This window comes from Desmonostoc vinosum, assembly GCF_059505385.1.
Genome location: NZ_JCACKM010000047.1, coordinates 1 through 48,040 on the forward strand (window position 1 = coordinate 1; position 48,040 = coordinate 48,040).

The following is a 48,040-nucleotide window of genomic DNA, read 5'->3' on the forward strand; positions in this document are numbered from 1 at the left end:
GCGAAGCGCGTAATTAAGTTTTGTAATGGGGATTGAGCGCAAAGTCACCAGGGGGTTTCCTCCGATCTGAACTTTAGTAAGACAGACCCTAACACAAAACCTGCCGATTATAGAACCGGGGAACTTAAACCCACGGAACTAGTTGAATTTAACAATTAACACTTATTTAAGTAATAACGTTAATTTGAATAATACGCCTCTATTATTAGATATAAATATCTAAAATTTAACTAATTAAAATCATTATAAATTTTAGTGAAAGCGGTACAAAACTTATCTTTTGATAGATGTGAACTTGAGATAAATATTGCTAAAAAAATAAATAAACTTCTCCCTAACTACCATGTCACAACAACTGAGATATCATTCTTCATCGTGGGTTGAAAGACTAGCACGGTTTGGCTATATTTCTAAGGGAGTAGTTTACGGCGTTGTTGGTATCCTGGCAGCACAGGCGGCTTTTGGTACAGGTGGGAGAACAACAGATACTAAAGGCGCTCTTAGTACGATCGCTAATCAACCATTTGGTAAGTTTTTACTAGCTTTGGTAGCAATTGGCTTAATTGGATACGTATTGTGGCGTTTTTTTCAAGTAATTAAAGACCCTGAAAATAAAGGTAACGATGCCAAGGGTTTGGCACAACGAATCGGTTATGCAATTAATGGTTTTATTTATGCAGGTTTAGCCTTCAGTGCCATACGAATTATTAGCGGTTCTGGTGATGGTGGAAGTAGTAACTCTACCGAAGATTGGACTGCACGTTTGCTTTCTCAGCCCTTTGGTAAATGGTTAGTCGGAACTGTAGGAGTATTCATAATTGCTTTAGGTTTCTATCAGTTTTATCAAGCTTATAGTGTCAAATTTCGTAGAGAACTTGATTTATCTGAGTTAGATCACAGAGAAACTCAATGGCTGATTGGAATTTGTAGATTTGGTTTGTTAGCAAGGGGTATAGTATTCTGCATTATCGGTTGGTTTCTGATTCAAGCGGCAACTCAGTCAAATGCCGCTGCTGCTGGAGGGTTGGATGAAGCGTTACAAACTCTCGCTCAACAGCCTTATGGTTCATGGCTTTTGGGCATTGTAGCTTTAGGTTTGGTTGCCTATGGAATCTATACAATAATTCAGGGGCGATACCGTCGCATAACTACAGGCTAGTCGGAGATGAGGGGAATGAGGAAGCAGGGAGCAAGGAGAGGGGAAAAGTTAGATATATGTCTCCCCCTTGCTCCTTTTTCCCTACCTACCCCTGTGCCTGTTCTCCATCCCCAAACTAGTGAGAAACTGACGTTTTTAACACGCTAGGAATTGCTTCCATGATTCTATTAGCAATTTCTTCTGCTGCGTCTCCTTCGCTGACGGTGATTTGCAAATCAGCTTGGGAATAAAGTGGTTGTCGTTGTTCCAGAAGCGATCGCAATTTTTCTTTCGGGTCAGCGTCCTGCAACAGTGGTCTTGTGGTATCCTCTGTTAAACGGCTGTAAAGCAATTCCAGTGGCACATTCAACCACACTATTAAACCATGGTGCAGGTAACTCCAGTTTTCTTGCCGCACTACGATGCCCCCACCTGTAGCTATGGTTAATTTTGTATAAGCACAAACTTGTGCTAATACATCACTTTCTAGCTGGCGAAATGCTGTTTCGCCTTCCTCAGCAAATATTTGATTGATTGATTTACCAGCTGCTTGAACAATCACATCATCAGTATCTACGAACCCATAACCCAATTGCTTTGCTACTAAGCGCCCTACAGTTGTTTTACCAACGCCCATCATGCCAATTAAATATAGGTTGACTCCTTGCAATAAGCTGTCTACCAAATTACTTTGCTCCAGTTATGAGTGATCTTAATCGCTGTTTGAGACTGACAAAAAACCGGATAATGACGGACTTTGAAGCCTTACAATACTTTATTTTAGTACTGACTTGTTGCCTAAAATCAAATTGACGAGCGATCGCAGCCAGCGAACATCTAATATTCAAAGGTGTCTCTTACTCCCAGATAAGAACAGCAAATAGGAAAAACTATTCCCTGTTTGCTGGCTGCGATGATAAAATCTATCATCACTAGCTAGCAATTAGGGGGTTAAAGCATGGCTCATCAACATGGTAATTCCAAAAACCTTATCCCCTACAAATCACAATGGCGACATAAACCGACTAAATCAATCCGAGTACCGGAGATATTTGCAGAACAGATATTAGCTTATGCTCATCAGCTTGATGCTCAAAAAATAGATATGCGAATTGAGCTTGATGACACTAATTGGCTAATTGTTATTGCTCCTTGCGATCCTAGAGGTAACTTTCAAGCTAAAGCCAAATCTATCCAAGGATATCGCTATCACAGAGCCAGTCAAACTTGGTGGTATCGCTTAGAAAAGATTGAGGAAGTTGTAGCTACGTTTCCAGAGTGTGAACCAGATGAAAATGTGAAACAAATACTTGCACTAATTCAAATTGCTAGAGCAAAACAAAATGCAGCGGATATGAACTGATTGTTATCCAAAGAAAGTAGAGAGCGATCGCAATTCATTAGACCTTTTGCAAAAGTCCTTCTTTGCGTTCTCTTCTCTGCGTCTCTGTCTTGAAAAGTTGAGCCACTGCGTTGGACGGGTTCCCCGGCAGCCGCGCAAGTGGCGTTCCTACGGAGGGAAACCCTCCTTCTCCTGACGGAGACGCTACGCGAACAGAACTTTTCGCTGCGCCTCTGCGTGAAAAAAAAATTTATGCAAGAAGTCTATTTTCTAAGGCGATTTTCTTGGATATATTTCTTCAGTTGCGTTGCAAAAATTGTTTGGCTCATCAATAAATGTCCCTGTTTCTGTTCGCTTAATTTAAAATTTTCCTCAATTAAGCGTTCAATTAGATACTCTTTTAATACTGGAGTCTGGGTAAAGCCGGATGCTTGTTTTTCAATTAGCGATCGCTTTTGTAATAACTCTATCGCTTCTAATATTAATCTTGGCGAAAACTGCTTTGACAAGCCTGGTAAAATATCCTGCTGTAATTTCTCCACCGCCACAAAATCCGGTTGGAGAGCAATCCAGTACATAATTTGCTTTTCTAAATCAGACAAGCGAGCAAACTGCTGGTCTAAAATCGCTCGGATATCCCCAAAAATTATATTACCCTGTTCTAGAAATTCGTGTATATTACCAGAAAATAATTCTTGAATCGTAGTAGCAGCTAACTTAATAAGTAAGGGATTGCCTGCATACAACTCGGTGAATAATTTATATTCCTCTGTTTTTAAATTAGAAAATCCCTTTGCTTTTATAATTGGGATGATTTCAATTTGATTTAACCCAGTTAATTTGCAAGAACGAACAGGTAATACTTTTCCTTCCATGGCAGTAATGTCTGGGGGCTTTTCTCGACTTGTTAGTACCAAGCAGCTTTGGTGTTGTGAGTCGCCTATTCTTCTGATCAATTCTCCATACATTTCATAACCTTGATGATAGCAAATTTGTGATAATGAGTTGGTAAAAGTATTTTTAATCTCTAAATTATTGGCTGTTGGAGTGAGATATTTTAATGATTCATTCTCATCATTGCTACATAAAATTGCATCAACATGATCTAAAACAATTAAACAACGACAGGAGCGCAAACAATCAATTAAATACGAAAGTTTATCATCTAAGGTAACTGCTTTTTTTGCCTCTGACTGTGGAGACAAAACTTGGATGATTTGATCTAAGATGACTTCTAGAGGTGGTGCTAGACGTAGCGATCGCCACACTATATATGCAAAGTTATCTTTAATTTCTTCTGCTAGCTTTACAGAAAAAGCAGTTTTCCCAATCCCACCCATACCCAAGAGAACCACTAATCGACAGCGCTCTTGAACTATCCATGATCCAACTACTGCTAGTTCTTTTGTTCGCCCAGAGAATAAACTGATATCTATTGCTTCGCCCCAATCTTGTAGTTGATTTGATGTATTTGTTACTAAATCAATCTCTATTCCTCTGTTAGTGTTTAGAGATGCGATCGCTGACTGTACTCCCAGCCAAACTTTTTTATACCCAGCTTTTTCTAATAAATGAGTAACTCGACTCCAACTTTTTACCTTAACTGAGTGTCCTGCTTGGTTACTCAGCATTTCTTCTATGTATTTGTATAAACCATTAGAAAGATAAACCCTAACAGTACTACTACTACGACTTTGATACACTTTACTCGCAATTTCCGCAGGACTACAACCACAAAGCAAACCTCTAAGAAATTTCTTCTCTACAGGTGTTAGGGCTTTTCCTTTGGCAGAAGCTAAATCTATGTATAACTTTTCCAATTCCCAATTGTTTTTAGCTTCTATAAATTCATCTTCTATGTGATTTGATTGATCAGAATTTATTGTTGCCATTAGCGTTATTTATGTATTTAAAGTAACTAAGGCAATATATTAACGATTCTTGTATGAAAGCAGAATAAGTAAACGATAAATTTATAACGAATTTAGTAACCTTCGTTAGGTGACTTGGCAGTAGTTGATTAGGTATCTTTGGCTTAACAGAAATTTAACAAAAATTGTTTGAAACTTTATCGAAAAAATTTCTGTCTACATAAACAACTAATGATCTATGTCTGATGGGTAATATTCATTAAGCATAAGCACTGGGTTTTTATAAACACAGTACTGTAATTCCAAAGTCTGGCTATAATCAGGTCTAATTAATTAGTGTTTCCAATGATAGTGTAAATAATGACTCGACATAGCAGTAATATACACAGCAACTTTACTAGTTTAAAGGTTTAGGCACAAAAACTACTGCATGTTTCACCTAAGTAAGCCCGAATCAAAGAATTAGTATGACTAAGGTGTCAACCATGACCAGAATTCGAGATATAGTGCAAAAAGCTCTAGCAGCTGGCTATTTAACTGTGGAAGCAGAAAACCGACTTAGGGAACTACTGAGTACCCGTTATGATGTAGAAGATTTTAATGCTTTTATGACTTTGCAGGAAGCTGCGATGACTGGCAAAGTCATTCAGGAGTCTAGAGAACGGTGTGGGATCAAATAGAGACCTAAGATTTTTATATCTCACCGACGGGAGCGTTTATCTTCATCCTCGGTGTCGTCGTCAAAAAATCCCCAATCGTCATCATCTGCTTGATTAGTATTTGGTGGTTGATAAGGCGGGATAATCACCCGGTAATCGGCATCGTAGACTGATTCAGTTTTGCCCACAGCGGTATTTTTTGGTTCTCGGTAGTTATAGGAATAAACTGAATCAGATTGAGAACTGTTTTTAGTATCTGGTTGACGTTCGGAGGTTCGAGAATCTCTAAACTCCTGAGATTGAGAACTGGGAGTAGGCGCTTGTTCTGGCTTTTCATCAAAATTCCAATCATCATCTCTATTATTTGTCTCCCAGTCATCGATGGCTTCATTGGTAGTGTATTGTGTTCTACCAGCTGACGATGCAGGATTGGCAGGTGGAGGTGTAGTTTTTTCTCTTTGATTTACTCTTGTACGCGATGAAGTTGACGTTGCTTGGGATGGAGTTTGGCGTTTTGCGATCGCAAAATAATCGGACAATCTAAATAAGAAAGTGATCACTAAAGATGTTAAAGCACCAGTGGCAGTACTAAACAAAATCCACATAGCTAGTGGTAATGGTAGAGTCCGCATACCCAAAAATACTAGCGATAGGGCAGGAGACCAATTTTGGACTAACAATAACGTTAGCCCTCCCAGTACCGCCACTAATAGAATTAAGCGAATTACAGCCATAGGAATGGGGAATGGGGTTTTACACTAATTGTCCGAAAAAATTATAGATTCAGGCATAGAGAAACCTAAATTAAATCTAGCTTTCTTAATTACGAATTACGCGCTTCGTAGCGGTAGCGTTAGCGCAGCGTCAAGCCTTCTGTTAACAAAGACGCCAAGGGCGAACGGCATAGCTTCGCATAGAGCGAGGTACAAGCGTCCGTAGGAGCGTCATTACGAATTACGAATTACGTTAGCGCAGCGTAAAGCCTGCGGCATAGCTTCGCTTAGAGCGAGTCATCGATAGCGTTAGCGTAAAGCCTACGGCATAGCTTCGCTTAGAGCGACGCTCCTGCGTCGCGTCATTACGAATTACCGCCCTTGCCATCGTTGAATTGGGATGCAGTCAATATCTAGTTGATCTAAAGCACGGGCAACTACAAAATCTACCAAATCCTCAATAGTTTGGGGATTATGATACCAGGCGGGAATCGCAGGCACAATTCTAGTACCAACTTCTGCCAAAGAGGTTAAATTACGCAAGTGAATCAAGCTTAAAGGAGTTTCGCGGGGGACAATTACCAGCTTTCGTCCTTCTTTAAGTTGTACATCTGCTGCTCGCTCTAATAAGTCGGAACTCAAACCAACGGCTATTTTGGCCACTGTACTCATACTACATGGGATAATTATCATCCCCAAAGTCCGAAAGGAGCCACTGGCGATATTGGCCCCGACATCACCCCAGGGATGGCAACGGAGTTTACCTAAAAGTGGAACTCCAGCTTGTTCCCGCCAGAATTGCTCTTGTGCTGTGGGTTCTGGCGGCATCCGCATATCCTGTTCTGATTGCCAAACCATATAAGTTGATTTGGAAGCAACTAGTTCAATTTTATACTCAGCTTCTAGGAGAAATTTGAGTGCGCGAACGGCATAAATTAAACCAGAAGCACCTGATACGCCTAAAATAAGAGGCTTGGTGTTATTTGACACAGGTTTTGCAGGATGAAATGAAAGGCGACACAGTTCAGCTAATATTTTTAGTCACCTATGTAGAGACACCATTGAGCCTTTGTTGGAGATTTTTATTCTTCATCTTCAAGATAAGGTTCTAAATCGTCGTCAGGCTCAATGTCATTTGACATGTAGAAATCTGATACATCATCGTTGGCGTTACTAACACTGAAGTTTTTCGCGACACCATCGCTACCGACAGTGACTAAATCAATTTGCTGGCGATAGTAATCAACACTTTTAACTTGTACAGCCACGCGATCGCCTAGTCTATAGGAAGCGCGATTTTTGCGGCCAAATAGTGCCTGTTGTCTAGCACGATACTCATACCAATCGTCTTTGAGAGAACTGACATGTACTAGTCCCTCAACCCGCAAGGGTACACCAACATGACTACTCACCTCAACTTCTGCGGCGGAGACTTCAATTTCTACAAAGAACCCATAGGACTGAACGCCAGTAATTACGCCTTGAAACACTTGGCCGATGCGTTGTTTCATCAATTGGGCTTTTTGCAGTCCGGCTAAGTCGGCTTCGGCTTCTTGGACTTCTTTTTCTCTGTCGTTGATTTGCACTATGACTCTAGTCAAATCGCTTTGGAGTTCTTGTTGCAATTCTGGGGGTAAGACGTTCCAGTTAATTTCATCGTGACAGGATGAGTGGCGCAGGTTGACGCGCTCTTTGACACGGGTGTTACGGCGATCACGTCCGTGTTCTATTAGAGCATAATATACTCGCTGCATCAGTAAATCTGGGTAACGCCGCAGAGGGGCACTAAAGTGGGTGTATTGCGGTAATGCCAAACCAAAGTGATTACCTTTGCTGGTGCTGTAGAGCGCTGGCTTGAGAGTATCTTGTAACAAGTAAGTCAGAACTTGCTCAGAAGGAGATTCGGCAAAAGCTCTGGTCAATTGTTGATAATCTAGGGGTTGGATATCTACTTCTGGGTCTAATGCCAGTTCTACGCCTAAATTAATCGCCAATTTTAGCATTTCTTGCACATCTTCGAGGTCGGGTGCGCCCTGGACTCGCCAGATGGCAGGAATGCCTAAAGCATTCAAGTGGCTGGCTATCAGTTGATTCACTAGTAGCACAAACTCTGTTAATAGCGATCGCACGGCTAAATCATTAACCACGACAGCCCCCAAAACACCCTCATCATAGTAAGGATTTTGATGGGGCGGCAGATTTAGCTGTAAGCTACCACGAGCCAAGCGTACTTGTTTAACTACCTGTTGCAGGGCTTGTAGGTCTTGCAGCATTTGGATGACTTGTTCTGATTGCTTTGGCACAGGTTGACCTGCGAGAATTGCCTCGGCTTGTTCTTTATTGAGTGCGGTGTCTACGTGAATCACGCTAGGTTGAATTTCCCACTCTTCCAATTGTCCTGATTTGGGGTCAATTGTAATTAAAAAAGAGAGCGCCAGGCGATCGCTACTTGCTACTAAAGAACAACGTTCTGCTACGACTTCAGGCAACATTGGTAGCATTAATTCTCCCAAATAGACAGATCTGCCTCGCTTGAGCGCTTCTCTGTCTAAAGCCTCGTCCGGTTGGATATAATGGGAGAGATCACTGATGTGAAAGCCCAAAACCCAGTATCCATCTGGAGTTTTTTCTAGGCTAAAAGCATTTTCTACTACCTTCGAGTCACCATTCACCCCAGTGATGGTGAAAGTAAATAAATTGCGTAAATCTTGGCGATTTTTGAGATCTGCTTTCAGCAATCTCTTTGGTAATTTCGCTGCTGCTTCTAGAACGTTATCCGGGAAATTGCGGGAAAGATCGTGTTTACAAGTTACCAAATCTATATCGGCAGCTGCTTCGGCATCACTACCGAGAATTTGTACTACCCGACCCAGTGGGGGATATTGTGCTAGGGGATAGCGTAGAACTTCTACATGAGCGAGGTGATCGATAGCATCATCCAATTTGACGCCATTTGCTTGGAGTTTCAACTCAAACAGCAGCCGATCATCCAAGGGTACAGCCCGAAAACCGCTTTCCACTTGTTTAATGCGTGCTAGTAAAGTGTGGTTGGAGCGTTCGAGAATTAGTTTCACTTCTCCTTCAGGAGAGCGACGGCGGCTACCTTCTTTGAGAACTCTCACTAAAACGCGATCGCCATTCCAAGCATTACTCAGATGACTTTCGCGGATGTAAATGTCCTCCGCTCCTTCCATATCTTGAATAGCAAAGCAAAACCCCTTACTAGAACACCGGAGTTTTGCTTCAATTACCCCCTCTTCCGTGACACGCCGATATTTACCGCGTTCTTTCACCAAAATCCCTATTTTTTCTAGAACGTCCAGGGCAATGTGAAGTTTTTGTAAACTATCTTCATCCTCGCAACCAAGTTTCTTTTCTAAAACTTTACGAGCCACCAATTTATCATCGGTGAAATTGGCAAGGAGTGTGGCGATTGAAAATTCCATGCAGTGAACCGACCTTTGGTCAAAACATCATTTTATGAGGATGCTTTCGCGCTCTGGTTTCCCAAGTTGAGCGAAGTATCCGTTGCAAAACCCTTTGGGGTAGGGAACGCTTAACGCTGAACAGGGAACAGTAATAAAAACTTTAGTTGTGGGTTTAGAACTGCACTTCAAGAAAAGATATTTTTCTAGACGCGCAGCGCGAGAAAAACAGTGTTCTGATTTCGATCCCACATTTTTAAGCATGGGTTCCTGTTCCCTACTTAAGAAGTTCTCGTGTCAGAGCAATTTAGCCCAAGAACAAGCGACTTAAGTTCAGAAAGAAAAAGAAACAAGTTCCTTGTTCAATTCCCTAACTCAAACAGTTCCTAGCAATGAGGGCTAAGTGGAACTTTGACTCGTTACTCAGCACGCGGCTCAACGCCCCGCTAACAGCACTCAGCACTACTGAAGGCTTACAAAACACTAACTGGAAACGAATTGCCCTCAAGCAAGGCTCTCGAAGTTCCAAAATCAGGAAGCCGACCTCCCCTTACGGGCAGTTCTGCGTATCTACGAACTTCTCACTACACGACGCTCTCAGAGTTAGCCTGCGTTCAATTCCCTTCACCCAACCAAACTTAAAAAGTACTCCTGAATCAGATTTTGCCCTACTAGTAATTACGCGATGGGTTTTTGAGAAGCCAGTTTTGGAGAATTCTCCATGCTGCCCAAAAGCGCTATATATAGAGAAATCACAGGTGTTTGATTGTCTAGATTGAAAGTAATTTTACGCCATCAGACTCTAATTTTTAACTAGGAGGAACTGCTGATAAACCCAATTTTCCTACATGTAGAATCGGTGACAACTAGGTAAGCAGTTTAAGGAGCAGTGAGAGCGAACCTTATTTCCATTATTGTAGATTTGAGCGCACTTCCAGAAAATAGTTCTAAATGACGAGTTAGGTAATTAGTATAGCATTGCCAGAACTACTACTCAGAGGAATCAGCAGTAGCCAAAATTTTTCGCCAAAAATAGCTACTGCTACAATTGGGACACAAGGCAATTCGCAATTCGTAATGCTTCGACTTGTAAGGATCAGCTCATAAGCCTCATATTACGCTCTTTTGTGTTGTGGGCTAGGGACTAGGGGCTAGAGAAGATAGATTTTCATGCCAACGTAGCGGGGCATAAACCTGAGTGTGCATTACTGAGTACTTTTTACTTGACTCAGCACTCAGGATGATAAACAGACTTAGATTAGATTGGTGACAGTATTATGTTGGCTCAATTCCAGAGGTTGTATCCTAACGGTAGCCTGATTTCAGAATTAGTACAAATTTTCCAAGGAAAATATATAGTCCGGGTTAGTGTACAGGTTGAGGGCGTAACCCGTGCGACTGGTATGGCTGCGGCAGAAACAGTAGAAGCGGCAGAAGATCAAGCTAGAAACCGGGCACTAATGGTTTTGGGAATCACGAATGTGCCCCAAGCGACAGCATTTTCTGCTAAACCACCAATATCCCAGGCGCAGCCAAATCCTACTTTAAACACAAGTGGTAGTTTGAGTGAGTTTACTTATTCTGCCACCCAAGATGAGGATTTTGACAGTGATCAGTGGTCAGTAAAGAGTGACAAAGAAACATCTGTACCAATCGCCCAAGGAAAAAAAGTCAAATCAGAATCGGTAATCACTAAAAACGAACAATACGATCGCCCAACTAGCGTACCCATTGTCAATGATACGCGAAGTCCAAGTGTAGGCGATCGCCAAGATTCAGTACCCAACTTTGCTGTAACTACCGCCAACCAAGAATCTCTCTTTGATCCCCCAGCAGAAAGCTTAGGCAGCATCTCTAGCAATCAAATTGATCATCAATCTTCCTTGGGGATTTCTGCCAGTAATGTCACCCCTTTTGTACCACGCAATTATGGCAATCAAGAGGATACAGTTCCCCAGACAACAACTCGGAAAAAGAAAAAGAGCGAACCTGTAGATTTATCTGACGTCATTGCCAAAACAGACGTTGAACTCCAGCGCTTAGGCTGGACACCCGAACAAGGAAGAGAGCATCTAATTAAAACTTACGGTAAGCGAGGACGCACCTTGCTTACCGAAGAAGAACTACATGGATTTCTCCAATACCTGCAATCTCAACCAGACCCAGTAGCGGGATTTTGATTGTTGACACTCCCCGTCCTGAAGTTCGGGGATTCTTGGATCGCGGGGAAGGGGAGACGCGGGGATGCAATTTGAATGATTATTAGCTTAACCATTGACTAAACTAGAGCTACTGGACGGCTACCAGCAGCATGACGGTCAATTACTTGGTCAATCAACCCATATTCCCTAGCTGCCTCTGGTGACATAAAAAAGTCACGTTCAGTGTCTTCTGCAATACGCTCAATTGGTTGACCAGTATGTTCGGCTAAATAATCATTGAGCCGCCGTTTGTGGTAAAGAATTTCCCGCGCCTGAATCTCAATATCAGTCGCTTGTCCTTGAGCGCCACCGAGAGGTTGATGAATCATAATTCGAGAATGAGGTAAACTCATCCGCTTACCCTTAGCACCAGCGCTGAGCAGGAAAGCGCCCATACTTGCCGCCAACCCAGTACAGATTGTACAAACATCAGGACGAATATGCTTCATAGTGTCAAAAATACCCATGCCGGCCGTCACTGAACCACCAGGAGAATTGATGTACATATAAATGTCTTTCTCTGAGTCTTCAGCATCTAGGTACAGCAGTTGGGCAACAATCAAGTTTGCTACGTTGCTATCAACTTGTTGTCCTAAAAAGATAATCCGCTCACGTAACAGCCGTGAGTAGATATCAAAGGCGCGTTCGCCCCGACCCGATTGTTCAATAACGATAGGAATCATGAAATTAGGGTGCTTGTAGCTACTTTAAATACATTTTATCGATCGCAGCACCAAACTGGAGTTCGTCTTCTTCTACTGTTTTCGTTATAGATCTAAATTTTTTACTAAAAGTTAATTTCTAAAGAAAATCTTAAGTTTTTAGGATGCATGACATTATATTGATCCATCATGAATAATGATTTTTAATTTGGACTTATTAAGTTATAAAAATACTTTTACAATAAGCATAAACCTTCGGGCACTTTTTAAAGACAAAAGCTGTCTAAAGAGCCAGTTTCATTGAAAGAGGTACAAATTAAAAAAACTATAACTGTTGCTACATCAATATTTTGGCTTTCGCTGCATAATTTTGGTGATAGTAACTAACACCGATAACCAAATTAGACTTGCTGATGGAATACTGTCAGCTATTGATAACATTTTCCAAAATTTTTCAGCTTTCATTTAAACTATAGTCTGGTTATTTTTGTTAGATTCGGTAAATCGATAGTACGAGATGTAGTTAAAGTCAGCAGTCTTGCTTGAATGCTATCCATCTAAAGAGAGACGTGCCATGCTGGAAAAACTTGTACAGGCCGCAATCATCACCTTTTTAATCCACCTGATAGCAGGACTTAGCCCAAATACTAGAATCCAAACAACAGGATCATCTGTACCAGAAAGTCCAGCACATATTATTAGCTTGCTGCTACGCTCCTTTCGATAGAAGTTTGGGGACTGGAAAAGACGCGGGGACGCGGAGAATAACCAATGACAATTCCCAATTCCCTGCTCCCTTATCCCCCTCACCTCTCATCCCCCACACTTTACATCACACTCGATATAACACCCTTGGGAACAGGCTAGACTGAGCAAAGAAGGCAACTATCTGCATTTAATCATGACTAATCGCCTTGCTGAAGCTCAGAGTCTTTACCTTTGCAAACACGCACTAAATCCTATTGACTGGTGGCCTTGGTGTGACGAAGCACTTGCAGTTGCAAGGGTGCAAAACAAACCCATTTTTCTCTCCATTGGCTACTCTAGTTGCCACTGGTGTACTGTCATGGAGGGTGAAGCTTTTTCTGATGTAGCTATTGCCGAGTACATGAATGCCAATTTTCTTCCCATCAAAGTAGATAGAGAAGAAAGACCTGACCTCGACAGCATTTACATGCAGGCTTTGCAAATGATGAGTGGCCAAGGGGGTTGGCCTTTAAATGTGTTTCTCTCTCCAGAAGATTTAGTACCGTTTTATGCTGGTACTTATTTCCCGTTAGAGGCTCGTTATGGTCGTCCTGGTTTTTTGCAAGTGCTGCAAGCGCTACGTCGCTACTACGACACAGAAAAAGAAGACCTGCGCCAACGCAAAGCTCTAATTATTGAGTCTTTACTCACGTCTGCGGTGTTGCAAGACGGTACAATCAGTGAGTCAGAAGACCATGAATTACTCCGGCAAGGCTGGGAAACCAGCACAGGAATCATTACTCCAAGTCAACAAGGCAATAGCTTCCCGATGATTCCTTATGGGGAGTTAGCTTTGCGGGGAACTCGATTTAATTTTGCATCCCGGCATGATAGCAAGCAAGTTTGTACCCAACGGGGTCTAGATTTAGCGCTAGGGGGCATTTATGACCATGTAGGCGGCGGCTTTCATCGCTACACTGTTGACCATACTTGGACAGTACCCCATTTTGAAAAGATGCTCTACGATAATGGACAAATTCTAGAGTATCTGGCAAATTTGTGGAGCGCAGGAGTAGAAGCAGCGCCTTTTGCACGAGCAGTTGCTGGGACTGTATTGTGGCTGAAGCGAGAAATGACCGCACCCGAGGGTTACTTTTATGCGGCTTGTGATGCTGATAGTTTTATTAACGCCACGGCTGTAGAACCGGAGGAAGGAACGTTTTATGTTTGGAGCTATGACGAACTAGAACAACTGTTAACGCCTGTTGAACTAACAGAATTACAACAGCAGTTTACGGTGACTCCTAACGGCAACTTTGAAGGTAAAAATGTCTTACAAAGGGGTCATCCAGGGCAATTAAGTACAACGTTGGAAATATCACTCAGCAAACTGTTTACTGCTCGCTATGGCATTGCACCTGAGTCCTTAGAAACTTTTCCCCCAGCTCGCAATAATCAAGAGGCAAAAACAGTTAATTGGCCTGGTCGTATTCCTTCGGTGACAGATACAAAGATGATTGTCGCTTGGAATAGCTTGATGATTTCTGGTTTGGCAAGAGCGGCTGGAGTCTTTCAACAACCGTCTTACCTGGAATTAGCAGCTCAGGCGGCGAATTTTATTTTAAATCATCAATTTGTGAATGGACGTCTTTATCGACTCAATTATGCAGGTCAACCAGCTGTTTTAGCTCAGTCTGAAGATTACGCCTTTTTTATCAAAGCACTGCTAGATTTGCACGCTTGTGACCCGAATCAAAAACAGTGGTTAGAAAAAGCGATCGCTATCCAAGAAGAATTTAATGAATTTCTTTGGAGTATAGAATTAGGTGGTTATTTTAACACATCTAGTGATGCGAGTCAAGATTTAATTGTGCGAGAGCGTAGTTATGCGGATAATGCTACACCATCAGCTAACGGCGTAGCGATCGCGAACCTTGTCCGTCTCGCCTTGCTTAGTGATAATCTACATTATCTTGATTTAGCTGAACAAGGTTTAAAAGCTTTTAGAAGCATTATGCACCGCGCTCCGCAAGCTTGCCCAAGCTTGTTTACGGCCTTAGATTGGTATCGTAACTCTACTCTAGTTCGCAGCACAAGCGAGCAGATCAACTCTTTGAACCCTAAATATTTACCGACTGCTGTGTTCACCGTAGTTTCTGATTTACCAGAGGGTAGCATCGGGTTAGTTTGCCAAGGTTTGAAGTGTTTAGCGCCAGCAGAAAGTGTAGAGCAGTTGTGGCAGCAAGTCCAGCAAAGTCAGAATAGGGGATGAGGGACTGGGAAACTCGGTCTTAGCCAGATACTTGATTTTTCACGACTACTTAACATATGAATAACCCGCCCGTGCTGAAAAACATCAGTCCTCTGATTCCGGCTGGTGGTGATATGGAAAAATCTATTACCTTCTATGAAAAACTAGGATTTAAAAAAATACATCAGGAAGGTAATCCAGTTACTATGGCAATTGTCAAGCGCGACTGTGCAGAAATTTTTCTGCTCAAGAATGAGGATCAACATCTGGCAAAATCAACAACCTTTCGCATTCAAGTTGATGGCATTGAGCAACTTTATCAGGAATTTCAAGCAAATGGTGGAGAAATGATTCATCCCGATGGTCAGCTAGAAACAAAACCTTGGGGAATGAAAGAATTTGTCATCATTGATGTGGCTGGTGTGTGTATTACTTTTTGTGAGTCGGCAAACTGATGGTGAACTCCAGCGAATTAAGCGCCATAGTTTTAGCAGGGGGTAAAAGTTCTCGCATGGGTCAAGATAAAGCCTTGATTCCCGTTCATGGAGTGCCTTTGCTGCAACAGGTTTATCATATTGCTCAAAACTGTGCTGGGATTGTTTATATAGTTACGCCTTGGCCAGAACGGTATGAAAATTTACTTTTACCTGATTGCGAGTTTATTCGAGAAATTCCTTTGCCTGGAGAAACTCTACCCCACGGGCCGTTAGTTGGGTTTGCCCAAGGACTAACAAAAGTCCAAACAGATTGGGTGCTACTGTTGGCTTGCGATTTACCCAGGTTACGAGCTGAAGTTTTGCAAGATTGGATAACTAAACTTGGTAGCGTAGATGATGATGCGATCGCAGCTTTAGCTCATCATCCCAAAGGCTGGCAACCTCTGTGTGGTTTTTATCACCGCCGCTGTTTGCCCTATCTTTTAGAGTTTATCAACAAAGGCGGGCGATCGTTTCAGCAGTGGCTTGAGCAAAAATCCGTAGAAGTTTTACCATTGCCAGAATTGGAAATGCTATTTAACTGCAATACACCAGAAGATCTAACATTGGAGAATCACAGAAGGTGAGGATGATGTACTTAATGTACTTAAGACTACAAATCCAATAACTATACAGTAAATTCCACGAGTAAAGGTTTGGTTAAATATCAGTTTTTTGTATCAAAAAATACAATTTAAAAATATGCTGAAGTTAAGAATATGTATTATTGAGTAAATAAGCACTCAAAAAATATAAATTTATATTAAAGATAGCTATTCTCAATAAACCTTGTATAGACATCGGCGAGTAGCAGAGTTATATATTCTCCGGAATATTGGCTTGTATTCCTACTCGCCTTTTTGTATGACTAGTTATATTAAGTATTGAAGAATCACCTTTCTTTGAAATTTGAAACGTAATGCTGAGTTTGTTTTTTATGCCATTTTTACCTAGAATTACATTTAACATACATCATCGTTGGGTTTTATCTGCCATAGCACTGTTGTTAAGTATAGTTTTGGCTGCTTGCAATACTGCGACAACTGTTCAGCCACAAGCAAAAATCGCAAATACGCCTGAAACTACCAATACAAACTCTCAGCAATTACCTGAAAAAACTGTCGAAAGAGTAGTTGCTCTTTCTTCACTATCGGCCGACATCATTACACAACTTGATCAAACAAAAATTGTCGGAATTACTGGTAGTAGGTTATTTAAAAATGACAGCCGATTCCAGGATATTCCCCGTGTTAGCGAAGGTCAAAGTCCTCCCAATTTAGAAAAAATAGTATCACTCAAACCCGATTTAGTTATTGGTGCTGAAGGTTTTTCTAACGTACCAATTCAAAAACTTAAGCAGCTAGGAATCTCTACATTTCTTACTCAAGTAAATACTTGGCAGTCTTTGGAAGAACTTACCAAAACACTTGCTCAGAAAATTGATGCTGATCCTCAGCCTCTATTAAACCGATACAAAAGTTTCTTCCCGGATCAACTGATTCAAAGTCCTTCTACTTTAGTACTAGTTAGTCGGCAACCTATTTTAGCACCGAATAAAAATAGTTGGGCGGGGGATTTGCTCAATAAATTTGGGACTAAAAATTTGGCAGCAGAATTACAAGGCAGTAGTCCTGTAGGTGGATATGTTACTCTTTCATCTGAAAAAGTTTTAGAAGCAAATCCAGAGGTAATAATTTTAGTTAATCCTCCACAAAGTAATTCAGAAATTGAACTTTTGGATTCTTTAAAAAAAGAACCGTTTTGGCAACAACTACAAGCAGTTAAAAATAATCGAGTCTATATATTTGATTATTTTGGATTGGTGAATCCAGGTAGTATAGATGCAATAGAAAAAGCTTGTCAGCAGCTTAAGCAAGACTTATTTATAGTCGAGAAAAATAGCTAATACCAATTTATAATTCGTACATGGAAACGATTTTAGATCCGGGCTACGTCGGACAATATCGCTCAGGTTACGAGGGGTACGGAGAACTCCTCAGAGTTGTTGGAGAAACCAAACATCAAAGTTGTCTCATCTTTACTAGTCGAGAAAAACCTGGTGATCTAGCTGCCTTTGAGGGAGTGCGATCGCTACAATTGGCAGATTTGACAGAAGCAGCAGTAGGCTTATGCTTTCTGCTCCCCTGCGGTCTTAATGATCAGTCTTTAACCGAACACGATATAACTAATTTCTACCCCATAACTAAACCAAAATGCATAATTAGTTAAGAGGTGGCAACCTCCTGCGTTGGAGAACTGTCTCATCTTAAGTTGTAGGCGCAGCTTCCACAGCGTCAAACAGATACTAATGGATTTAGATGATCAGCATGAAATTCCAACTTTTATTAGGCTCTTTATTTTCTCAGGTTAAGGGACGTCATTGGTGGATAAGTATCCTTTTGTGGATTGCTTTGGTTGCCCCAGCTCAAGCATCTGTAATCTTGCGGGTGGCAATTGAGAGGGGTGTCAATCAGGTAAAAGTTGGCAGTTCTACAGCTGCAACCCTAAAAGATAGTACAGGTCGGACTCTCGGACAATTGCCAGCGATGAGTGCATTTTATGCCCAACCAGTTCCTGGTGGCGTTGCTTTGGATAAGTGGCAGTCCGGTTTATTTTGGATTGAACCAACGGGTAAAGGATACGTTTATATTAACGATCGCTGGTATCGCGGCAGAACTCTAGTGATTCCCACTGATAAGGGCTTAAGTGCCATTAATTGGATAGCACTCGAAGAATATCTTTACAGCGTCATTGGTGGGGAAATGGATTCCCGCTGGCCTGAAGAAGCCCTAAAAGCCCAAGCGATCGCCGCCCGTACCTATGCTCTCTACGAACGAGAAAAACAGCGCAATAATCCTGTTTACGATTTAGGTGATAGCCCAGATCGTTGGCAAATTTATAAGGGTGTCATCAGCGAATCTCCCGCTACATATAAAGCAGTCGATGCTACAGCCAATCAGGTACTAACTTACAAAAACAGGATCATTCTCTCGGTCTTCCACGCCTGTTCTGGAGGACACACAGAAAACGTGGAAGATGTTTGGGGAAATGTCTTACCATACCTACGTGCTGTACAAGACTTTGATCAAAATATCAGCGAATGTAATTGGGTGAAAACTTTCTCACCTGCGGAAATTAGTGCTAAATTTCCCGGTGTAGGCAATGTCAAGGAGATAATTCCAGAAACATTCTCACCTTTTCGCAGTGTTAAAGTCTTAAAAATCGTTGGTGACAAGGGTACGAAGGTTTTACAGCGCGAGGAAGTGCGGACAGCGCTCAAGCTCAAGAGTACCCGTTTTAGCGTCACTAAAGCAGCAGATGGCAGTTTTGTACTTCAAGGGCTTGGCTTTGGTCATGGTTTAGGTATGAGTCAGTGGGGAGCATACAATCTGGCGCGTCGAGGAATCAACCACCTGCAAATTTTGGGACATTATTACCAAGGTGTAGCCCTAACGCCGATTCAACCGAAGTAGTTAGGGATAAGGGGGACATGGTTCGACTCCGCTCACCAACCGGGGGATGAAGGGGTTAACAATTCAAAATTCAAAATGACGCGACGCTCCTGTGTCGCTACCCCTGACGCTCGTACCGACGCTCGATGACTCGCTAACGCTACCGCTAACGCTATCGCGGACTCGCTACCGCTGCGAAGTGCAAAATTCGCGCATTAAAGACATTTTGAGTCGGGGATTTAAACCCCGACTCAAAATATGCTATGTGTAGACGTAGCGCAAAGTCTGAGCGCCGACTTCCGGCGATGCCTACGGCAATGTCTCCGACGAACAGAACTTTGTAACAGAGGGGTCTCAAACCCTTGAATGTACGATGAGTGAGGGAGAAACTTTCTCCGTGTCCCCCTTCGGGTGACGCTCGCAAGCTCGCTAACGCTGCGCTAACGCAGTCGCCTGCGGAGGGAAACCCTCCTGCAGCGCTGTCTCACCGCGTCTACCCGTCTTTGCGTCCCTATTCCTCACTCCCACGTTCTAACTGCCGTAGCCATTCAGCCTCGATTTGTTTGGAACGCTCACCAGCTTCCTGTTCCATTAAGTCAGTTTCAGTGGAGTAAACCAAATCTTCGTCCTCAATCACTTTTTCTGCTGCAAACTGATGAGCATACTCAATTTTTTGCTGTAGTTCTGCACCTGCGTTGGCTAATAACCTGGCCCGAGACAGGCGATCGCGGTTACGTTCAGTAATTTTACGATTACGCGACTGAATCCAAAAATACCTAACTATCGGTATACCCAAAAAACCTATTCCGTAAGCCAATAGCAACCAATAGATTCCTTGGACAAAAGCCACCAGTCCCCCTAATTGGGCAGCAATTGTGCCGTCTCTCAACAAACTACCCAGTACCAAAGCACCAACAAAATTGAGTATACCCAAGCCAGCACTCAGCATTATTTGCCCTGAGGTGGCGGCACTAAAACGCCAGAGTAATTCTTCTAGGTAAACTGGCACTGATTGACGGGATTTTTTGGCTGCACTTACTTGTAATTCTGGAAAATAATATACAATTTGCCCTTCTGGACTTACCTTTGGTTCCCCATTGAATTTGATCAGAACAGGGAGCATATAATCTTCGTATTCTTTTGTGTATCCTTTACCTATATCGTCTAAATATGGTGCAATTTGTTCTGCTGCTACTGCCCCACGGTTACTACGAATTACAGTCGCAATTTCTCGCCAGCGACGTTCTTCTAAGTTGGCATTGGGATAACCATCTCCAAACAAGAAGGAAAATACAGCTTCAAAGAAATTGAGTTCGCTTTTTTCTCGCCTTTGGCGTCGCCGTTCCTGCGAGTAGCCATCATAGTTGGGGCTAAGATACCAAAATAAATCTGGGAAGAAGAAAAAGCCACCATTGTAACTGCTACCCCTGTTATCACTATCCCGATCTGAGTTAGCAGCAGTAATGATGATAATGATGGTGATAGAAATTAGGGCGATCGAAGCAATTAAAAAAATTCCAAAGGAAATGCGAATCAGGTAAAACATTACCTTCCAGACATTATTCCACCATTCCTGCAACCGCAACCGCAAGTATTTATTACGTAATATTGCTCGGAAGTTTTGCGGAAATAGGTAAACAATATCACCTGAATCTGCTACCTGCAAATGTCCACCAGCATCAGCAGCAAGAGTTAATAAACTCTGATTAGCTTGTGCAATATTCAAACCTGCCTGAGTTGCTACATCACCCACTGTGACGCGGTAGCCAAGTTTTTCGACAGCTTGCATAATGGTGGGATTCAAAGCCATTGCTCTCCCCTCCTTTGAAAATTTATTCTCCTTTTTCAAGTATAAAGTTTTATTTTGAGTGGCTTGCTCAGAGTAGAGAAAAAAGAACTAAACCAACAAATAACCTGACACCCAACATGTTAAAATTATTTTCCTTGGCTTGGTTAACCAGCAAACTCTCTGCCTACATATGGTTCAGTACACTCTCGCTCAAAGTCCAGAAATTATTCTTACTATTCCTGGAAAAGATTCAGCTAAAGCCCGTGAGAAAGCAATGGATCAGCTGATGGAGCTGATGGATGCAGGTAAGCTACCTACGGAATTAGAAGAAGGGTTTGGCCCTCAACAATTAATTGAGGTTAAAGAAGCATCCACTGATACCGCTAGCGGTGAGGATGCTATTACACAAGCTGTTCAAATTCTGAGTAACCTGGCCACTCTCAAGCTGAAAGTTCAAGAGTCACGAACTGAGGCATTAGAGATTCGTCAGGCTGTTGATATTTTATTCTCAGATGAATCAGTGACTGAAGAGGAAATTTCTCGCCTGAAAGAAGGTTTTAAAGTTCTCAAAAATTTTGCCCAGGCGAATCTGCGTTACCAAGAAGCACGAGCTAAAGCACAACAGGCGCGGCAAGTTTTAGATCAAGCTCTCAAATCGCCTGAAAAGTAACTAAAACTAGGGGTGTAGGAGGACAAGCGATACCTACAGGTGTAGGTTTTGAATATTTTGCGTTTTGATCGACGCAAAGACGCGGGGAAAGATTAAGGCATCAGCCGTTAATTGAGACACCATTGTTCAGTTTAGGGGTTTCTCTACACCCCTAAACCCGTATACCCCTGGTCTTTAACGTCGTCTAGTTCTTCTGAGAGAAGATGAGATCGATAGGGAATTGGCGGCGGAATTAGGTAATGCGTCTTCACTAACTCGTGCGAGGTTCCGACTCTGCCTAGAATACTGTTGCTGATAATAGCTATAAGAAGTAGGCAGCGCATCCTTAGATTTGTTGGCTATGATCCCTAAAATAGGAGTGCCCGATACTTGAATTTCTTCTAGAGTTTGGTGCAGTTCTGTACGCTTGAGCTGACCTAAACCAGCCACTAGCACCATACCGTTGGTATTAGCCGATAACAAGTAAGCATCTGCAAACCCTAAAAGAGGAGGTGTATCATAAATTACTAAATCGAAAGTTGCTTGCAGACTATCCATTAAATCTTGCATTTTTTGAGATGCAAGCAATCGGACGGGATCTGGTGGAATTGGCCCTGCACTCATGACAAACAGGTTTTCTTCTTGAGGCGATCGCTCAATCACATTATTCCAATCTAAGTCTTGCGAAATCACATCAGTCAAGCCCTGAATATTCATTAATCCGACTCGATTGTGTAAGCTAGGCGCACGTAGATTGGCATCTACGAGTAATACCCTCTGCCCCATCGCCGCCGCTGCTTGTGCTAGCTGTACAGCAACTGTAGACTTACCATCTCCCTGTCCTGGTGAACTGATAACAAGAGAGCGAATAGGAACATCCGAACCTAAAAGCAGAATATTTGTATAGAGAGAGCGAAAAACTTCAAAAAATGTAGCTCGATTGGCTCTTTCCGCTCCTCCCGCTAAACTTTCTTGCATTGCTGTTCCTAGCTCTTTTCTCAAAGGAACTATCCCTAGTAGCGGTAGTCTAGTAGTATCTTTGAGTTCTTTAGAAGTGTAAAAGATATTACTGAGTTTATCCACAATTAAGGCTACTATTACACCTAACAGCAAACCTAAAACACCTCCTAAGGCTAAGTTTCTCTTAGCACTATTGGAGACAGGATCAGGTTGATTCACTTTAGCTAGTTTAGGATCAAGTAGTTTCCAAGGTTGTTGCTTCTGAGCCTTCTCGATCTGTAGTGCTTGCTGCTTGGCCGTAAACTGATTCAAAGCATCAGTAGCAATTTTTAATTCCCGCTCTATATTAGAGTAATTTCGGCTAATATTTGCCAAATTTCTGATTTCACTGTTAAGACCCTTTATTTTTTCATCTAGAGATATATCACGCGCGGATAGTGCCCTAATGTTACTCTGCAACTCTTTTTGTAGCCGTACTTCTTCTTGAGTCAGCAATGGCAGCAAATTATCTTTCTTCTGCTTGAGAGTTTCCATTGCTGGGTTGTCATCTGTAAATACTGCTGACTTTTGTTGGATTTCAATTTCTGCTAACTGAACCTGATCTAGGATCTTTTGATAGCGGGCACTTTCACTCAGTATAGAGTTACCAGCTCTCTCACCTGGCTGTTGCGCCAACTCTTTCTCCAAATCTTCATATCTAGCTGCAATTTGCTCTAACTGTATTCGATTTTCTATCCGTTGTTGCTGCAAATTGGCGATTTGACTAGACAATTCTTGCGCTTTTTGCGCTGGTTCAATCAAATTATTACTCAGCCGCAGATCCCGCAGCCTGTTCTGCCATAATATGACCACATCTTCTAGTGGTCTTCTTTGCTTATTCACAAACTCGATCGCCTGATCTACATCTGCTTGACGATCTGCCAAACTATAGTTTAGATAAGCTTCAGCAAGTAACTTAGAAAAGTCGCTAACCTGCTTTTGATCTGGGTGAGTATATTCAATTGACAAAATATTTGGTTGCTTAGACACAATAATCAAGTCATCAAGAATTTCCTCGTAGTTCAGATCCGCGTATTGTACTTGAAGCTTTTCGATAATCGGGTCTAAAATTCTATGACTTTGTAAAACCTTGATTGTCGTTGCAACTTCCTTAGACGATTCAGCAGGTGTCAACCCATCTTCTTGAGCATTGATTGCTTGGGGAACATTAGCTATGACCTTATTCTCACCAGTCACAGGCTTGGTTAAAATCTCGAACGAACCTTGAAAAACTGGAGGATCTGTTTCTGCTTTCAGTACTGCTGCCGTCGCTACTACAGCTGTTATACCAATGATTAATAATATTCGCCGACGCAGAACTGTTAGGATATTACCCAGATTTAATTCGTCTTCTTCAACATTTAACTGGGTAGCGTTAGCTTGTGATAAAGGGTGGATATATTTCTCTGACTTTACCATGGCATCTGTAAATTAAGTTATTTTTATTGCTTAAGTAGGTAAGTGCTTGGATTCTATTTTGACATACGTAATAGGATTACTGTAGAAGTTGCCTTGTTCCTTACCCTACCTGGGTAAACTACTGAGTAATAGATATCCAACCCATTGCGAAATGAGCTAAGCGCTATGAAAACTTACCTAGTAGATGTACACACTTTAACTACAGCATTTAAAAAAATGCATTAATCTGGAGTCATTTACTTATAGATACAGTAACATTACTCAGGATACATTTTTTAACTTAAATTTGTACCTTCGACTAAGACTATAAAATTTTTTACCAATACTTGGGTAACTTAACAATCAGGCTATTTAAGGACAGCACATCAACCTAGCATCCGTAGAGTTGGACAAGTTGAAATGGCTGACAATATAGAATCAAGTTAAAAGACACATATGGCAGGAACAGTACCTGCTATTTACTAAGCTGGGGCGCTAGGATTCGAACCTAGGGATGGCGGGACCAAAACCCGCTGCCTTACCACTTGGCGACGCCCCAATGACTTCACCTTAATCAATATAGCAGTTGTTCCCCTAGAAATGTCAAGTGCTTTGGTGATTAATTTTAAACAATGAGTTTTGACAGCAGCACATGGGGAAAACCTTCTATAGCTTGTAGAAACAGTTGCCTTTCAATAATTGTAAGATAGAGCAGTTTGATGAGATCTATCTTGCATATTCTCAATCATCGTAGGGTAGACACTGCTCAGAACATAAATTTGAACTATTGCTGTGATGAATATCATATCTAAACCTAATATCGAAGTCCAAGAAATGCAACATAGTGCAGAAGTTGAACTACTTCTTTGCTGTACACGTACTCAGTTAGATACCTCAGCTAGTGAGCGAATCAAAACGCTAATTCAGCAAAACCTTAACTGGGCACATATCATTAAAATAGCAGTCTTTCATAAAGTTATGCCACTGCTGTATCAAAGTATAGTTACTACTGATCCAGAAATTCTTTCTCAACCTGCTTTAGCTCAACTAATAGATTATTTTCAAGCCAATGTTAGACATAACTTATCTCTAACTAGCGAGCTAATTAAACTTATAAATTTATTTGAAACTCAAGGAATTTTTGTGATTCCCATTAAGGGAGCAATTCTAGCTGTATCAGCCTATGGTAGTATTGCACTCCGACAGTTCAATGACATAGATATATTAGTTCGCCAGCAAGATGTATTAACAGCTAGGGAAATACTGATAGCTCAAGGCTATGAAAGTTCATATAACTTTACTAAAGAACAGGAAGTTGCCAGACTCAAATCTCCCTACTGTAAAGATAATAATTACCATCATAAATACACAGGAATCAATATAGATTTCCACTGGCAACTTTTGCAACGATATTTATCGTTTCCACTTGAACATAAACATCTTTGGGAACGTCATACAACTGTAACCTTAGCAGGTAAGGCAATACTAAATTTGTCTCCAGAAGATAATCTTTTATTTCTCTGTATTCATGGATCTAGGGATCGCTGGAATCGTCTGCAATTAATTGCTGATGTAGCTGCACTAATCGGTGTTTCAGCCAATATAGATTGGGGCTTAGTTATCAAGCAAGCTAACACATTAGGTTGTAGGAGAAGATTATTGCTTGGTATGCTACTAGCTAGAAATTTACTAGAAATAGAGTTGCCAACAGAAATTATACAAAAAATACAACTTGAACCAGAGATAAAATTATTAGCTACAGAAATACGCCAGAAAATTTTTTCTCAAACTGATGAAACACATCAACTTTTTAATAAATCTTTTTTCGATCTCCGAATTAGAGAGCGTTTACAAGATAAACTGCAATACAGTATTTATCAATCAATTTTAGTTATTGCTAGAAGCAATAGCTTTTTTCCAGCTTGGATCTAGATAATATAAAGCGAATAAACAATCATGTTCGAGAAACCAATATTTTTTTCCTAAAAACTTTCAGCAATGGTTGTTCAATATAGGAGTGAAAGATGCATCCTACCAGCAGAGAAATTATTAAGATAAAAAACTTAGATAAATCACTATAGAACATATTTTCTAAATGCATTTTAGCAATTAGATTCGTTAAGATATTAATTACCGATGCATGTGTTAAGTATACAGAGTATGATGCATCACCAAGATAGATAAAAATACTAGGTATTTGAATTTCCCTATTTAGATCTAAAGCAGCAGCACCAATTACGATTAACATTGAGGGAATACCATAATAAACAAAGGAAAATTCTTCCATTGGAGTCAAAATTGGAGCGATCGCCCTTACATAAAGAGGATAAGATTGACTATCGGCTATAGTATTAACAATATGTACATTAGCGATAGATGATAATGAAAATAAAGTAATTCCTAAAGCTAAAATTGGTGTAGCTTGTCTGACTTTGAATTTAGTGACTATGTAAGCAGCTAAGCATCCAAAACAAAATTCTAAATGATGACCGCTTAAAATAAATTCTAAAGATAAGTTATTCTTCGGTAAAGTGAGGATATTCAGTGAATGAAAAAACCAGTAAAAAGATATTGTAGCTAGCCAGATGAAGATCAACGGAGCCAAATATCTTAAACCCGCTAGTATAGTCAAACTAAAAACCAAATAGAAAAAAACTTCAAAACTTAGTGTCCAACTCACATTAACGATTGGCGGACTAGGATATGGAAATAAAACAAAGGAGCTTAAACAAGTGATGAAGTTAATATCTTTTGTAGTAGAGAATAATCTAGGTATTAGAACTATCCAGTATATTGGATAAACTCGTAGAAAACGTTTAAATAAAAATTCTTTAAACTTAAATTTTTTTCCTATATCATTTTTGTGAACATAATAAATAATAAAACCGCTCAGGACAAAGAAAAAATTTACTCCGGCAGAACCAAATTTAAAAGCATTAGATAAGAAAGGTTGTTTAAGATTAATAGCAAAAAGAGAATTTCCATGAATTAATATAACTAAGACTGCTGCCAAACCTCTAAAAACTTGTAATAAATTCAGCTTCTTCTTAGAAATCTTGATTTGAGACATTTGATAACTCCTAATTCAGTATTTTATAAATATCAAAATCATATTAGTTTTTGCTTTTTTAATAAAAGTTGCATATAAATTTTTATTAAGTAGATAAATTTAATTATTTATTATTGATAGTTTGTTTATAAATCTCTATCAATTGCTTATAATTAGCTTCAGGACTATAGTTATTTTCGTAAACTTGGCGGGCATTTTTTCCCATAGTGATCATAGTTTCAGAATGGTTGATAGCCCATTCAATTTTGGCTCCTAAATCTGCTGAGTTTCCAGCTTCAAAATGTAACCCAGTGACTCCATCTTCTACAATCTCTGCCATACTTCCTAATTTAGGAGCTATTATAGGTAAACTACAAGCAAAAGCTTCAGCAACTGTTAAAGGAAAGCCTTCATACCAAACGGAAGGAAAGATTAAAAACTGAGCATGATGCATTAATGACATGACCGTAGGCTGATTTTGAAATCCTAAAAATTCAATTATATTTTCAGAAGCAGTATTTTTTACCTTTTGCTGTAATTTTTCTTTTAACGGCCCATTACCAACAATTTTCAAGGGGATAGAAAAATTATTTTGTAAATAAGCTTCTATTAATAGAGAAACTCCTTTTTCTTCTGACAGTCTACCAACAAAAAGTAAGTAATTATTTTGTTGACAAATCTCGTTGATAAAGTTGGCAGAAAATACAAAATTGGGTTTGATATAGAACTTGTCTGCTGGCAATCCAGACTGAACCATTTTTTCTTTTTGAAATTGCGTAAATACAATGTAAGCGTCTACCCTTTCTTGCCAAGTACGTCGTAGCCGATGCCAAGTATTCATGGCTGCTACAACCGAGCTTTGTATGCGCGAATCTCGGTAGCAGCCATATAAAATACTCTGCCATTGGACTAGTTCACTAACACAATCTTCACACACTTTGTTATCACGAAAAAGCAATGCTTTCGGGCAAGCGAGCCGATAGTTGTGAAGAGTTTGAACAATAGGTATGTTCTGCTCTAAGCAAGCATCATATATAGAGGGAGATAGCAGTGGAAAAAAGTTATGTACATGTACGATATCAGGTCGAAATTTAGTAATTTCGTTGCTAACTTGTTGTTTTGCTGAATAAGAGTAAATTGCACTTACAGCAGTTGTAAGTTGATCCCAAACACTTTTGATTTCATGATTGCTAACTTCCAGTAAAGATACCTGATGACTATTTGCTTCCAATAAAGCTCTCTCAGCTTGCACTACTCCATCCTCGCCTCCTGCAAGCTGGTATCGATTATGTAACAGCAGAACTTTCATGAAGTTAACTCTTTTATCTCAATAAATCAAGGAAATATGTAGAAGTAGAAAGTATACAGTAATCAACTAAAACTTATGTGTATTTATAGTTTGATTGCCAGTTTATTCATATCTGATACTAAAGGTAAATTACGAGTCGATTGATGAATCAATTTTTTACTAAAGCTGGCACTTCCTAAGGAAGCTCCTACCAGTACGCCTAAAGGAGCCATGACGAATATGTAGACTATGACGTTATCAGTGATCATTGCTAAAGCTACAGCTGCTAAAGCAAGAAAAGCAGCAAGGTGAATCCGACTATTTTTTATATCGTTTCGATCTGCCCATTTCCAGTTTTGCCAAGTCTTGGTTATTAACTGCCCATAACCGAATATCCAGATTGTGAGGCCGATAAAACCATAATCATGCAGAATCCGTAGATAATCATTATGAGGATGAGGAAAAGTAGGGCCAACACGTTTTACCAAAACAATCCCCACAGAACCAGGGCCCTTACCAATCCAGGGAGATTCTAGAGCTGAGGCATAAGCGATCGGCCAAGCTTGGTTTCGGCCAGAGGTATTAACTTTTACCCCCCCCACAGTTGCGTTATCTCCTACATCGCTGAAACGAGAGCGTATAGGTTCTACATAATTGAATGCTAAGTAAGAAACAGTAACTATTAAAACGAGAGTCAACCCTATTCGTACCCAACTTTTGATACTAGTCAAAGAGATTTGAGATAAGGGAATTAGAATCAAACTGATCAGTAGAGCCGTTCGAGAGAAACTTAAGGCAATATCTACAATTATCAGACCTAACCACCATAGTGCTTTAGGGAGACGATAACGCCAAGCAGCTACATACCAGGCAACCCCTACAATAGCAAACAAGGCAAACGAACGGGGACTCATGATAATCTTGGCGCTAGGGCCAGTTATCAGAATACTCAATCCGTATAACACAGCCGATAGTTGAGTTGCTTTTGTTAAAGCATCACTAATGAATTTTGGTGAGCCAGGAGTACGATAACTTTGTATAGTACTGAGTAGTATGAGTCCTACAAATGCTGCTAGTACTGAGACATTTTGAACTGCGTTGACAAAAGGCAGGCTTCCTGTAGGTAAGTACCATACCCAGTTGATTAAAGCCTGTAAAATAAACAGAACTAAGCCAGATACTACTAATACCGCTTTGGGGAGCTTGCGACGAGCGGACAATAGAATCCAAGTAGCTACAGCTGACAAAATGGTCAGTATACCTAGAGCAGTAATACTACCTAAACTCAATAAACGCCACGCATCTGCTAGTCCACTAAAGATGATGGTTAGAGACAAGAAAATTTCATATAACTGCATAATTCTCTAACTCATTTTTAAGCAAGATTTATTTTGAGTTGCAACTTCTTCGTAAAGTTGAGCTAACTGCCGCCCTTTATTTTCCCAATTAAAAGCTTCTTTGACTCTTTTTTGTCCAGCTTGACCCATACGCAATCTTAGTTCTGGGTCACTAGCTAAATACATCATCGCGTCAGCCAGATCACTTACTGCTTGCTCAGGCGTATGTGCCTTAATCTTAAAACCAACTTCCTCCGTAACTTGAACAGATGGGCCTCCTAAATCTAAACAAATGATTGGACGGGCTGCTGCCATTGCTTCCATAGAAACCCATCCACCGGAATCATGTAGACTTGGATGAACCAAGACATGACATTCTCCCAACTTGCTCATAGTTTGTTCACGAGGTAGCCTACCCCAAAATTTGACTCGTTCTGTAATTCCCAAGTTTTGTGTGAGTGCATGAAGTTGATCTTTTTCAGGGCCGTCCCCTAAAATCCAGTACTCTGCATCGGTTAAGTTTGCTTGAGCAAAAGCGCGCAGCCCCAAGTGAAAGCCTTTCCAGTGTAGAAGTCTGCCCATACTGATAAACCTCACAGGTGAAGTATCGGGGGTTTTATATTGAGCAAGACTAATTATTTCTTTTTCTGCTAAACCTGACTCAGGCACAAGTTGTACATTGTTAGCACCTATCTTGTACAGTCTTTTAACTGTATCTTCAGTTGTTGCTCTAATAACTGCACTTCTTTTTGCAGTCATACGTACAAACGGATCTAATTCCCCTATGGAACGAAGCAAGCTTCGTGTAGTTTCATAAACTTTGGCACGTAGACTAAATTCACCCCAAAACTCTTTTGGAGCAGATTCTCCACCACCTACTGGCCCCCAGATAAAAGGAACAGGTAGTAATGAAACAAAACTAGGACTTGAATACCTCACGTAGGTGACGTGATGTACAATATCAAAGCTAATTTGCTGGTGGAGTGAGCGACTGATAAAATATGCCCAAATTTGCCACAAGTAATAGTGAAAATAAACACCCCATTGTGTTACTTTTCCTCCACGATTCCAGTTTAATACCCAGCCCAGAGGATCTATGTAAATAAACTGAACGTTGGGGAGTAAGTTACGTGATAGTTCAGCCTCAATACCTTGTCGATGACAATTAGATGTTAATATCCAAACTTTGTGATACTTGCTCACTTCCCTAACTACATTCCAGCCTATTCCAGGTTCTGAACCGTGTCCTGGTTCACATGCGTATGCAGAAATTAAGATTTTCATATTTTTCGTATTAAGAGTACCCTAAAAATGATACAGCGGTTCTCGTTTTAGTGAGATAGATTTTGTTGAGATTCAGGGGCCATGGATTAGAGGATAGAGTGGACGTTAGGTAATTGGGAACTGCTATACGATTTATAAGTAACAAGGTAAGTATATATTTTGAATTTTAATTGTCTCCCATTATGATAAAAATATATGATTAAAAGTTGTTTTTAGGTTCGATCAAAGGCAAGTGTAACCAGCACAACTCAAGCCCAGCCGAACCATCCTTGTAATCTTCCTATAAATGTTACCCAGTAAGACTTTACGCTGTCTAAGCGACCTTGAAGTAGTGATAAGACAATCCCTATTAATGGACGACTCCAGTTGTAAATAACAAACCACAAGGGAGTATTATGCTTACGTAATACTCGACCTCTACCCATTGCATAGGCATAGGTTTTGGAATAGTTTTTGTTTTTGTTGGTACTGAGTTGAGTGGATTCTAGCTGTGTTAATTTTATAGGGTGAATCACAGTAAGCATGGGTTCATAATACAAACCAGCATTTATGGCACGCAATAAATAATCAGTCTCTTCTGCAGAACCCCAAGGTGTATTCGCTCCAACACCTAGAGTTTCGTCGAATATTCCTACTTCCATAACAACTGAACGTCGAAGAAATATAGTGTAGGAAATACCTCTACGCCATACATTAAAACGGTTGATTTCTCCGGCTTGACTACTATGATGTCTGCCAGAGTCTTTACCTTGCTGATCAACAGAGCATCCTGTCAGACCATTCCATCTAGGATTGTTTGTAAAAAATTGGACTACATGCTCAAGAATATCAGGTGGATAAGCGCAATCATCGTCTGGAAAAGCCACAATATCGCCGCTAATATGCTGCAAACCTACATTACGAGCGCGGGAAAGTCCTTTTTCAGACCGTAAATGCAGGATAGGAAAGTGGGTTTGGTAAGATTTGATAAATTCTACAAGGCGATCATCAGAATTTTGATCTATAATCACCAACTCAAAGTTACGGTAAGTTTGGGCGTTAAGAGTATGTAAAAAGTTGTCAACTTCGGCACTGCGATTCAAAGTAGCAAGAATTAAAGAGAATTTCATTTAATTACCTCCAACATTTTTATAATCAAGACCTTACAGTAAATGGACTAGGTATTTTGATTTCAATCGAGCATAATTAACTTGAACTTGAGACCCCTTTAATTGGTGGCGATCGCTTGCAAGCAGATTAAATAAGTAGGAGTGTGAATAGCTTAACTTCTAGCGTCCTGAATATCAGTGTGAGTGTTTTAGTGAGCGACTGATTACTCGGTAAGTGTTTCTGCCGAGTAGAAGGAATACTAATCCTTTTACCATTGATTTTCCAGACCAAGGGAGAAAGTAAGAAATCGCTAAAAGTTGCTGCCATGCTTTTAACATTTCTTGAGCATCAACAGCTTTTTGTAGTTCCTTGAAGCGTACAAATGATAAATGATTGCTTACCCATTTACGGTAAGCCCAAAAACCAAGACGGCTTTTCATAGCCGTTCCCCATCGATTTTGAAAAACTTCAAATCCTCTAATTTTAGCATTCCAATTTCCACTGACTTGGTGACTTTTATGGGCAGATTTTTTGACTAGAGTATTTGATACTGCAACAAAGTGATTACCTGCTTCTGCTAAACGCAAAAATAAGTCATAATCTTGAAAACTAGGTAAGGTTTCGTCAAATCCTCCCACTTCTAATATGGAGGAATGCTTGATCATAAATGTTGATAAAGCAGGACACCACCCTTTGAGTAGCTGGTCAAAAACATTACCTTCATAGCTAGCTTCTACAATAATTTGACTATCAGTCAACTCCTGATGTTCGCAGTACTGACAATAAACAACAGTTGCTTGAGGATGATTGCTATCTTCCAAACGAGCTAATTGTAATTCTAATTTTCTCGGCAGCCATTCATCATCACTATCTAAAAACGCTACTAATTCAGCGTTTGTAGCCTTGATGCCTTGGTTGCGGGCATAGTTACCACCATAGTTTTTACCTAAAGGTAAAAATTTAATTCTTATATCGCTAAATTCGTTAACAACTTCAACTGTATTATCTGTAGAACCATCGTCTACAATAACTAATTCAAAATTGGATATTGTTTGTGCGAGAACGCTAGCGATCGCTTTTGGTAATAAGTGTGCGCGATTAAAGGTTGGTATGACAACACTAACAACAGGTTGAGCGTAAACTAGTGTCTCCATATTGTCTGAAACTGTCATTGTAATGCACCTTTAAAATAAACTTTGTTTGCTTATTATTCAGATAGTTTTAATTAAGAGACTGTTAAAGCAGTTTTATTTTCAGCTTTTGGATGAGATAAACTGCAATAAATTTCAACTAATTGATCATTCAACTTGTTAATGTCATAGTGTTTTTCTGCAAAGTTCCGACCTGCTAAACCCATAGCAGGCCAAATCTCTGAATGAGCAATTAAATAACCTAATTTCTCCGTTAAAGCATTCACATCTCGCTCTGGTACTAGAAAACCGGAAATACCATCTTCAATTATTTCAGGAATTCCACTATGGTATGTGCTGACTACTGGCAAACCCATTGCGATCGCCTCCATTAAAACAGTAGGAGTTCCTTCTTGATCGCCTTGCTGACTTGTGACGCTTGGAGCTAGTAATATATGAGATTCGTTAAGTATTTTTACAACTTCTTGCTGTTGCTTCCATCCTACGAGCTTAATACTGCCAGGCACATTTAGTTCTTGAATTAATTGTTCTAAATTTTCTCGCAATGGCCCATCACCAACAATTTTATATTCAATTTTTGTCCCAGATTTTACAAGATTAGCGATCGCTCGAACACCATACTCTACCCCTTTTTTTTCCACCAAACGAGCAAGTGTTATTATTCGAGTTATGCCATCTTTTGGTTGCTGGCGTAGAGCAAATGTAAACTTACTACAATCAACTCCTATTCTATGTATAACTAGCTGTTCCTCACCGCAACCCAACTTTAATAACTCAAGTTTCATATGGTTACTAATTGGACAACATAGTTCTCCTGTAGCAAATAATTTATCGTAAACATTAATTCCATATTGTTTAATATATTCCGATATGTCATAGCCATAAAATTTAGTAATTAACCTACCTTCAAAAATACCCATTTCCTTAAGGAGCATTGCTCTGAGTCCATTAGGGCCAAAGTGGCAGTGGATAATATCATATCTTTGTTTTTTATCCAACAGTTGAGCAGCATAAAATAAAAGTGCTAGTGAGGCAGCTTGTTTTCCGTATTTTAAAAAATTCAATGATTCTAATAATAAAATTGGATCTCGTAAAAAATTAGGCAACAATTTGAATACCTGGAACAATCGCATAATTCGATCATCTGGCTTTCCTATATAACGAGTACGAGCCTGAAGATGGTATTTTTCTACTGCCGGATGTATTTTAGACATATCGCCTGATCGGTCAGCATAAATATCAACTTCATATCCTCGATCAATCAAACCTGTGATCTGATTTAAGATAAATGTTTCAGATAGGGTGGGAAATTGATTCACAATAAAAGCAATTTTCATATTATTATTTGTACTAATGCAGTTTGAGCCATTTATAAAATACTTATTTTGCTAAGTTAGAAAACAAATAAATTACACTATTACTTAAAATTACAGCAATTTATAGGTCTCTCTAGCTTTGTAACGGAGCAACTTTGCGGAAAGTACGCTTCCCATATCTAGCGGCTTTAAGCACAACAGGGGGTAGATAATGTTTCCATATAGGCTGTAAAGATGGGGGTGGAAGTATCCTTCCATGAGGACGGCAGTAAGCACCAGATTCTGCATCACGTAATACACGGCGAAATAATTCAAGATAGCTCTCAACCATATCTCGAATTCGGTATGTACCTTGATCTACTGTCTTATAAGCATTTAATGCCATTTGCTGTCGCAGGTTAATATCTTGTTGCAGTTTTGCTAAACATTTAGCAAAACCTTGAATGTCTCCAACAGAAAGCAGGTATCCATTAAAACCATCTTGCACAAGCTCAGGTATGCCACTTTTAATGTCGGTAACAACAGGTACACAAGCACTTCCCATTGCCTCAAGCAGTGCATTAGGCATTCCCTCAAAAGCAGAAGTCATAATAAATACATCATGCTGCTGAAGAAGTTCTGGAATTTTCTCATGAGGTATAATTCCAACAAATCGGATTACACCTTGCTTAACTAAATGCTCGGATGCATCCATTAACTGCTGTTGATCTGGGCCGCCACCAGCAAGAGTCAACTCAACTGGAATCTTCAGATCTAATAATGCTGTAATAATTTTTGGTAGATCAAGAATGCGTTTCTGAGACTGTTTAAATACACCAGCGTAGAGTATTTTTAAAGGTGCATTGACATCAAAAGAACGCTTTGTTGGATGATCAGGAATAGCTACCCCTATTGGAATTGTGACTATTCTTTGTGAAATTGTATGTATCCTTGATTCAGAGCCTTTTGCAACAGTATGGCTAACAGCAGCGATCGCGTCCCAGTATTTTCCTAATCGACTAACATGTTCATAATGTTGAGAGTCATCGCTATGAACAACTCCAACTATCCCAACGCGGTTAGAAAGTTTTGGACTAACACAAGAATGCTCAAAGTCATAGTTGGGAATGTAAATACAGGGAGTGCGTTCCTCCAAATAGTTGATCATCGCTAACCAACGAGCAACATAGCCATCATTATCTTCCACTGGTAATTTCTCAATGGGAATATCTGATGGGAGCTGCATCGGTTTAGGATCGTATTTATCAGGTTGGGTTAAAAGAATATGCGCTGATATGCCACGTTCACGAAGTCCTCGAACTAAATTGGCTGAGAAGATATTAACACCATTTAGGCTCCATACTGGTGATGCTACTATCACATTGAAGTCCATAAAATTTAACCAACTAAGTTTGAATTTGAAAGTTAGCTACCATACATTACATTTAACAGAGAGTTAACTTCACAGTTGTTCTCCAAAAAACTAAAATTCAAAAGTTTTTTTCAATAGCCTTCCCAATGAATTGTTCCATATCATTTTTAACCTTTGTCTTATACTCTTGATTTTCCAAATCTTATATGTAAAATATTTAAAACTCCTCAAGGATATTAATCTATAGGCTAAAGCGTACAGAGCCAGCTTTTGTGCATATGATTTTCTTTCCCCGCTTTCGATTAATAAAGGAAGCACCTTGATTAACTTAAAACCTATAATTGCTTTATGTGAAATTAAAGGTTGGTAATCGCTAATCCAACTTTCTGATGTTTGATAATCAATTATTCTTGATATTCTATCATTTCGTGGATCAGCATTCCAAATCGTTAGAGGTTTTTCGATAAAAGTAAAAATTGCTCCATTAGCTTCAAGTTTTAAACAGAAATCCCAGTCTTGATGCATTTTCAATCCTGGGTGAAAACGGGTTTCTATACAAAGTGATCGCGGCATCATCAGAGTACTGGTTTGAATCTGTCCACGGTTGCAGAATAAATATTCTGCTATGGTTTCTTTCTCCAATTTGCCTGCTAGCGGAACTATTTGGAAGTTTCCAGAATTAAGTAAAAACTCACCATAGCTAGATATCCATGTGCTACAAACAACTCTTTGGGTATAGCTGACTACTCTTTCTAGATGAGGATGTTTCTGAATTGAAGCAAGTTGTAACTCTATCTTTTCAGGTGCCCAAATATCATCTGAATCTAAAAATGCTATGTATTCTCCTGTCGCTGCCTCTATGCCAGTGTTGCGAGTAGCTGAGCCTCCACAATTGATTTGATGACGAATATAGCGAATCCTGGAATCGCCAATAGATTTTACGGATTCTTCAGTATTATCTACAGAGGCATCATCAACTACAATAATTTCTAAGTTTCTGTAAGTTTGGTTAATTGCACTGTTTAAGGAAACACTTATTAAATGTGCGCGATTGTAAGTTGGTATAATCACGCTTACAAGTTGTTCTTCAAGTAATTGATTCACTTTAACTCTTCTGTTAACAAAACCTATGTTGATGAGCTTGACTGGCTATGAGTTTTTAAGCATACAGTTTGTTAGTTAAACATTAATAACAATATTGGGAAATTGACTACGTATGAACTATGTTTAGTATATTTTACAGAAAATACTTCCTTGACTGAATTCAAGCAAAGTATCAACTCAATTAGAATTATTATCTGAAATATATAGCTCAAAATCCTATTGTTCCAATTGCACGTTTTCGTCCTTAAGAGCATCAAACAGATAAGCTCTTGATCTGAAAATCTCCTTTTCTAGCTTCTCATCAACTAAAGAGTAATCTAGTTGTAATAAATTTTCACCAATAGAATTAGATTCCTCTTTTCCTACGAGTCTATTCATTAAATTTAGATTCTCTAGTAAATCACCTATTTTATTAGTCTTATATTTGTTAGCAAACACATTAAAAGGTTTCTTAAATTTTATAGCAAATATAGTTCCATGATAAGTATTTGTCACAACATATGATGCTTTACTTAAGTAACCTAACCATTCTTCAGCTCCAATAGCTATTAAGCTTTTATCTGCTATTTTCTTGAATGTACCAATAGAAATTATTGTAAGTTTACCAATTTCGGCTATTGCCTTGATGAAAGATTCTTGATAAGGCTCCATTTCTCCATCATGATAAACTAAGAGAAACTTTTGTTTCAACTTAGGAACTGCTTTAATTTCATTAAAATCAAATAGAAATGTAGGATCGAGTACCTGCGTTGCTAATCTGCCACATTCGTTTTCAATCAATCGTAAACTATGAGAATCTCGAACAGAGATAGCATCAAAATCGCTAATTAATTCACAGATTACCTTTTGGCGATCGCCAAGAGTATTCGTGTTGTTTACACTGGCTGCATAGCTGACTTTACGAAAAACTTTGCTATTAACAAAATCAAGAAAAAATGAAGAGTCAAAACCACGATATGAATCAAGACACCAAATTTGATCACTACCAGCTACTATCACATGATAATCTATAACCGAATTTTTTAATTCAATATTTGTGTGGATTCTATATCGACTTAATTTTATATGAGAATTTAAAAAACTATCCATCTTTAAACGCTTAATTAATAGGTTAACTAAAAACACTATGGTTTTTGGTCTGATCAATTGGCGTTTATTCGCTAGAGTCTTCTGAATATCCTTCCTATAGTACTGAATAGCAGAATGAGGTCTATAATCAATAATTTCAACCTCATAGCCTTGGCGTTCAATAGTTTTCATTAACGCATATGCTTGAAGAGTTGCACCATAATTTGTAGTATGATGAAATGTCAGAATTCCTACTTTCATTTTTATCTCCTTGCAACTATACTAAACTACATAATTTAGCTATCAATCAACAGTAATTACTTCCAGTAAAGCTACTTTCCTTTGTACAAAGTGTAATATTCTTACAAAATATATCAAGATAACTATAGGAAAACTACTGCTTGAATTGCTTAATATCCAATTATATGTTTTGGAAGAAAAAGCAGTTTTCCCAAAAGAAAAACCTTTAAATCGATTTAATATATGAAAATCAGCTTTCTTAAATACAGATCCACAATTAGGAGATGAATTGTCTTGATTCTTTTTTGACCACTTACACCTTTCGATTATAGGGTTTTCTTTAAAGCTTTTATTATTAAATTTAAAAGTAGCACTCAATATCAGACTTGATTTAATTCCAGTAAATATTGTTTCTCTATATCCTTTTATAACTTCTTCTTTTCTAACAGTTTTTATACAATTACTTTCGAAATCGAAAAAATTAATAGTTTCAACAAAATCATATATAGTAAGTTGATACTGTTTACCACGACCTGCGTTCATTGCTAACGCTCCACCAATAGTAGCTGGTACTGATGCGAGATAGTAAAAAGATTCAAATTGATTTTCATAGCAATACTTTAATACATCTATCACTAAAACGGATGAAGAAACTTCTAGTGTATTGTTTGGTAAAGCATTTACTTGTTTAATCAACTTGTTCTTTAAGACTAAGGATTTTACATTTTTTCCTGTAAATAAAGTGTTCGAGCCATTCCCTAATATATATACTTTGGTATTATTAGTCTTAGCCCAATCACAATATTCTCGAAATTGGTCTACTGTGTAAAATTCGCCGTATCTTTCAAAATAATGTGTAGTCCGATAAAAAGATAAACTATTATCTGTAAATGACTTTATACTTTCCATATCTTTGTTTAGCTCTAGTTATAAAGTAAACTATGAAACTCAGTTCATCTACCAGAATTTTACAAGTTACAAGTTTTCTCATTCTGACTGAATCTTAAACACTGTAGCTTTTATACGGTATTAATTCACTAATCGCTTAAATGTCCGGCTATCTTACTAACTGATTTCCATACTCGTGGCTGATAAAACATACATTTACTCATCGCTCCCTTTGCTGTTACTGTAAATCTAAAAGATTCAACAAAATCGAGTATGTAAAGTGAGTCCTTTTTTATAACAAACTTCATGGTGTATGAGCCAGGTTTCAGACATAAATATGGCATTTGAACCTGTAATTCAAAGACTTCTTGTTGATTTTCTCCAGAAAATATACTCAGTGCTTCACCATCATCAAAGCTGCTGACACGTAGAATAATATCACTTTCTCCGTTTAACTCTGCAATCACAAAACTAACGTAGACTTCATTAATTTCCTTATCTTTGTAAGCTTGATACTCTATACATAAACTTGTCATTTCACCACTTACAGGAGATTGGATAGTATTTCCCTCACTATCTCTAAAAAACATAGAAACAATATCAAAACCTAAACTTTCATTTTTAGGTTTTTTGGGTAAAGATATTCTTCCTAATTCTTTTTTACCACTGTTATTAAATAAATCCGCTTCATATTGATTCATGATTAAGTATGTATCTCCAGACTCAATTAACTGACCTTTCATTAAGTAAATTGCAGAGTTACATACAGTTAATATTGCGTGAGGTTGATGGCTAACTAATACGAAAGAAGTACCTTGTTGAAGTAATTCATGCAGTTTAGAGTAGCACTTTGCTCTAAACTTGATATCCCCTACAGCCAATACCTCATCAATCAGTAATATATCAGGTTCAGTATGTATTGCACTGGCAAACCCTAATCTTGCAGCCATTCCAGAACTGTAAGTTTGCACTGGTGCATCAATGGCATCTCCAATTTCTGCAAACTCTATAACTTCATCAAATCGCTCATCAATTTCTCGTTTAGATAAACCCAAAATTGACATGTTTGCATAAATATTTTCCCTCCCTGTCAAAATTGGATTAAATCCTGCTCCTAGTGCAATTAATGGTGCAACTCGACCATTAATTTCTACACAACCAGCATCTGGTTTAATTAATCCGGCGATAATTCGTAACAGCGTTGATTTACCACTACCATTTTTTCCTACTAAACCTAGCGCTTCACCTCGCCGCAATTGGAAGCTAACATTGTTCAACGCCCAAAATTCTTTTTCTCGTAGTTTATCGCTCTTTTCTCGCAACCCTAACAACTCGGAGGTAATATCTTGAACACCATATAACAAAGACCGCTTTAAGTCCCGACAAAACTTTTTGGAAACTCCATTAACAGAAAGAATAATATCATTTTCATTACTTTGCGGCATCGCTATAATATCTTGCTCATTAATACTGATCATGACTATGAACTAATCCTCTCGATTACAAAGGGCATTGCTAAGCGATAAACAATCCAGGCTAGAAGCAATCCTAATACCGTTAATAGACTCGCTACCCAAAATCCTTGAGGATCTGATATCACACCTGTTGTTGCTAATTCTCTTGTTGTTACCAACAAAGGTGTAACAGGATTGAATCTAACAATTGTGCCAAATACTCCGTTATCAGGAACTGGATAGACAACTGGGGTAATAAACAACCAAAGTCCAGTAAACAGAGTAATTCCCAGTGTAATATCCTGGAACAACCCTCCTAAAGGAGCTAACAGCAAACCAATAAACGTCCCTAGCAATATTAAATGAATTAATGCTACTGGTGCTAAGATTACACTCCAGGTAACTGGGATTTTAAACCAGATAAACAAGCCAATTATTAAAATTAGTTTGATACCAAAGTTGAAAAATACTTCGCCTAATTTGGCAAGAATTATTGCTTCACGAGGAAAGTTAATTCTTGCTAACATTGCTTTTGCAGATGTGACTGCTTGGATAGGCCCATTTAGTGATTCTACAAATGTTTGCCATAGAGTCATGCTAAACATGACGTAGGCAGGGTAAGGCAACTCTGTATTACCCAAATTGACAATGCCACTACCTTTAGCAAGAGTAAAACCAGCAGCTAAAATGACTGGAGGTATAAATGCCCAGAAAACTCCCAATAGTGACTGACGGTATTTAGCCCTAATATCCCGTATCAAAAGACGCAAAGCTAACTCTCGTGATGCTAACAAGTCTTGCCACATTTCTTTGAATAGTTGAAATGGGTGTCTCATTCGACTTTCAGGTCGATACACCACTCTGGGTGTTATTCGGCTTGTCAATGAATTTTTGCTGTTATTGATTGGTTTACCCATAATTTAGTTCCGTGAAGTCCACAAAGCTAACAGTTATCGCATCTAATCTAAAAGACGTTTATAGCTTGGTAGCTTCTCGGCAATAGTAGTGTCATATCACTTCACTAGCTTTTGGTTTTACTGAAAACTGATGCAAAAACATCAAGAATTTGTTCACAGTCTTTTTTCAAGACTGAGATGCAAGGACAATCTGAAGCTTCTATTTAGTCATCTGACTTATGTGGTTAGTATTCAATTTTTTGGTGCTACTTAATCTTGATTATTAGGATATTTGCTGGAAGATGGAAGTCTTATTGCAAAGCTACGCTAGATTATACTGCATAAGGTATGCAATACTGAGTTTTTGAGCAATGAATGGAAGGTAAATTTTCAGTCAGTTTGGTTATTCGACTTTCGATCGCAAGCTTCTTTCTCGAATTTGAAAAAAGTTGCCAAAATAGCTAGACATCAATAGTTGTTTGAGAGCTAGCAAAATGAAGGGGGGAATGGTTGTTACATACCGATGCCAGAGCCTACGTGGCTCTTGAAGCCAGCGATATAGCCATTCAAACCCTAAATCTCGAACTATACGGGGTGCCCTCTTTTGGATTCCTGCGTAAACTGGAAAAACTCCGCCTACTCCAATCATTACAGCTTGGATCTTACCTTGATGCTGAGCCATCCAATTTTCTTGTTTTGGACATCCCAAGGATACTAACACGATACCAGCACCACTGGAATTAATCTTTTCAGTCAAAGCTTCATCTTCTATTTCTGTTATAGGTCGAAAGGGTAGAGGTTCCATTGCTGCAATTTTCATTTGAGGAAATTCTTTCTCTAACCTTTTTCTCATTCTAGAAAGAATTTCTGTTTGAGAACCTACAAAAAAAACACTGAGATTTTGTGTTTGAGCTAGCTGACACAAAACAAGGAAAATATCCATTCCAGCGACACGGTCTTGGTAACGCGCCCCCATTTTTCGCATCATCCACACAAGAGGCATCCCATCAGGAGTAACCAAATCTGCATTTCGTAATACATTGGCAAAATCCGGATTCCTATGAGCTTCCATAAGCATGTGTACATTGGCTACACACACAGTTTTACTTTCATGGGTATTCGCCCACTTCAGTATTGTTTGTATCTGTTCGTCAAAGCGTAAGGCAGTAATAGGAAAATCAAGCACTTTTTGAGTAGGTAGAAACACTCTTCCCACCATAAATCACTCCTTGTGTCCAAGAAAAGAATCCACAGATTACTTAGACTATTGCAAATATTCAAAGAGTCAGTTGGGATGGTTCCCGACTTCTTATACTTGTGTCATTGTCAGAAGTTAACACATGGAGATACAGCAGTCTTCTCAGTATATCTTTGGCTTTCCCGGTAATACTAGAATTATTTGTTACTGTATCTTACTTTACTGGTTTAACCAAGACATTTCAGACGCTCATTAATAAAATTCATGCTTACTTCATAATTAATTTTCAATTGGTTCATGTAAACATTACAATTGCTACAAACTACTATTAAGTACTACAAACATCCATTTTTTATAGTGTTATTTATGCTACTAATAAATAGGCATACAGTACAATATGACCTTTGTCTAGTCAAGCAGTAGATTGTAGTACGTAAATACTTACTTGATAAGTTTAGTTTAAATTAGCGTTGATTTTGACAGGTAATCATTAGTTAAACAAATTAGATTTAACTTACTATTTTTTGTAAGTTAAGACAATAATTTTTTTTTATATTTGATATTGTTTACTACACATTTAAACTAGTTTCTGTATTGTGTAATACGCGATTTTTATTTTTTTCAACAAGAGCAATCCCCATAAAACAGGGGGAAGAAAACTTTTTCTTCCCCCTGTTGATTATTAATATCAATGTATGATTTGTTACTTTCCTTCAGTTTTCGACGTAGCATTTGTCTTTGTTTTTTGAGTTGTCGTTTTCTAGCAGAACCGCCTCTACCTTTATCATTTCTACCCTCTTTACGGGGTGATTCCCATCTTTTCAAACGCATATTCTGCACCCTCTCTTGTACTTAGTAGTTATTCTGATAGGCTTATAGATATCAGTTTTTTTAGTGGGCAGGAGGAGAATCGAACTCCTATGACCGCAAGGTCGCCACATTTTGAGTGTGGTGCGTCTACCAGTTTCGCCACCCGCCCTGATACCCAACTTTCCTATTATACTATATCTAAATGATTTTGCGACACTAAACTTAAGTCAATATCTTGTACCTTGGCATAGCCGCTGAGTGCCATTGCTACGCTTAGCTCAGTTTTTAAAATTGAAATAATGTGGGAAACACCTGTTTTTCCTGCAACTGCGAGTCCCCACAGAATAGGACGCCCGATTAGTACTGCTTTTGCTCCTAATGCTAAAGCTTTGAGAATGTCTGTACCACGACGAATACCACCATCTAAGAGGACTTCTACCCTACCATCAACGGCTGTTATGATTTCACTTAGGGCATCTAAAGAAGCGATCGCACCATCAAGTTGTCTACCACCATGATTAGAAACTATGATCGCTTTGGCTCCATAATCTACAGCACGCACAGCATCATCCCCGCGCAGAATTCCTTTAAGTACCAAAGGTAATGGAGATAAAGACTGTAACCACTCTAAGTCATGCCAAGTTACTGCTGGGTTTAGTTGCTCTGCAAAATAGGTAAACAATCCAGACTCACCTTTTTGGTGGTATATTTCTAATCCTGATATGCTAGTGAGATTAGCAAGATGTAAATCTGGTGGCAAGACAAACTCATTACGTTTATCTCGTTCTCGTTGTCCCAAAACAGGAGCATCAACAGTCAGACAAAGTGCTTTATAACCTGCTGCATAGGCTCTTTCTACCAAAGCACTAGTTAATCCTCGGTCTTTGTGGATGTAAAGTTGGAACCAGCGCAGAGAATTTGAATAGTCGTGACATGCAACCGCTACTTCTTCGATACTTTTGGTTGCCATTGTACTCAAAACCATGCCTACACCAGCTGATGCCGCCGCCAATGCTGTAGCAACTTCTCCATCTGGATGAGCCAGACATTGAAAAGCCATCGGTGCAATTAGTAAAGGTAGTTGCAGAGATTGTCCTAAAATGGAGGTATTGAGGTTGCGATCGCTCACATCAATGAGCATCCGAGGCCGTAACTTGACTCGTTCAAAGGCCGCACGATTATCTCGCAAGGTAATTTCGTCCCAAGCACCACTGCTGTAATAATCAAGCGCCATTAAAGACAGATGCTTTTTTGCTAACTGTTCGTAGTCAAAAAGGTTTATGGGTTGAAAGCGATCATTTGTTGATGCAACTGTCATCGCGGCGGGGTGTTTTGATTGCGACCAGAATTATAGTAGATCACTTTGAGTAGTACGATCACAATCAAAAATCATTAAACAGCTTTTTAGCGCTTTGCGATCGCTTTAATTACTAGACCTCTTGCAAAAGTCCTTCTTTGCGTTCTCTTCTCTGCGCCTCTGTCTTGAAAAGTTTCCTACGGAGGGAAACCCTCCTTCTCCTGACGGAGACGCTACGCGAACAGAACTTTTCGCTGCGCCTCTGCGTGTTAGCGTTCGCGAAGCGTCTCGTAGAGAAGCGGGGCGTAGCCCGACAAAAAATATTTATGCAAGAAGTTTGCTAATTCGCGTGTACAATGACGAGTCACTAATCATTTTGACGCGTCTTTACTATTTGTCATTGATCAATTGATTGATTCGGATTTGGCAATTCCTGCAACTTAGAAGGATTTTCTAGTGGCGATAGCTGCTCTTGTATCTGCTGCTTAGGGCTAATTTTTAAAGGTTTATCTGAAGAATGACGACTTCTTCGCAGCAGAAGTTGAATTTCTCTCTCTAGTTGTTCTCTACCCTGACTAAAAAAGTTTGGCTCTCTTGGGTTAATTGAACTATCAACTGTTCTTTGTAATTCGTTAGCACTAACTGATGTAGTTAATGATGCATCTGTCATCAGTAGCATAATTGTTACAGGCAAACTGGATATTATATTGTGCAAAAATTTATTCATTGTAGCCCTCCCATGAACAGGACAAATACCTGTTATCCAATCAGAGTAACTGTCTGACTTGCAACGCTAGTTGATGATTTCGCTGCATCAATGCCAATGTACCAGGTAACAGCGAACCCATAAAAGCGATCGCCCATAACACACATTATCTGTATCATTAAGAAATATTAAAGATAGATTAATGGTCATATTTAGCTAAATTCTGAAGAATAAAGCTTGAGATGACTTAATTTTATCTTTGATTTTTCACTTAACTCCCCAGACTGGATTCGAACCAGTGACCAATCGATTAACAGTCGATCGCTCTACCGCTGAGCTACTGAGGAACGCTCACAATTTATAATATTAACCCCAACCAATGCAATATGGCAAGTACTTTCGCAAATCTTTTTTCCACAGATGCCAAACTCTAGAATTTTTGCAGCCAGACCCCTCTGTTTAACTCCTACTGAGCTTTTAAAAGCTAGCATTTACTGTAATCCCATTCGTAGTTCTGCTAAACGCTGTCGTGCCTTAGCGTCAATAGCACTAGCTAAAAATCGACTTTTAGATTGTTTCCGTGTTTGATACTTGTGGCGCATCCGACAAACTGTAGCTTCCACTTCGCCACACAACTGTTGAGCCGAAAGCCATTCAGCCCCATACCCTTGCACCATTAGCTGCTGTGCCCGGTCTGATGTCGCAACAATCACGCGAGAAATTAATGACAGGGCTACCTGCTGGCGTAAAGCTGCACAGGCTTTTTCAATATAAGTATCTGCTGTCTGTCCATAATCAGTGTAATGAACTGTTAGTAGTTCATTAATAATCTCTTTATTGCTAGAACCGTTTTGATACTGAGCATCAAAGACCACTTGAGTTACATAACCTTGAAACGCACTGTAACCCGTCATTGCTTCTACAAGTTCCCAACGTGCCGCCTCAAGCCCAGCGCTATCACGGGTTTTCTTGAGGCAAGGCCAAGCGCCTATTATATTGTAGCCGTCTACCAGTAAAACGGCTTGAGATGAAGAGGGGGGCATGGTTTTCAATCACAAATTTTCTAGAGTTAACAAAATTCATTCATAAGTTTTATAGTAATTGATGCATTCTCTGTAACACTATGTTACAAAGAACAAAAAATTCCCATATGCTGACAAAACTTACCCCAAGACAGAGGTCTCAATCACACTTTTGTTTAGACTGCGATGGATGACCATAGGCTATTTGTTTACCTAGAAACAAGTCGCACATTCCCGTTTTCTGTTCTAAATGCTTATAGCTTCAGCGAGTTCCGCTGGAGCAGCGTTGTCTGTCGAGGGTGGCCAATTGAACTGAATAGACACAAAAGCCCTCGGCATAAAAAAGCAACACGTCTTGATGGAAAGGACGCATTGCTTTTGATCAAAATCAATTTTTCGTGAGTAGACAATTCAAGAGTCAGGTTTGGTGATTACCTTAAGAGACTTCATCATCCACCTCCATCATCCGTTGCTTAAGGCGTTGAGCTTCACCCCAATCAACTAAAGTACTCTTTTCTAGCAAAAAAGCACCGTCACAGTAATTCAACTCATCTAATCGATGCGTCACCCATAGGGCTGTGATCCCACGACTTTTAACGAGACGGCGGACACCAGCTACCAAATCTAGTTGACTATCAGGATCTAGTAAAGCAGTGGGTTCATCTAATAGTAAGACTTCACAGCGACGCGCGATCGCACCAGCGATCGCAACTCTTTGTTTTTGTCCTCCAGAAAGCGCATAAATAGGGCGTTTTTGCAGGGCAAGCAAATTCACTGCTCCCAGTGCTTCCTCAACTCTTGCTCTCACCACAGCAGGTGGTAGTTTTTCTTCCACCAATCCAAAAGCTACATCAGCGCCAACAGTTGGCATCACCAATTGGTGATCTGGATTTTGAAAAACAAAGCCAATAGGATGTAAAACCCGAATCTCTCCAGATTGGGGAACTAACAATCCTGCTAACAGTCTCAGTAGTGTTGATTTGCCACTGCCATTCGTACCTAAGAGCATCCAAAACTCACCTTTAGGCACTTCTAAAGAGCAAGATTTGATCGCTATCTCACCATTAGGCCAGCTGAAGTTTAAATTTTTTACCTCAATGCCCACTTCCGCCATTTGTAAACCTTGCTCACTCAGCAGCTACAGCAAAAAAGCCAGGTGGTCTACCACTACTAGTGGTTACGCCATCTTTTTGAATAATCTGAATTCCAGAAATTTCACTAGCGCGGACAGCAATTTTTTTCTCTGTCTTGCCCTCGCACTTTAATTCCACGATTTCAGGATTTCCAGAACGCATCGCTGCCAAAAGTAGCTGATAGACAGCTTCCGCATCCTCAGTTGACTTACGTTGTACTGAAATAGGGAAAGCAGTGTTTTTGATGCTTAGGTCAATGGTAAACATTTAACATTAATCAAATTTAACTGTAGAACTCATTTTAGCGTCCGCTGGTGGGTTTCAGGGAAATGAGTCAACAAGGACGTGGCACTGAGTAACTCCTGCTGACTGACTGGTATTCTCATCTGCCATAAGTAGTAAAAGTTAAGTTTTATCACAAATACCCCTAGAAAAATTAACGATTTTGACTTAATATGATTAGAGAAAGTAAAAAATTGTAAACTGGATTAATAATCCGGTTGTTTTTCTGCTTATGGATGGCTAAAAAATCGCTATCTATAATACAGATAAAACCTGTACTTATAAACCTTTGGAGATTTCTCTAATGACAATCGCAGTTGGACGCGCCCCAAGTAGCAGAGGGTGGTTTGACGTAGTAGATGACT

Annotated in this window: 42 protein-coding genes, 3 tRNA genes and 1 pseudogene; 14 read left to right on the plus strand and 32 right to left on the minus strand. The window is 39.5% G+C overall.

Annotated features, from left to right (window positions below):
* The first annotated feature begins 343 nt into the window (after positions 1–343).
* Entirely contained in the window at positions 344–1,159 is an 816-nt protein-coding gene (locus AC5JMF_RS08130; RefSeq protein WP_495795197.1) for a DUF1206 domain-containing protein, read from the plus strand.
* Positions 1,160–1,274: 115 nt separating this feature from the next.
* Here the strand turns inward: AC5JMF_RS08130 and AC5JMF_RS08135 are convergent, their stop codons facing one another.
* Positions 1,275–1,778: a shikimate kinase gene (locus AC5JMF_RS08135; RefSeq protein WP_495795238.1), complete on the minus strand. Its 504-nt coding sequence runs from the start codon at positions 1,776–1,778 to the stop codon at positions 1,275–1,277.
* Between the two features lie 318 nt (positions 1,779–2,096).
* Between AC5JMF_RS08135 and AC5JMF_RS08140 the strand changes: the two genes are divergently transcribed.
* Positions 2,097–2,501: a hypothetical protein gene (locus tag AC5JMF_RS08140; protein ID WP_495795198.1), complete on the plus strand. Its 405-nt coding sequence runs from the start codon at positions 2,097–2,099 to the stop codon at positions 2,499–2,501.
* Between the two features lie 242 nt (positions 2,502–2,743).
* Here the strand turns inward: AC5JMF_RS08140 and AC5JMF_RS08145 are convergent, their stop codons facing one another.
* Positions 2,744–4,372 carry an NB-ARC domain-containing protein gene (locus tag AC5JMF_RS08145; RefSeq protein ID WP_495795199.1) on the minus strand — a complete coding sequence of 543 codons (1,629 nt, stop codon included), beginning with the start codon at positions 4,370–4,372 and terminating at the stop codon, positions 2,744–2,746.
* A 464-nt stretch (positions 4,373–4,836) separates the two neighbouring features.
* Here AC5JMF_RS08145 and AC5JMF_RS08150 point away from each other — a divergent pair, with 464 nt between their 5' ends.
* The gene (locus tag AC5JMF_RS08150; protein ID WP_495795200.1) at positions 4,837–5,031 is read left to right on the plus strand and encodes a hypothetical protein; all 195 of its coding nucleotides are present in this window, start codon (positions 4,837–4,839) and stop codon (positions 5,029–5,031) included.
* A 20-nt stretch (positions 5,032–5,051) separates the two neighbouring features.
* On the opposite strand, the gene AC5JMF_RS08155 is transcribed toward AC5JMF_RS08150, so the two are convergent.
* The 3 genes from AC5JMF_RS08155 to AC5JMF_RS08165 all read right to left on the minus strand — a co-directional run bounded on the left by AC5JMF_RS08155 (position 5,052) and on the right by AC5JMF_RS08165 (position 9,169).
* Complete coding sequence (locus AC5JMF_RS08155) at positions 5,052–5,744, minus strand: LapA family protein (protein WP_495795201.1); 693 nt, start codon at positions 5,742–5,744, stop codon at positions 5,052–5,054.
* A 351-nt stretch (positions 5,745–6,095) separates the two neighbouring features.
* Positions 6,096–6,713 (minus strand): flavin prenyltransferase UbiX, encoded by a 618-nt coding sequence (locus tag AC5JMF_RS08160; protein WP_495795202.1) that lies wholly within the window; start codon positions 6,711–6,713, stop codon positions 6,096–6,098.
* Positions 6,714–6,805: 92 nt separating this feature from the next.
* On the minus strand, positions 6,806–9,169 hold the full coding sequence (locus AC5JMF_RS08165; RefSeq protein WP_495795203.1) for a ribonuclease R family protein: 2,364 nt from the start codon (positions 9,167–9,169) through the stop codon (positions 6,806–6,808).
* A 371-nt stretch (positions 9,170–9,540) separates the two neighbouring features.
* Between AC5JMF_RS08165 and AC5JMF_RS08170 the strand changes: the two genes are divergently transcribed.
* Positions 9,541–9,927, plus strand: coding sequence for a hypothetical protein (locus AC5JMF_RS08170; RefSeq protein WP_495795204.1), 387 nt, complete (start codon positions 9,541–9,543; stop codon positions 9,925–9,927).
* Between the two features lie 498 nt (positions 9,928–10,425).
* A complete protein-coding gene (locus AC5JMF_RS08175; RefSeq protein WP_495795205.1) occupies positions 10,426–11,328 on the plus strand; it encodes a slr1353 family protein in 903 nt (300 codons plus the stop codon).
* 98 nt (positions 11,329–11,426) lie between these two features.
* Here the strand turns inward: AC5JMF_RS08175 and clpP are convergent, their stop codons facing one another.
* Positions 11,427–12,032, minus strand: coding sequence for an ATP-dependent Clp endopeptidase proteolytic subunit ClpP (clpP, locus tag AC5JMF_RS08180; RefSeq protein ID WP_495795206.1), 606 nt, complete (start codon positions 12,030–12,032; stop codon positions 11,427–11,429).
* Between the two features lie 553 nt (positions 12,033–12,585).
* On the opposite strand from clpP, the gene AC5JMF_RS08185 reads away from it, so the two are divergent.
* The 7 genes and pseudogenes from AC5JMF_RS08185 (at position 12,586) to AC5JMF_RS08215 (ending at position 18,898) form a co-directional block, all read left to right on the plus strand.
* On the plus strand, positions 12,586–12,738 hold the full coding sequence (locus AC5JMF_RS08185; protein ID WP_495795207.1) for a QAALIT motif small membrane protein: 153 nt from the start codon (positions 12,586–12,588) through the stop codon (positions 12,736–12,738).
* A gap of 174 nt (positions 12,739–12,912) precedes the next feature.
* A complete protein-coding gene (locus AC5JMF_RS08190) occupies positions 12,913–14,970 on the plus strand; it encodes a thioredoxin domain-containing protein (protein ID WP_495795208.1) in 2,058 nt (685 codons plus the stop codon).
* A 56-nt stretch (positions 14,971–15,026) separates the two neighbouring features.
* The gene (locus AC5JMF_RS08195) at positions 15,027–15,404 is read left to right on the plus strand and encodes a DUF8817 family protein (RefSeq protein ID WP_495795209.1); all 378 of its coding nucleotides are present in this window, start codon (positions 15,027–15,029) and stop codon (positions 15,402–15,404) included.
* Complete coding sequence (locus tag AC5JMF_RS08200) at positions 15,404–16,012, plus strand: molybdenum cofactor guanylyltransferase (protein WP_495795210.1); 609 nt, start codon at positions 15,404–15,406, stop codon at positions 16,010–16,012. The genes AC5JMF_RS08195 and AC5JMF_RS08200 overlap by 1 nt, the downstream gene beginning before the upstream one ends.
* Before the next feature lie 350 nt (positions 16,013–16,362).
* Entirely contained in the window at positions 16,363–17,331 is a 969-nt protein-coding gene (locus tag AC5JMF_RS08205; protein WP_495795211.1) for an ABC transporter substrate-binding protein, read from the plus strand.
* A 23-nt stretch (positions 17,332–17,354) separates the two neighbouring features.
* Positions 17,355–17,543 (plus strand): annotated as a pseudogene (locus tag AC5JMF_RS08210) (NB-ARC domain-containing protein); the annotation flags it as partial.
* 209 nt (positions 17,544–17,752) lie between these two features.
* Positions 17,753–18,898: a SpoIID/LytB domain-containing protein gene (locus AC5JMF_RS08215; protein ID WP_495795212.1), complete on the plus strand. Its 1,146-nt coding sequence runs from the start codon at positions 17,753–17,755 to the stop codon at positions 18,896–18,898.
* A gap of 490 nt (positions 18,899–19,388) precedes the next feature.
* Here AC5JMF_RS08215 and AC5JMF_RS08220 read toward each other — a convergent pair whose 3' ends face one another.
* Positions 19,389–20,687 carry a hypothetical protein gene (locus tag AC5JMF_RS08220; protein WP_495795213.1) on the minus strand — a complete coding sequence of 433 codons (1,299 nt, stop codon included), beginning with the start codon at positions 20,685–20,687 and terminating at the stop codon, positions 19,389–19,391.
* A gap of 169 nt (positions 20,688–20,856) precedes the next feature.
* Here AC5JMF_RS08220 and AC5JMF_RS08225 point away from each other — a divergent pair, with 169 nt between their 5' ends.
* Positions 20,857–21,336 carry a hypothetical protein gene (locus AC5JMF_RS08225; RefSeq protein ID WP_495795214.1) on the plus strand — a complete coding sequence of 160 codons (480 nt, stop codon included), beginning with the start codon at positions 20,857–20,859 and terminating at the stop codon, positions 21,334–21,336.
* Positions 21,337–21,510: 174 nt separating this feature from the next.
* Here AC5JMF_RS08225 and AC5JMF_RS08230 read toward each other — a convergent pair whose 3' ends face one another.
* A complete protein-coding gene (locus tag AC5JMF_RS08230; RefSeq protein ID WP_495795215.1) occupies positions 21,511–23,733 on the minus strand; it encodes a GumC family protein in 2,223 nt (740 codons plus the stop codon).
* Positions 23,734–24,199: 466 nt separating this feature from the next.
* Positions 24,200–24,271, minus strand: a tRNA-Gln gene (locus tag AC5JMF_RS08235).
* A gap of 236 nt (positions 24,272–24,507) precedes the next feature.
* Between AC5JMF_RS08235 and AC5JMF_RS08240 the strand changes: the two genes are divergently transcribed.
* Positions 24,508–25,644 carry a nucleotidyltransferase domain-containing protein gene (locus AC5JMF_RS08240; protein WP_495795216.1) on the plus strand — a complete coding sequence of 379 codons (1,137 nt, stop codon included), beginning with the start codon at positions 24,508–24,510 and terminating at the stop codon, positions 25,642–25,644.
* A gap of 22 nt (positions 25,645–25,666) precedes the next feature.
* On the opposite strand, the gene AC5JMF_RS08245 is transcribed toward AC5JMF_RS08240, so the two are convergent.
* The 23 genes from AC5JMF_RS08245 to AC5JMF_RS08355 form a co-directional block, all read right to left on the minus strand.
* Complete coding sequence (locus AC5JMF_RS08245; RefSeq protein ID WP_495795217.1) at positions 25,667–26,782, minus strand: acyltransferase family protein; 1,116 nt, start codon at positions 26,780–26,782, stop codon at positions 25,667–25,669.
* Between the two features lie 103 nt (positions 26,783–26,885).
* On the minus strand, positions 26,886–28,070 hold the full coding sequence (locus tag AC5JMF_RS08250; RefSeq protein ID WP_495795218.1) for a glycosyltransferase family 4 protein: 1,185 nt from the start codon (positions 28,068–28,070) through the stop codon (positions 26,886–26,888).
* Positions 28,071–28,153: 83 nt separating this feature from the next.
* Positions 28,154–29,407, minus strand: a complete 1,254-nt coding sequence (locus AC5JMF_RS08255; protein WP_495795219.1) for an O-antigen ligase family protein — start codon at positions 29,405–29,407, stop codon at positions 28,154–28,156.
* Between the two features lie 6 nt (positions 29,408–29,413).
* The gene (locus AC5JMF_RS08260; RefSeq protein ID WP_495795220.1) at positions 29,414–30,670 is read right to left on the minus strand and encodes a glycosyltransferase family 4 protein; all 1,257 of its coding nucleotides are present in this window, start codon (positions 30,668–30,670) and stop codon (positions 29,414–29,416) included.
* A 248-nt stretch (positions 30,671–30,918) separates the two neighbouring features.
* Positions 30,919–31,779 carry a glycosyltransferase family 2 protein gene (locus AC5JMF_RS08265; protein WP_495795221.1) on the minus strand — a complete coding sequence of 287 codons (861 nt, stop codon included), beginning with the start codon at positions 31,777–31,779 and terminating at the stop codon, positions 30,919–30,921.
* 174 nt (positions 31,780–31,953) lie between these two features.
* Entirely contained in the window at positions 31,954–32,931 is a 978-nt protein-coding gene (locus AC5JMF_RS08270) for a glycosyltransferase family 2 protein (RefSeq protein ID WP_495795222.1), read from the minus strand.
* Between the two features lie 53 nt (positions 32,932–32,984).
* The gene (locus tag AC5JMF_RS08275; RefSeq protein WP_495795223.1) at positions 32,985–34,247 is read right to left on the minus strand and encodes a glycosyltransferase; all 1,263 of its coding nucleotides are present in this window, start codon (positions 34,245–34,247) and stop codon (positions 32,985–32,987) included.
* Between the two features lie 112 nt (positions 34,248–34,359).
* Entirely contained in the window at positions 34,360–35,598 is a 1,239-nt protein-coding gene (locus AC5JMF_RS08280; RefSeq protein WP_495795224.1) for a glycosyltransferase family 4 protein, read from the minus strand.
* 90 nt (positions 35,599–35,688) lie between these two features.
* Entirely contained in the window at positions 35,689–36,681 is a 993-nt protein-coding gene (locus AC5JMF_RS08285) for a glycosyltransferase family 2 protein (protein WP_495795225.1), read from the minus strand.
* Between the two features lie 216 nt (positions 36,682–36,897).
* Positions 36,898–38,010, minus strand: coding sequence for a polysaccharide pyruvyl transferase family protein (locus AC5JMF_RS08290; RefSeq protein WP_495795226.1), 1,113 nt, complete (start codon positions 38,008–38,010; stop codon positions 36,898–36,900).
* Between the two features lie 42 nt (positions 38,011–38,052).
* On the minus strand, positions 38,053–38,898 hold the full coding sequence (locus tag AC5JMF_RS08295; protein WP_495795227.1) for an FAD-binding protein: 846 nt from the start codon (positions 38,896–38,898) through the stop codon (positions 38,053–38,055).
* Between the two features lie 128 nt (positions 38,899–39,026).
* The gene (locus AC5JMF_RS08300; protein WP_495795228.1) at positions 39,027–40,355 is read right to left on the minus strand and encodes an ABC transporter ATP-binding protein; all 1,329 of its coding nucleotides are present in this window, start codon (positions 40,353–40,355) and stop codon (positions 39,027–39,029) included.
* 2 nt (positions 40,356–40,357) lie between these two features.
* Positions 40,358–41,248: an ABC transporter permease gene (locus AC5JMF_RS08305; protein ID WP_495795229.1), complete on the minus strand. Its 891-nt coding sequence runs from the start codon at positions 41,246–41,248 to the stop codon at positions 40,358–40,360.
* 382 nt (positions 41,249–41,630) lie between these two features.
* Positions 41,631–42,446, minus strand: coding sequence for a WecB/TagA/CpsF family glycosyltransferase (locus AC5JMF_RS08310; protein ID WP_495795230.1), 816 nt, complete (start codon positions 42,444–42,446; stop codon positions 41,631–41,633).
* Between the two features lie 600 nt (positions 42,447–43,046).
* Positions 43,047–43,256: a hypothetical protein gene (locus tag AC5JMF_RS08315; RefSeq protein WP_495795231.1), complete on the minus strand. Its 210-nt coding sequence runs from the start codon at positions 43,254–43,256 to the stop codon at positions 43,047–43,049.
* A 64-nt stretch (positions 43,257–43,320) separates the two neighbouring features.
* A tRNA-Leu gene (locus AC5JMF_RS08320) sits at positions 43,321–43,404 on the minus strand.
* Positions 43,405–43,422: 18 nt separating this feature from the next.
* Positions 43,423–44,553, minus strand: coding sequence for an alpha-hydroxy acid oxidase (locus tag AC5JMF_RS08325; RefSeq protein ID WP_495795232.1), 1,131 nt, complete (start codon positions 44,551–44,553; stop codon positions 43,423–43,425).
* A gap of 376 nt (positions 44,554–44,929) precedes the next feature.
* Positions 44,930–45,259, minus strand: coding sequence for a hypothetical protein (locus AC5JMF_RS08330; protein WP_495795233.1), 330 nt, complete (start codon positions 45,257–45,259; stop codon positions 44,930–44,932).
* A 32-nt stretch (positions 45,260–45,291) separates the two neighbouring features.
* Positions 45,292–45,417: a hypothetical protein gene (locus AC5JMF_RS08335; RefSeq protein ID WP_495795234.1), complete on the minus strand. Its 126-nt coding sequence runs from the start codon at positions 45,415–45,417 to the stop codon at positions 45,292–45,294.
* Between the two features lie 96 nt (positions 45,418–45,513).
* A tRNA-Asn gene (locus AC5JMF_RS08340) sits at positions 45,514–45,585 on the minus strand.
* Positions 45,586–45,729: 144 nt separating this feature from the next.
* Positions 45,730–46,281: an NYN domain-containing protein gene (locus tag AC5JMF_RS08345; RefSeq protein WP_495795235.1), complete on the minus strand. Its 552-nt coding sequence runs from the start codon at positions 46,279–46,281 to the stop codon at positions 45,730–45,732.
* A gap of 415 nt (positions 46,282–46,696) precedes the next feature.
* Positions 46,697–47,374 carry an ABC transporter ATP-binding protein gene (locus AC5JMF_RS08350; RefSeq protein WP_495795236.1) on the minus strand — a complete coding sequence of 226 codons (678 nt, stop codon included), beginning with the start codon at positions 47,372–47,374 and terminating at the stop codon, positions 46,697–46,699.
* Positions 47,375–47,387: 13 nt separating this feature from the next.
* Positions 47,388–47,660, minus strand: coding sequence for a UPF0367 protein family (locus tag AC5JMF_RS08355; RefSeq protein WP_495795237.1), 273 nt, complete (start codon positions 47,658–47,660; stop codon positions 47,388–47,390).
* Positions 47,661–48,040 lie beyond the last annotated feature (380 nt).

Coding starts and splice junctions, on each gene's coding strand:
- AC5JMF_RS08265 (WP_495795221.1), bottom strand. CDS start 31,779: ATGAAATTCTCTTTAATTCTTGCTACTTTGAATCGCAGTGCCGAAGTT.
- AC5JMF_RS08250 (WP_495795218.1), bottom strand. CDS start 28,070: ATGAAAGTTCTGCTGTTACATAATCGATACCAGCTTGCAGGAGGCGAG.
- AC5JMF_RS08230 (WP_495795215.1), bottom strand. CDS start 23,733: ATGGTAAAGTCAGAGAAATATATCCACCCTTTATCACAAGCTAACGCT.
- AC5JMF_RS08155 (WP_495795201.1), bottom strand. CDS start 5,744: ATGGCTGTAATTCGCTTAATTCTATTAGTGGCGGTACTGGGAGGGCTA.
- AC5JMF_RS08130 (WP_495795197.1), top strand. CDS start 344: ATGTCACAACAACTGAGATATCATTCTTCATCGTGGGTTGAAAGACTA.
- AC5JMF_RS08240 (WP_495795216.1), top strand. CDS start 24,508: ATGAATATCATATCTAAACCTAATATCGAAGTCCAAGAAATGCAACAT.
- AC5JMF_RS08270 (WP_495795222.1), bottom strand. CDS start 32,931: ATGACAGTTTCAGACAATATGGAGACACTAGTTTACGCTCAACCTGTT.
- AC5JMF_RS08245 (WP_495795217.1), bottom strand. CDS start 26,782: ATGTCTCAAATCAAGATTTCTAAGAAGAAGCTGAATTTATTACAAGTT.
- AC5JMF_RS08325 (WP_495795232.1), bottom strand. CDS start 44,553: ATGACAGTTGCATCAACAAATGATCGCTTTCAACCCATAAACCTTTTT.
- AC5JMF_RS08330 (WP_495795233.1), bottom strand. CDS start 45,259: ATGAATAAATTTTTGCACAATATAATATCCAGTTTGCCTGTAACAATT.
- AC5JMF_RS08280 (WP_495795224.1), bottom strand. CDS start 35,598: ATGGACTTCAATGTGATAGTAGCATCACCAGTATGGAGCCTAAATGGT.
- AC5JMF_RS08300 (WP_495795228.1), bottom strand. CDS start 40,355: ATGATCAGTATTAATGAGCAAGATATTATAGCGATGCCGCAAAGTAAT.
- AC5JMF_RS08165 (WP_495795203.1), bottom strand. CDS start 9,169: ATGGAATTTTCAATCGCCACACTCCTTGCCAATTTCACCGATGATAAA.
- AC5JMF_RS08175 (WP_495795205.1), top strand. CDS start 10,426: ATGTTGGCTCAATTCCAGAGGTTGTATCCTAACGGTAGCCTGATTTCA.
- AC5JMF_RS08220 (WP_495795213.1), bottom strand. CDS start 20,687: ATGGCTTTGAATCCCACCATTATGCAAGCTGTCGAAAAACTTGGCTAC.
- AC5JMF_RS08195 (WP_495795209.1), top strand. CDS start 15,027: ATGAATAACCCGCCCGTGCTGAAAAACATCAGTCCTCTGATTCCGGCT.
- AC5JMF_RS08150 (WP_495795200.1), top strand. CDS start 4,837: ATGACCAGAATTCGAGATATAGTGCAAAAAGCTCTAGCAGCTGGCTAT.
- AC5JMF_RS08190 (WP_495795208.1), top strand. CDS start 12,913: ATGACTAATCGCCTTGCTGAAGCTCAGAGTCTTTACCTTTGCAAACAC.
- AC5JMF_RS08335 (WP_495795234.1), bottom strand. CDS start 45,417: ATGATACAGATAATGTGTGTTATGGGCGATCGCTTTTATGGGTTCGCT.
- AC5JMF_RS08145 (WP_495795199.1), bottom strand. CDS start 4,372: ATGGCAACAATAAATTCTGATCAATCAAATCACATAGAAGATGAATTT.
- AC5JMF_RS08355 (WP_495795237.1), bottom strand. CDS start 47,660: ATGTTTACCATTGACCTAAGCATCAAAAACACTGCTTTCCCTATTTCA.
- AC5JMF_RS08200 (WP_495795210.1), top strand. CDS start 15,404: ATGGTGAACTCCAGCGAATTAAGCGCCATAGTTTTAGCAGGGGGTAAA.
- AC5JMF_RS08305 (WP_495795229.1), bottom strand. CDS start 41,248: ATGGGTAAACCAATCAATAACAGCAAAAATTCATTGACAAGCCGAATA.
- AC5JMF_RS08295 (WP_495795227.1), bottom strand. CDS start 38,898: ATGGAAAGTATAAAGTCATTTACAGATAATAGTTTATCTTTTTATCGG.
- AC5JMF_RS08205 (WP_495795211.1), top strand. CDS start 16,363: ATGCCATTTTTACCTAGAATTACATTTAACATACATCATCGTTGGGTT.
- AC5JMF_RS08185 (WP_495795207.1), top strand. CDS start 12,586: ATGCTGGAAAAACTTGTACAGGCCGCAATCATCACCTTTTTAATCCAC.
- AC5JMF_RS08255 (WP_495795219.1), bottom strand. CDS start 29,407: ATGCAGTTATATGAAATTTTCTTGTCTCTAACCATCATCTTTAGTGGA.
- AC5JMF_RS08140 (WP_495795198.1), top strand. CDS start 2,097: ATGGCTCATCAACATGGTAATTCCAAAAACCTTATCCCCTACAAATCA.
- AC5JMF_RS08275 (WP_495795223.1), bottom strand. CDS start 34,247: ATGAAAATTGCTTTTATTGTGAATCAATTTCCCACCCTATCTGAAACA.
- AC5JMF_RS08315 (WP_495795231.1), bottom strand. CDS start 43,256: ATGCGTTTGAAAAGATGGGAATCACCCCGTAAAGAGGGTAGAAATGAT.
- AC5JMF_RS08135 (WP_495795238.1), bottom strand. CDS start 1,778: ATGATGGGCGTTGGTAAAACAACTGTAGGGCGCTTAGTAGCAAAGCAA.
- AC5JMF_RS08350 (WP_495795236.1), bottom strand. CDS start 47,374: ATGGCGGAAGTGGGCATTGAGGTAAAAAATTTAAACTTCAGCTGGCCT.
- AC5JMF_RS08170 (WP_495795204.1), top strand. CDS start 9,541: ATGAGGGCTAAGTGGAACTTTGACTCGTTACTCAGCACGCGGCTCAAC.
- AC5JMF_RS08225 (WP_495795214.1), top strand. CDS start 20,857: ATGGTTCAGTACACTCTCGCTCAAAGTCCAGAAATTATTCTTACTATT.
- AC5JMF_RS08345 (WP_495795235.1), bottom strand. CDS start 46,281: ATGCCCCCCTCTTCATCTCAAGCCGTTTTACTGGTAGACGGCTACAAT.
- AC5JMF_RS08215 (WP_495795212.1), top strand. CDS start 17,753: ATGAAATTCCAACTTTTATTAGGCTCTTTATTTTCTCAGGTTAAGGGA.
- AC5JMF_RS08310 (WP_495795230.1), bottom strand. CDS start 42,446: ATGGTGGGAAGAGTGTTTCTACCTACTCAAAAAGTGCTTGATTTTCCT.
- AC5JMF_RS08290 (WP_495795226.1), bottom strand. CDS start 38,010: ATGAAAGTAGGAATTCTGACATTTCATCATACTACAAATTATGGTGCA.
- clpP (WP_495795206.1), bottom strand. CDS start 12,032: ATGATTCCTATCGTTATTGAACAATCGGGTCGGGGCGAACGCGCCTTT.
- AC5JMF_RS08260 (WP_495795220.1), bottom strand. CDS start 30,670: ATGAAAATCTTAATTTCTGCATACGCATGTGAACCAGGACACGGTTCA.